The following is a 57433-nucleotide window of genomic DNA, read 5'->3' as shown; positions in this document are numbered from 1 at the left end:
CGCGAGCGGGATCGTCAGATCGGGACCGGCGCGCCGATCCAGACGCAATATGAGCGGATCTGTTTCGAGAAGGACAAGATCAACCAGCAGCCGGTCGCCGCCTTCGTCTGCCCCGGCCATCCGTTGCTCGAAGCGGTGATCAGCCTGATCCGCGAACAATATGAGCAGATCATGCGCCAGGGGGCGATTCTGGTGGACGACACCGACGCCGGTGACGCGCTGTCGGCGATCTTCTTGCTGGAGCACAGCGTCCAGGACGGACGTGTGACCAGCGCCGGCAAACCGCATGTGATTTCGCAGCGATTGCAGTTCGCCGCCATCGACAAGGCCGGCGCTACGGTCAACGCGGGCATCGCACCGCATTTGAATCTGCGGCCTGCCACGCCGGAGGAGGTCGCCAGTGTCCGCGATCTCCTGGACGAGAGCTGGTTGACTACGGATCTGGAAAAGGCCGCGATCCGGTTCGCGACGGTCGAGCTCGCCCAGGGTCATGTCGGCGAGGTCAAGGCGCGGCGTTTGCCCGAGATCGAAAAGGTCGAGCAGGAAGTTCGCGCGCGGCTCAAGAAGGAGATCAACTACTGGGACGCGCGCGCCTTCGAGCTGAAGGAGGAAGAGCGCGCCGGCAAGAAGACGCGGGTGAACTGGCAGAACGCCCAACGCCGGGCGGAAGATCTGGCGGAACGGCAGAAGCGCCGCATGGACCATCTTGAGCGCGAGCGGTTCATCTCATCGCAGCCGCCGCGCGTGCGGGGCGGCATGGTCGTCATTCCGCGCGGCCTGCTCGAAGCGCGTCAGGCGCCAGGCGTCCCGAACCACTTCGCCGAAGATCCCGCCGCGCGGCGACGGATCGAGCTTGCGGCGATGGAAGCCGTGATGGCGGCGGAGCGCGCGCTGGGCAATGTGCCGGCTGATGTCTCGGCCCAGAAGATCGGCTACGACATCGCCTCGCACGATCCGAAGTCGGGGCATCTGCGCTTCATCGAGGTCAAGGGCCGTATCGACGGCGCGGACAGCGTGATGGTCACGCGGCAGGAGGTCATCACCTCCCTGCATGAGCCGGAGAAGTTCATCCTGGCGATCGTCTCCGTCAACGCCGACGTTGCTCAGGCGCCTCGCTATGTGTGCGGCCCGCTCGTGGAGCGGGAACCGTCCTTCCTCGAAACCGCGATCCAGTTCGACCTGCGGCGCTTGCTGGAGCGCGCAGAGGCGCCGCTATGACGGCGACCTCCCAGATGGCGACGGCGCCCGCCGCGTGGCCCGACTATTTCCAGCCGATCCAGGACCGCGCCACCAAGCGATGGGATCAGCTTGAGGCTGATCCTGAACTTGCAGGGCCTTGGCACCAGCTTTTCAAGCAGGTCCAGAGCCCTCGCCATATCCTCTCTGAGTTGCTCCAGAACGCCGACGATGCCGGCGCCAGCGAAGCCTGTGTGTCGATCGAGAATGAACGCTTCGTGTTCGAGCACAATGGCGAGGACTTTATCGAGGCCCACTTCGCCTCGATCTGCCGCTTCGGCTATTCCAACAAGCGAGCCCTTCACACGATCGGGTTTCGAGGGATCGGGTTCAAGAGCACCTTCAGCCTGGGCGATCGTGTCGAGCTTGTCACGCCGACCCTGGCGGTCGCCTTCGAGCGCGCACGGTTCACCCAGCCGCATTGGATCGACGGCCGCAATCTGACGTCGGGCGTCACGCGCGTCGAAGTAGCGATTGCCGATGCGCGGTTGCGGCGGGAGGTCGAAAAGAACCTCGATGAATGGTTGAAGAGCCCGGTTTCGCTGCTCTTCTTCAAGACAATCCGCCGCTTGCGGATCGGTGACAGCGAGGTGCATTGGCAGAGCCTTGGACCCGGCCCCATCGCCGAGAGCGAATGGATGGCCCTGGATGAGAAGGCGGACGATCCCTTCCTGTTGGTGCGATCGGGCGAGGAAGCCTTTCCGGACGAGGCGCTCGACGAGATCCGTAATGAGCGGATGCTGGGCGCTGAAGACAGTGGTGATTTCCCGCCCTGCCGGGTCGAGATCGTGCTGGGCGCGAAGGGCAGACTCTATGTCGTTCTGCCGACCGGGGTTGAAACGGCGCTCCCCTTCGCCTGCAATGCGCCCTTCATTCAGGACCCGGCGCGCCTCAAGATCAAGGATCCGGAGACTTCGCCAACCAATCGTTGGCTGCTGAAACGGGCTGGCGAGCTCGCGGCCAGCGCCATGGTGGAGTGGCTGGAGCAGACGAGGACGAGCGCACAGGATCGGTCGGACGCCTATGGCCTGCTGCCCGACGTGGACCGTGAGGCGGCCACGCTTGAGGGGGCATGCGGCGCGATCGTCGAACTGGCGTTTGACGCCGCGATCGATGGCCGGCCGATGCTTCTGACCGAAGAGGGGCAGCTGGTCGGCGCCAAGGCCGCGATCACCGTTCCGCGGCCGATTTTCGACATCTGGCCGGCCGACCAGGCTATGGCGTTGCTCGACGCCAAGTCCCGGCCGGCGCTGTGCAGGCACGTATCGGCCAGGAACCGGACCACACTCGTTCATTGGGGTCTGGTCGAGGAGTTCTCGAAGTCGGATTTGCTTGAGCGTCTGCGCAGCAATCACCTGCCACGACCTGCTACCTGGTGGCACCTGCTGAACCTGTGGGCCTATATCGCGCCCGAGGTGACGGGCTGGCAGTGTCACGACGCCGACGCCCTGCGGATCGTGCCGGTGCAGGGCAAGGAGGTGCTGTATGCGGCGTCGGAAATCGTGCGGCTCGGTGAGAAGAAGCTGCTCCAGTCAGAGGAAGATTGGGAGTTTCTCGCTAGCCATCTGATCGTCCTCAACCAGAACTGGACCCGGTTTCTTGCCGAACAGCGCCGCGACAAGGCGGAGGGAGAAAGCCGCAACGACACTGTCGAGGCGGCCTTCGCGGTGCTGGAGGAGATCGGCCTAGACGGAACGAGCGACGTCAACGCTGTGATCGAGCGCGTCGCCGCCGACTATTTCGGCTCCGGGCAACCGAAGCTCGCCGAGTGTGTTCAACTCGCCCAAATCGCGGCCAAGCTCGGCGTCTCCATTGGCGACTCCTTCCGGTTTGCCTGCGCCGATCTGAAACTCCGGGCGATCGACAAGGGCGTGTTGTTCGACGAAAATGGCGCTTTGGAAGGTTTGCTGCCGGATTCGGTCCGGAAAGCGCAGCTTCTGCACGCAGACTATGTGGCCGGTTTCAAATCCTGCTCGCGGGAGGATTGGCTTCGCTGGATCGGATCCGGTCGCTCCGGCCTCCTGAGGTTCATACCGTTCGTCCAGAAGCGTCAAAGCATCTACGGGCGACAACAGCTCACGGCGGAAGCCCAGGCGCGTGGGGCACGCGGGACGCTTTACTATCCCTACGTCACCAACCAGTTCGTCATTGAGAGTTGGGATTTCTCTGCCGACTACTGGAGGCATTGGGAGGCGCTGTCGAAGGATGACGCGGGCATCTGGACCAAGATCGTCGGCAAGATTCTGGATCAGCGCGACACCTATTGGTCGCGGGCCGCGGGTGCTCGCCTGTCGCAGGTCGCGACCACGGGATCGACACGATCGGTGACGTCGGAGCCTTTGCTGGCGGATTGGCTGCTGAAGCTGAGGGCCAAACCCTGTCTTCCCGATACGCGGAACATGATGCAGCTCCCGGCGGACCTGGTGCGCAGGACGCCGGAGACGGAGGCGCTGATCGATGTCGAGCCCTTCGTGCATGGGCTGCTCGACCGGGAAACGACACGCCCGCTCCTCGACCTTCTCGGCGTCCGCAGTACGCCGAGCGGCCCCGGACGCCTGCTCGACCGACTGCGCGCGTTGGCAAAATCCGACAGGGCGCCGGTGCATGAGGTCGAGAAATGGTATCGTCGTCTGGACCAGATGCTTGACGGTTGTTCGACCACAGATGCGCAGAACATCAGGAGCGCCTTCAAGACCGAGAAGCTGATCCTCGCCCATGACGGCACATGGGCCACGTCCGGCGGCGTCTTCCTGACCGGCGACGAGGAAGATGTTCCCGGCGCCGCCGTTGTGCGCGTGTCCGTGCTCGACCTCAGTCTGTGGCATCGCATCGGCGTCGCCGACCGTCCGTCTGCGGATCTGGCGCTGAAATGGCTCGGAACGCTGGCCTCGGGAAAGGCGCTGTCCTCCGACGACGCCCGGCGAGTTCGGACCCTGCTGGTCCGATACCCGACCCGCATCTGGGAAGAGCGCGGACATTGGCTGAACCTCGTGGGCGAGTGGGCGCCGGTCGAGACGCTCGGCTATGGCCTGAGCATGCAGACCCTGTTCCGGTGGAGCCATCTGCACGAATGGGTCAAACGCAAGACCGCCGATTTTCAGCGACTGTCGGGAGAGACGGTGCACGCGCCGCCGTTCTCGGCCCTGCCGGCCTTGTCGGATCTCGTCGAAGAACGCTTCAACCAGCCGTCGCTGCTCGCCGGCATGGAGGATCGCCGCGCCTGGCTGACGGCGTTCGGCACCCAGCTTGGACGGATCGAGCTTGCCGATGCCGCCGAGACCGAGCGTGTGCGTGTGCTGGCGGAAGCGATTGCTGCGACGAGCTGGGTTCAGACCCCCAAGCTGGAAGTCATCCCCTACCTGGACGGTGTGCCCGCAGGCACAGCGCGGCTCACCGACATCCTGTGGCTCGACCGCAAGCTGTTCGTTAGCCCGCTGACGAAGGCCAAGCTCGCCAAGCGCGTGCCGGAAGAGATCGGCAGGCCTCTGAGCGCGGATATTCGCGCGGCGCTGGCCTATGCGTTCGAGCGCTCGCCCGAGGATATCAGGGAGTATCTCGAGGAGAATTTCACGCTCGGTCCCCAGCACATCGCCGCCGCTCCGATCGTCGAAGTCCAACTCCCTGCCGAACCTGGCGATGATGATGGCGTCGACCAGGTCGCGGAAGACGAACGCGGTGATGCCGAGCCCGCGGATGCGGATGATCTCCTCCTGGCGGACGAAGATGAGCCGGCGTCGCAGCCTGAGCCCGTCTCGCCAACCGTGGAACCGGATCGAGAGCTGATCGAGACGGAGATGGCGAGCAGGCCCCGCGTCGCGCCGAAGCCGCCACGCCCCAGTGTCATGGCGCGGTTTGCGTTGGCTGAAGGCTACAAGGCTGACGGCGAGGACCGTTTTTTCCATGCGGACGGGAGCTGGATCGGTCGCGCCAACGGGACACGTTTTCCGTGGGAGCGCCGCTCGGCATGCGGCGAGGTTCTGCGGCATTATTATCCCAAGGACCATTGTCTGGAGCACGAACCGCTCCAGCTCGAGGCCGATCTCTGGGGGCTGCTCGACCAGAAGCCGGACCTCTATTCCTTCATTCTTATCAACCCGGAGGGTGGTCCCGTCGAGATGACGGGCGCCCGCCTGCGCGCCCTGCGCGACGGCGGCGAACTGACCATCCATCCCGCAACCTACAGGCTGGTTTATGACCTCGACGACTAACACCAAGAAGAAATTGATTGAGGTTGCGATCCCGCTTGAAGCGATCAACGCCGCCTCCGCACGCGAAAAGTCCATCCGGCATGGGCATCCGTCCACGCTGCATATGTGGTGGGCGCGGCGGCCGCTGGCGGCGTGCCGCGCGGTGCTGTTCGCCCAGCTTGTCGATGATCCGTCGAGCGACCCCGGGAAATTCCCCACGCCCGAAGCGCAGGAGGCCGAACGCAAGCGCCTGTTCGGCATCATTGAGGAACTTGTGGTGTGGGAGAACTCGACCAAGGAGGAAGTGCTGGAACGCGCCCGCGCCGAGATCCGCAAGAGCTGCGGCGGCGAGCTGCCGCCGGTCTATGATCCGTTCTCGGGCGGCGGTTCGATCCCGCTGGAGGCGCAACGCCTCGGTCTGCCCGCTTATGGGTCCGACCTGAACCCGGTCGCGGTGATGATCGGCAAGGCGATGATCGAGATCCCGCCGAGGTTCAAGGACAAGCAGCCCATCCATCCGGGCGCGAAGGACCGGCAATTCTACCGCAACGCCGAGGGGCTCGCCGAGGACGTCAAATATTATGGCGAGTGGATGCGCGAGAAGGCGTGGGAGCGCATCGGGAATCTATATCCGCAGGTGGAGCTGTCCAAGGAATATGGTGGCGGCCAAGCGACAGTAGTTGCCTGGATCTGGGCGCGAACGGTGCCTAGTCCCGATCCTGCGTTTGCCAACGTCCAGGTGCCGATCGCTTCAAGCTTCCTGCTCAGCACCAAGACCGGCAAGGAGGCTTGGGTCGAGCCTATGGTCGATAAGCAGGCCAAGACCATTTCCTATCGGATTAGGCATGGCGGAACCAAAGCCGAGATCGCCGCGGCTAAGGAAGGGACCAAGGCGGGTCGTGGCGCGAATTTCCGATGCCTTATGTCGGATACCGCCATCACCCCTGACTATGTGAAGAGCAACGGACGCGCTGGTAAAATGGGCCAGACGCTGATCGCGATCGTCGCCGAAGGCCATCGCACCCGTGCTTATGTTGCACCTACGGATATGCACAGAACGCTGGCCTTGTCGGCAAAGCCTGCGTGGAAGCCCGAGGCCAGCCTGCCGAACGATCCTCGCAATTTCTGGACGGTAGACTACGGACTCACGACCTTCGGTGATCTATTCACTGATCGTCAGTTGGTGGCCCTGAATACCTTTAGCAGCCTAGTGCATGAGGTGCGTGCGCAGGTCGAGGTTGATGCGTCGGCTGCAAGCAAATCCTCCAACACGGCCCCGCTGCGTGATGGTGGTGATGGTGCAAAGGCATATGCGGAGGCGGTGAGTGTATATTTGGCTTTCGCGATCTCGAAATTAACAAACCTCGGCTCAACCGTGACAAGCTGGATGAGCGATCGAGGAGCCCTGCGCGAAACTTTTGCTCGCCAAGCGATTCCGATGGTCTGGGATTATGCTGAAGTCAACTTCTTCTCGAACTCAGGGGGGAATTGGTCGACGCCGGTCGATAAGATCAGCAGGGCAATTGCAGATTTCCCCGCGTCAGGAATTGGATCTGTTAAACAAGTTAATGCTGGGGAAGTGATTTATGAGGCTGGAACGGTAATTTCATCCGATCCGCCCTATTATGACAACATCGGATACGCAGACCTTTCAGATTTTTTCTTTTGCTGGCTCAAGCCTAGTCTAAAAGAAATCTACCCATCGATTTTCGGTGTTTTGGCGACGCCGAAAACTGAAGAATTGGTTGCGACCCCTTATCGGCACGGCGGTGCGGATGCTGCGGAGAAGTTTTTCCTTGAAGGAATGACGGCGGCAATTGGAAGAATGGCTGACGGAACGGCCGCAGATTTTCCCGCCACGATCTACTATGCTTTCAAGCAAAGTGAAGTTGAGCAGGAAGGAATCAGCTCAACGGGCTGGTCCACCTTTCTGCAAGCGGTTATTTCCGCTGGTTTTTCTGTGCTCGGCACATGGCCCATTCGTACCGAAAGCCCCGGGCGGCTGATCGCCAAGGGCACCAACGCCCTCGCCAATTCGGTCGTTCTCGTGTGCCGAAAGAAGGAAGCCACGGCCGAAATCATCTCACGTGCCGAATTCATCCGTGCTTTGAAACGCGAGCTGCCGCCGGCGATCGCCGAGCTTCAGGCTGCCAATATTGCGCCGGCAGACATGCCGCAGTCGGCCATCGGCCCCGGCATGGGTGTGTTCTCACGCTACAAGGCCGTGCTGGAATCCGACGACAGCCCGATGAGCGTGAAAACTGCACTTCAGCTCATCAACCGGGAACTGGATGAATATCTCGGCGGCATCCAGGGTGAGTTCGACGCGGACACGCGGTTCGCCATCACCTGGTTTGAGCAGAATGGCATGGGCAAGGGCGAATACGGTACGGCCAACAGCATCGCCACCGCGCGCGGTATCTCTGTCGATAGCGTCAAGCACGCCGGTATCGTCGAAAGCGCCGCCGGCAAGGTCCGTATTCTCTCTCGCGACGAACTCGCCGGGGATTGGGAGCCGGAAAGTGATGGCCACCTGACGGTGTGGGAATGCCTCCAGCACCTGGTCCGCCTGCACGAGAAGGACGGCATCTCCCACGACACCGCCGTCCTGATGAAGAAGATCAACACCCAGGCCGAGGCCGTGAAGGATCTCGCCTACTGCCTTTACGACATCAGCGCTAACAAGCGGAAGGATGCCAAGGAGGCCACGGCTTACAACGCCCTGATCGCCGACTGGACCGAGCTGACAAAGGCCGCGGCGGCCATTCACGACACAAGCGGCGATCGTCAGATCCGGTTGGATATTTAAGGGGGAACGGGACGTGGCAAAAAGTACGCGCCAATATGTGTTTGAGGGGATGGAGCTGCTGCCGTCGGCGCTGATCCCCTTCGTCGAAAAGAGGCTGGAGACCTCCCTCAAGGGGCACTGGCAGGTCCAGGTTCTGGAGAAGCTGCCGAACCTGCGCCCGAACAGCAACGGCGAGGTCGGCTGGGATCAGGCCGCGCTGTTCAACGCGATGGATCGGTTCTGGGCTGAGGCGTTCAAGACCGTTCTTGGCCGTGCGGAGCGCTCGCTGGTCAACGAACTGGGCGACGTGCGCAACAAGCTGTCGCACAATGAGACTTTCACCTATGACGACGCCGAGCGCGCGCTCGATTCCATGCGTCGGCTGATGGAGGCGATCAGCGCGGGGGAAACGGCCGAGCAGCTCGGCAAGATGCGCGACACCATCCTGCGCACCAAGTTCACCGAGCTGGCGCGCAATGAGGAACGCCGGAAGACCCAGCGCCTCGAAATTTCGGTCGAGACCGTGGCCGGCCTCTTGCCGTGGCGCGAGGTGGTCGAGCCGCACCAGGATGTCGCCACCGGTGAGTTCCAGCAGGCAGAGTTCGCGGCCGACCTCGCCAAGGTGCATTCGGGAAGCGCGCCGCCGGAATATCGCGATCCGCGCCAGTTCTTCAGCCGCACCTATCTGACGGAAGGGTTGAGCACGCTGCTGATCGGCGCGGCCAAGCGGCTGTCCGGCAGCGGGGGCGATCCGGTCGTCGAGCTGCAGACCAACTTCGGCGGCGGCAAGACCCACTCAATGCTGGCCCTCTATCACATGGCCGGGCCGACGCCGGTGCAGGACCTGTCGGGCCTCGATCAGTTGCTGGACAAGCTCGGCCTGACCGTGCCGAAGGCCGTCAATCGGGCGGTCCTGGTCGGCACGTCGCGAGGACCGCAGGACGTGCTCCACGCGGAAGGCGACCTGAAGATCCGCACGACCTGGGGCGAACTCGCCTGGCAGCTCGGCGGCGCAGACGCCTTCGCCATGGTGGCGGAAAATGACGCCAGCGGCATTGCGCCAGGCTCCAACCTTCTGGAGGCGCTCTTCAAGAAATATGCGCCGTGCCTGATCCTGATCGATGAATGGGTCGCCTATCTGCGCCAGATCTACAAGGTCGAGGGCCTGCCGTCCGGCTCGTTCGATGCGAACCTGTCGTTCGTTCAGTCGCTGACCGAGGCGGTTAAGGCCAGCCCCGGCACGCTGCTGGTCGCCTCCTTGCCGGCGTCTCAGATCGAGGTGGGCGGCGAAGGCGGCCAGGAGGCGCTCGCGCGCCTCAAGCAGACCTTCAGCCGCGTGGAATCCTCGTGGCGGCCGGCGAGCCAGGAAGAGAGCTATGAGATCGTCCGGCGGCGGCTGTTCAAGGAAATCCCCGGCGACAAGTTCCATCATCGCGACAACACGCTGAAGCAGTTCGCCAAGCTGTACCGGGAAAACGCCAACGATTTCCCGCAAGGCTGCGCGGATGAGGATTATCGGCGCAAGCTGGAGAAGGCCTATCCGATCCATCCCGAGCTGTTCGACCAGCTCTATACGAGCTGGGGTTCGCTTGAGAAGTTCCAGCGCACGCGCGGCGTCCTGCGCCTGATGGCGCAGGCGATCCACGAACTTTGGATGAACGCAGACCCGTCGGTGATGATCATGCCGGGCAGCGTTGCGGTGAGTTCGCCGCGCGTGGAGCCGGAACTGCTCCATTATCTCGACGTGACCTGGCAGTCGATTATCGCCGGCGACGTCGATGGCACGGCCTCCACCCCGTACAAGGTCGATCAATCGGCGCCCAACCTTAACCGCTATTCGGCGACGCGCCGCGTCGCCCGCGCGATCTTCATGGGTACGGCGCCGACGCATCAGCAGCAGAACACCGGACTCGACGACAAACAGATCAATCTCGGTGTCGTGCAGCCGGGCGAGCGTCCGGCGATCTTCGGCGATGCGCTGCGCCGGCTGACCAATCAGGCCAAGTTCATGCATGCCGATCTGGGCCGCTATTGGTACTCGATGTCGGCGAGCCTTAACCGTATCGCAGCGGACAAGGCGGCGCAGATCGAGGCGGCACTGGTCGATGTGATGATCGACAGCGAACTCGGAAAATACGTGAACGGGCTTGCCGATCGCGGGCATTTCGACGCGGTTCAGGTCGCGCCGGCCTCGTCAGCCGAAGTCCCCGATGAGGCGGGCGGCGTGCGTGTCGTTGTGCTGGGGGTCCAGCATCCGCATAACGGGCGCGACGGTTCGGACGCGCTGGTCGAGGCGAAGGACATCCTCACTCAGCGCGGCAGCACGCCGCGCGTCTATCGCAACATGCTGGTGTTCATCGCTGCGGAGGCCCGCCAGCTCGATCATCTGAAAGACGCCGTGCGCGCGTCCCTGGCGTGGGGCGAGATCGTGCGCGACACCGAGCGGCTGAACCTCACCCAGAGCGACAGTGCGCTGGCCAAGGCGAAGCTGACCGAGGCGAACGAGACGATGAAGACGCGCCTGAAAGAGGCGTGGTGCTATCTGCACTATCCCGCCCAGGAAAGCGCGCAGGCGGATTGGGAATGGGTGTCGGGCAAGATTCCGGCGCAGGACGGGCTGCTGGCCCGGGCGAGCAAGAAGCTGGTGGCCGAGGAGGGCCTGCTGACGGAATTGGGGCCGTCGCGCCTCGACCGTGACCTGCAGAAATACATCTGGAACGACAAGCCGCATTTGTCGCTCAAGGACCTGCGGGAATATCTCAACCGCTACATCTATCTGCCGCGTCTCAAGGGCCAGGACGTACTGGTCAAGACGGTGCATGCGGCGGTGAGTGGCATGCTGCCCGGTCCGTTCGCCTATGCCGAGCGATGGGAGGAGGGGGCCGGCACCTATCTGGGGCTGGCGATCGAGCGGGCGGCCAGCGCCGCGGTCGTGATCGACAGCGACAGCGTCATCGTGACACCGGAGGTGGCCGAAGCCCACCGCCCGGCGCCGGTGCAGCCTGGATCGGGCGACACAGCCTCGGGGCCGGGTGGTGGCACGCCGGCGCCCGATGGGCCGCCAATGGACGACGCGCCGACCACGCCTGCGCCGGAAAAGAAGCCGACGCGGTTTTCCGGCACCGTGATGATCTCGCCGGATCGTCCGGCCCGGGACATCCACCAGATTGTAGAGGCGATCGTCGAACAGCTCACCACGCTTCCGGGCAGTCAGGTGAAACTCAGGCTCGAGATCGAGGCGGAAGTGCCTGAAGGACTCGAGCGCTCCAAGGTGCGAACCTTGGTCGAGAACGCCAATACGCTCGGCTTCATCGAAAAGTCGCTGGAATAGCCGATGGCGCAACTTGGGGTAGCCTTACACGTCGGCACAATCGCATGTGCCGACAAATCCTACTTTCTCCCGGCCGGTCCCGCCATCGACCGGGCCAAGCTTAATAACCGCCGACATGCTGGATTGTCGTTTTGCGCGGACCAGACCATGCTGAACGGCAGCACCTCACCGGCAAGCTTCCGATAGGCGACCCCCGGAAACTGCGCGACGGTCGTCGCTTCACTCGTCAGAGTGAGGCCCCGACCGAGAGCGACCAGAGATAGGATATTGTCGCGGCCGACCTGCTGAGACTGAATATCGAGGTGGCGGCCGAGACCAGCAAGGTGAGCGACCAAATAGTCGTGGATCTCTTGTCCCGGCGCGACATCGCTCACGATGAACCGCTCGGAAGCCAAATCGGCCCATCCAAGTTCGGGCTTGCCCGCCAACGGATGTTCATCAGGCAGCACCACGTAAACCTTTTCGCACCACATATGCTCCGTCTCGCATCCGTCCCATGCTGTCGTTCCCGTGATGAATGCGACGTCCAGATAAAGCTTGCGGACAGCGGCGACATGCTCGGGCGAATTTCCATCAATAATGTCGACCTGCACCTTCGGATGGCGTGACCCATAATCTCGAAGCAAATCGAACAGAAAACCGGATGCGAGGGACGAGAATATCCCGACCTTGATCAGCCCTTGCTCCGCCCGGCCAACCGCTGCCACCTTTGTCACCCCGATATCGATCTGGCGAAGAGCATGGCGAGCGTTGCGCAGGAATTCCCGCCCGGCAACGGTCAACCGCACCCCGCCAGCATGTCGCATAAAAAGCGACGCCCCGAGTTCATCTTCGAGATCACGGATTCGTCGGCTGATGGAGGATTCCTGCACCGAAAGCGCGGCAGCAGCCTTGCGAAAACTCCCATGATCGACGGCGGCAACAAAATATCGCAACTGGTTCAGCCGGACCGCAGATGCACCGGGTTTCCCCTCAACGGCCTTCGTGAGGCTATCATCAGGCGAGGTCTGATTGTTCCCGGTCACAGCCATGGTGCATCATCCGAAACAGCGTTCGGTTTCTGACGGGCACCCCGCCATCATCAACGCGAAAATCGATCTGTGTGCGTTCATCGGCTCTCCGCACATCTTCAAACTAAACGACGTTCAGTTATCGAATGCTGCTTCTTGACTTCCGGCCCGTCAACGAAAAAAGTAAATGTCGTTTAGTTTTCACGACAAGTTGCAACAGGCATCCGAATGGCCCGTCCCCGGAAAGAGCAAGAACTTGATATTGCTCGTCGCGCGATCGACGAAACGATCCGGCTGCTGTCAGAACGTGGCGACCTCGACGTACCGCTGACTGCGGTCGCGCACGCCATCGGTTGCACAGCGCCAGCGCTTTACGGCCATTTCCGCAACAAGAGCGCCTTGCTGCGCGCCGTTCGGGACGAAGGTTTCAACCAGCTCTACAGGGAAAAGCTGGCCGTCTTCCAGCAGATGCGTGGCAATCCATTCGGCTATTTGCGTGACGGCAGCTATGCCTATGTCCGCTTTGCGTTGGAAAACCCCACGCTGTACCGGCTGATGTTCACACCGCCGCCACGGCTCGGAGTCAGCGATGATCCATGGTCGGGCGAAGCTGGAAGACAGATACTAAATCTATTGCTGACGGGACTTCGCTGCTCTCAGAACCAAGGCTTTTTGCCCGGCATGGATCTGAGCCGTTACAGCTTCATGTTCTGGTCAACGGTACACGGCGCGGTGAGCCTCACCCTTCAGAACCGGGAAATGGATCAGACCACCAAATGGGATGCGACACGAAAGGCCGTCGATACGTTGATGGAAATCATCGCCGCGACGCGCCATGACTCGCTCGGCACCTCATGAGCGAGACCTTCGGGCGCTGGCAAAGCCCCGATCTGTCGCAATGAACCGCTCCAGCATCGGCACAATCAGCCTGACAGGATCGGCAGCGGGCTGGCCGGTTTCGCGAGCCAGCACTTCGGCATAGGCGACAAGATCGCGGTGCAGCGGCCCCGGCAGTTCCACCGTCACCTTCACGGGCTTGTCTTCGATGAGGGGGCCGAGTTTCAGCTTCGTCATGGTCAGCTCCTGTAAGGTTCGAGTACGAGATCGCGGGTAACGATGACCCTGACCGGGTAGCCCGGCCGGATCGTCAGGGTCGGCGCGACCTGCAACTGGCGCTGGACGATCTGTTGCCCGGCCTGATTGATGGTATCCTGCGCTCCGTCGCGGATGGCGCGGATCAGACGATCCTCGTCGTCGGTCGCCAGTTCCGTGCCGATGCCAAGCAACGTGGACAGCCCCGCCGCCTTCATCAGATCCCACCAGTGGTAGTCAACGCCATCTTCCAGCCCGGCATAACCGGAAGCGTCCGCACCGGGCTGGCGCTCCAGCACGATGGAGCGGCCGTTGGGCAGAATCAGGCGGTTCCAGACCAGCAGCACGCGGCGCTGACCGAACTGCACACCGGCGTCATACTGACCGATGATGCGCGTTCCCTGCGGGATCAGGAGCAGGCTGCCGGTCGGACTGTCATAGACATTTTCCGTCACCTGCGCGGTGATCTGGCCGGGAAGGTCCGAGCGGATGCCGGTAATCATCGCCGCCGGGATTACGGCCCCTGCCTGAAGGATGTAGGGCGAGGCTGGCGCCATGATCCGATCCATGGCAACGGTCTGCCGTTCCACCGGCCCATTCAGAAATGCCGTGTGACGGTCCTGTGTTGCGGGCTGGCTACCAAGGTCAAGGCCAGCAAGGCCCGGCATATTGGAGCCAGGCGTCGTCGCCACTCTTGGCCCGGACTGGAAGAACACTGTACTGAGACGCGCAGCTTCTTCTTCGGCAAGCCGGCGCTCTTCGGCAGGATCGCGGGCAGGCGTCGCCATGGCGGGCGGCGTGACCGGCTGACCCCGGTTCTGGGCATCCAGGATCGGGCCACCGAGATCGCCCGGCAATGCCGGCCCCAGGACCGGCCCGGTATAATCCTTCGGCAGACCCGCCAGTCCATCTGCCGTGGCGCGATTCTCGGTCGAATAGAGTTCTTCACCGTTTCCGCTCATGTCGCGCGTCTGGAGCGCATAGATCAGCGCCCCGCCGATGCCGAGGAGCGCAACAGCCCCGGCACCGGCCAGCATCTTGCGCGACAAGCGCGTGACGCGCGGCGGCTCGGCACGCAGACGCATCGGCGTTGGGTTGGTGGTAGCCTCTTCACTCATGACGATTGCTCCCCGGTTTTGGCGGGCTGGGCAGCTTGCCTTTGCTCGATGCGAACGATCCTGACCGTCTGCTGCTGCTTGCCGCTACCAAGACGCAGCTCAGCCGCTCCGAACAGCCGATCGACGATCAAGATGTTCTGGTGAACACGGGAATTGACGATCTGGGTCTCGCCCTCGGAACCGATGACGAAGATCGGCGGCATCTCTCCCTGCACGATGCCGCGCGGAAAAACGACATAGACACGGCGACCATCGTCGAAGACGGAAATCGGTCGCCATGGCGGCGTATCTCCGGTCAGGCCGTAACGATAGTTGCGTGCCGCCTCGACCGGGATGATGGGTGCTGCGGGAACGGTCTGGCGCTGACCGGCAGGCAGCGCAGGATATGACCAGGACACGGACGGCATATAGAGCGCCTCGCGGGCGCGCAACTCGATCATGTAGGTGCGCCGATCGGTCGTCACCACGAGATTGGTTGAGATGTCGGATCGGGATGGTTTGACGAGAATATGGACCCGGCGCGACGTACCGCTCCCGCTCTCGGTATCGCCAATGATCCAGCGAGCGGTGTCTCCCGCCGCAATCGGTCCCGCGCCGGTCAGGCTTTCGCCCGGCTCCAGCGCGATATTGGTGATCTGCCCAGGTGCAGCATAGACCTGATAGAGCGCGCCTTCCGACCAGGGATAGATCTGGATGGCGTTATAGTAACCCTCGCGGCGCGGCTCGACGCGGGCGGCGGCATTGGCGTTCTCGACGCGGCCTGCCGGTGTTCCGGCAGCAGTTCCGCCGCGTGCGACCGTCCAGGCCGGCGGCGTGTGAAGCGGCCGAGGCCGGTCATCGGTGACAGCGGTCGGCACGACGGGCAACGCTGGCACATCGGCATCATAGCTGAACTGCGGCGCTTTGTTGGTGGCGCAGCCTGCCAGCATGGTGGCCGAAAGCAACAAAGCCGCGAAGGCGGGTTTACGGAAAACCGACAAGGCGGAATTGCGGGAAAACGCGATGGTCATTGGCTCATCTCCCGCGACCATGAAATTGCATTGACGTAGATGCCGAGCGGATTGGCGCGCAGACGCTCGGCATCGCGCGGAGTCTGGATCACGATGGTCAGGATCGCGGTCCAGCGCTCGGTCGTGGAAAGCTGCCCGTTCTCGTAGTGGCGCTCGGTCCAGGCGACTCGGAAGCTGTCGTTCGAGGCGCGGATGACGCTGGAAACCTCGACTGCGATCTGCTGGCGGCCGACACGGGTGAACGGATCATTGGCGCGGGCATAGTCGTTGAGCGCGGCCGCTCCCCTATCCGTGGTGAACTCATAGGCGCGCAGCCAGTTCTGGCGCACGATGATGGCATCCGCCGGGATCGAGCGCGTCTGCTCGATGAAACGGCCAAGATGGAAGGCGATCTGCGGATCGGTCGGACGGTAATCGGCGGTGGCTGCGGCGACGGTCTGGGCTTGGCCGAGATTATCAACCTGCACCACCCAGGGCACGACGGTCCCTCGCGCCGATTGCAGAACGAGCGCGGCAGCGAAGCCCGCCGAGAGGATCAGCGAGCCGAAGGCCATATAGCGCCAGTTCTTGGCCTGCACGCGAGCCGAGCCGATGCGCTCGTCCCAGACTTGTGCGGCTTTCTGGTAAGGCGTCTCGGGTTCGGGCGATTTGCCGTAATGGGTCGCTGGACGTCTGAAGATGTTCATGAGCGGTCACTTTCGGAGATGTTGACGGAAGAGCCGCCGCCGTGGCTGTCACCGGAGCGGACGGCATGGGCGGCCATGGTCGTGCCGTGATTGAGCGCCTGGCGGCGGTGCATCTGCTGCGCCCATGCAGGCGGGCCGCCCGCGGAGGCGGGTCCGGCAGCGTCGGCCACGCTCGCACCGCCAATGGTTCCCTGCGAGGACGATCCACCGGTGACGCCGAGCCCGGCGCGCGCGCCATCGGAGAAGCTGGATTTGACGCTTTCCGCTGCTTTCGAGGCCGTCCGTTTCAGAGGCGATGCGGCGGCGGAGCCTGCCGCGCGGGCAACACCGGCAGCGCCTGACTGGCCGAGCGATCCGACACTATAGGCGGCGCTCGCCGCACCTGCGGCAGCAGCACCGCCACGGACAGCCGCAGCTCCACCCGACAGCGCCGCTGCCCCTCCCTTCGCGGCCATGCCTGCGGCAGCGCCGCCGGCAAGCATCATGCCGCCAGCTGCAAGGCCGGTTCCAACTGCTGCACCTGCGCCAAGCTGCGGGCCGCCAGAAACCAGACCGGAAGCGATGCCAGGACCGAAGATGCCGAGGCCGAGAAGGGAAAGTGCGGCGAGCACGATTGCCATGGCGTCGTCGATGGTCGGCGTCACGCCGCCGAAACCGGCCGTAAACTGCGAGAACAATGTCGAGCCGATGCCGATGATGACGGCGAGCACCAGCACCTTGATGCCGGAGGAGACGACATTGCCAAGAACGCGCTCGGCCATGAAGGCGGTCTTGCCGAAGAGGCCGAAGGGAATGAGGACAAAGCCCGCCAGCGTAGTCAGCTTGAACTCGATCAGCGTGACGAAGAGCTGCACGGCGAGAATGAAGAAGGCCAGCAGTACCAGCGCCCAGGCGAACATCAGGCAGGCGATCTGGATGAAGTTCTCGAAGAACGACCAATAGCCCATCATGTCCGAGATGGATTCGAGCAGCGGGCGACCGGCATCGAGGCCAGTCTGCGCCACCTTGCCGGGCCGCAGCAGATCGGCGGCGGAAAAGCTGGTGCCCGAACCTTTCAGGCCAAGACCTGCGAAGCTGTCGAAGATGATCTGGGCGAGATTGTTCCAGTTGCCGATCAGGTATGCGAAGACACCGACGAAGAGCGTCTTCTTGACGAGGCGTGCGATGATGTCGTCATCGGCGCCCCAAGACCAGAAGAGTGCGGCCAGCGTCACGTCGATGACGATCAGGGTGGTGGCGATGAAGGCGACCTCGCCGCCAAGCAGGCCGAAGCCGCTGTCGATATAACTGGTAAAAACGCCCAGGAAATTGTCGATGACGCCGGTGCCGCCCATGGTTCACTGACCCCCGTTCTGATGCGGGGCGGCGGGCACCGGCGTCCGACCGAGAAACCGGTCGCGGTTCTCGGCCCAGGTGGCGAGGCAGCCGGGATCGTTCACGGCGGCCTCGCCTAACTGCTGGCAGTGGCGCAGGCTCTGGCGCAGTGGATCGGCAGGCGCCTGAAGCGCCGGGGCCGTACGGGGCTGCGCTGGTTCGTCCTCGCGTGTCATTTCGATCACCGTCGCGGTGATGGCGATGGCCACAAATATGATCGCGCCAAGCCGGGCCAGCGTCTTGCCGTCCATGTCGCGCCCCTCCTGTCCGGTCAGTTGCTGCCGTTGCCGAACATCCGGGCATTGCCGGGCTGATAGCCCGATCCCGGTGTCAGGAAACGCTCGCGTTGGATGCGGCCCTGTTCGGCGGCGGTGGCGCGCTCGGCTTCGATCAGAGCTTCGGAGCGACCATTGGCGGACATCAGCGCGATCAGGTCGGAAAGCTGCTGCGACTGGAGCGCGAGAAGCTGATTGCCCGCTTGTGTCGCCTGCAACGCGCCGGTCGCGTTCTGGCTCTGCCCGACAAGAGCGGACATTTCAGCGCGATTGGTGTCGATATTGCCGACGACACCGGCCTGCACGCGCATGGCGTCCTGCAAGCCGCCGACCGTATTCTGCCAACGGGACCGTGCATCGGCGACGAGCTGGGCGTCGGTCGCGGATAGCGAAACCTTGCCGTATTTCTGTTGGAACATCTGATCGACGTTCTGCACGTCGAAGGCAATGTTCTGCGCCTGGGCCAGAAGCTGCTGCGTGCGCTGGACATTCTGCTGCAAAGTCTGGAGCGAGGAATATGGCAGACTGGCAAGATTCTTCGCCTGATTGATGAGCATCTGCGCTTCATTCTGAAGCGAGGTGATCTGGTGGTTGATCTGCTCCAGCGTGCGGGCGGCGGTCAGAAGGTTCTGCGCATAGTTGGTCGGATCATAGACGATGCGGCCGAAGCCAAAAGCGTGAGCGGGGCTCGTCAGCATGGGCGACAGTGCAACAGGCATGGCGAGCGTCAGCGCCAGCACGGATGCACTGACATATCGGGAAACGGGGATACGGATCATGGCAGGGTCTCCTTTTCTTGGCTGTCATCTGGATGGATTTGATCTGGCGAGACCGGCCGAGCAGGCTCTGCCCGTTCGACAAGATTGGTGAGGTTCGGGATCAGATCGACGGCCCATTCGACGCCGCGATCGCGCAGCCAGGCGGCGAGAAAACCGTCCTGCCCATGCTCGGCGACGAGTTCGGCGATACGGGTCTGATCGGATTTGGATGATGCGGCGCAGAGCGCGAGGCCGACCTCGCTGAGGCCAAGCTCGAACAGGCGATTGCCGCGCCGCGATTGGCAGTAGTAGTCCCGCTTGGGCGTGGCCCGCGCCAGGATTTCGATTTGCCGGTCATTGAGGCCGAAGCGGCGGTAGATTGCCGTGATCTGCGGCTCGATGGCGCGTTCGTTCGGCAGCAGCAGCCGCGTCGGGCAACTTTCTATGATTGCAGGCGCGATATTGCTGCCATCGATGTCGGAAAGTGACTGCGTGGCGAAAATGACGGAAGCGTTCTTCTTCCTGAGCGTTTTCAGCCATTCGCGGAGCTGATTGGCGAAACCTTCGTCATCCAGCGCCAGCCAGCCTTCGTCGATGATCAGCAGCGTTGGCCGCCCGTCGAGGCGGTCACCAATGCGGTGAAACAGATAGGACAGGACGGCAGGCGCCGCCCCTGTGCCGACCAGCCCCTCGATCTCGAAGGCCTGTACATCGGCTGATCCGAGATGTTCGGCCTCAGCGTCGAGCAACCGGCCATAGGCGCCGCCAATGCAGTAAGGGCGCAATGCCTGTTTCAGATCGTTGGATTGCAGCAGAACGGCAAGGCCGGTGATGGTCCGTTCCCCCACCGGGGCGGAGGCCAGCGATGTCAGCGCCGTCCAGATGTGTTCCTTCACCTCCGGCGTAATGGTCACGCCCTCGCGCATCAGGATCGCGGCGATCCAGTCGGCGGCCCAGGACCGCTCATAGGCATCATCGATCCGCGCCAGCGGCTGCAGGGAAACGGACGCCTCGTCCCCTTCGGTCAGCCCACCGCCCAGATCGTGCCAGTCGCCGCCCATGGCGAGCGCAGATACCCTGATCGAGCCGCCGAAATCGAAAGCGAAGATCTGGCTGCGATCATAGCGGCGAAATTGCAGCGCCATCAGCGCCAGCAGCACGGACTTGCCCGCGCCGGTCGGGCCGACGACAAGCGTATGGCCGACATCGCCGACATGAAGGGAAAGCCGGAACGGTGTCGAACCCTCGGTCTTGCCGTAAAGCAAGGGGGGCGCTCCGAGATGTTCGTTCCGTTCCGGCCCCGCCCACACGGCCGATAGCGGGATCATGTGGGCAAGGTTGAGCGTCGAGACCGGCGGCTGCCGGACATTGGCATAGGCATGTCCGGGGATCGAGCCGAGCCAGGCATCGACGGCATTGACCGTTTCGGGCATGGCCGTGAAATCGCGGCCCTGAATGATCTTTTCGACCAGCCGCAGCTTCTCGTCGGCGATGCGCGGATCGGCATCCCATACGGTGACGGTCGCCGTGACATAGGCCATGCCTGCCATGTCGGCCCCAAGTTCCTGCAAGGCCATGTCGGCATCGAGCGCCTTGTTCGACGCATCGGTGTCCACGAGCGCAGATTGCTCGTTGGTCATCACCTCTTTCAGGATCGCGGCGATGCTCTTGCGCTTGGCGAACCATTGCCGCCTGATCCTGGTCAGCAATTTCGTTGCGTCGGTCTTGTCCATCAGGATCGCGCGGGTGGACCAGCGGTAGGGAAAAGCCAGCCGGTTCATCTCGTCGAGCAGGCCGGGCGTCGTCGCAGTCGGAAAGCCTGTGATCGTCAGGATGCGCAGATGCGACAAGCCCAGGCGTGGCTCCAGCCCGCCGGTCAGCGGCTGATCGGCCAGCAGCGCGTCAAGGTGCATCGGCACCTCCGGCACGCGCACGCGGTGGCGGTTCGTGGATATCGTGGAATGGAGATAGGTCAGCGTGCCGGCATCATCGATCCAGTGGCATTCGGGCATGAAGCCGTCGAGCAGCGCCAGCACGCGGTCGGTGCGGTCGATGAAGCCGCGCATCAGCTCCCATGGATTGACGCCGGATTGCTCACGGCCCTCATAGAGCCAGGTCTCGGCGCGAGCCGCATCTTCGGCGGGTGGCAGCCAGAGGAAGGTCAGGAAATAGCCTGACACGAAATGCGTGCCCGCTTCCTCGAAGGCAGCTTTGCGCTCGGCATCGACCAGAGCGGAAGCCGGATCAGGAAATTGGCTGCCGGGATAGGTCGCGGCTTCGCTTCGTTGTGCCTCAACAAAGATCGACCAGCCGGAGCCGAGGCGGCGCACGGCGTTGTTGATGCGCCCGGCGACCGCGACCAGCTCGGCGGCGACAGCGGAATCCAGATCCGGCCCGCGAAACTTCGCAGTCCTCTGGAAGCTGCCGTCCTTGTTCAGCACGACGCCCGAGCCGACCAACGCGGCCCAGGGCAGGAAATCCGCGAGGCGGGTGGCGGTACGGCGATATTCGGTGAGGTTCATCATGGCCGCGCCCTCACACCGACAGATGACCGGGGATGCGCAGATGCCTACGGCCCACCTCGACAAAAAGCGGATCGCGTTTGGCAGCCCATACCGCGAGGAAATGTCCGACCGCCCAGATGGCGATGCCAACCAGCCAGAGGCGAAGGCCGAGGCCGACGGCGCCGGCCAGCGTGCCGTTGACGATGGCAATCGAACGCGGTGCGCTGCCGAGCAGGATATGCTCGGTCAGCGCCCGATGAACCGGGATGGAGAAGCCCGGCACCGCATCGAGCTGTTCAAACCCGACCGCCATCAGATGAGCGCCCCGCCGCCGAACGAGAAGAACGACAGGAAGAAGCTCGATGCGGCGAAGGCGATGGACAGGCCGAAGACGATCTGGATCAGGCGGCGGAAGCCGCCGGAGGTATCGCCGAAGGCCAGCGCCAGGCCGGTGGCGATAATGACGATCACGGCGATGATTTTGGCGACAGGACCCTCGATCGACTGGAGGATCGACTGAAGCGGTGCCTCCCAGGGCATGGAGGAGCCGGAGGCGTGTGCGGCAGGCGCCAGCATCAGACTGATGGAAACAGTGGCAGCGGCGGTTGCCATGATGCGGCAGCCGCGTGAAATCGTACGGATCATGAAGGGTTTCCTTTCGGGGTGGTTGCCAAAGTAATGGGATGCGTGATGGCGTAGTCACCGTCCGGACCCAGCCCATCGACGCGGGCGAGTTCGACCAGGCGGCGGGACGATCCACGTCCGGCAAGAACGGCGACAAGGTCGATGGTTTCGGCGATCAGGGCGCGCGGGACGGTGATGACGGCTTCCTGGATGAGCTGTTCGAGGCGTCGCAGCGCGCCAATGCCGGAACCGGCATGGATGGTGCCGATTCCGCCCGGATGGCCGGTGCCCCATGCCTTGAGCAGATCGAGGGCTTCGGAGCCGCGCACCTCGCCGACCGGTATGCGGTCAGGACGCAGGCGCAGCGACGAACGCACCAGGTCGGAGAGCGTGGCCACGCCATCCTTGGTGCGCATCGCGACCAGATTCGGCGCGGCACATTGCAGTTCGCGCGTGTCTTCAATGATCACGACGCGATCCGAAGTCTTGGCGACTTCTGCCAGCAGCGCGTTGGTCAGCGTGGTTTTTCCGGTCGAGGTGCCGCCCGCGACAAGGATATTGGCGCGCGTGGCGACGTTCAGGCGCAACACCTCGGCCTGAGCGCTGGTCATAATCCCGGCGCTTACATAGTCGTCGAGCGTAAACACCGCGGCGGCGGGCTTGCGGATGGCAAAGGTCGGCGCCGTGACAACAGGTGGCAGCAATCCTTCGAAGCGCTCTCCGGTCTCAGGCAGTTCCGCTGATACACGCGGACTTCGGGTATGAACTTCGACGCCAACATGATGGGCGACCAACCGGACGATCCGCTCGCCATCAGCCGCAGACAGCCTCTCTCCCGTATCGGCCAGACCTTCGGAGAGCCGATCCACCCAGATGCGGCCATCGGGATTCAGCATCACCTCGACCACAGCCGGATCTTCCAGAAACCGGGCAATCGATGCCCCGAGTGCGGTGCGCAGCATCCGCGCACCCCGCGCAATCGTCTCGGGTTTCTGATGTGATGTGGTCATGGCGGCCCCGTTCATGGCGGGACGCGCAAAAGACGGACCCCGGATTGGGGTCGATTAAAAGAACCTGATTTAGGGCCGTTTCAACAGATGTTTATGCGCGTGCGGGCATCGGCGGCTGACGGCGGCAAATCGGATGGATGGAACTTTCAGGGCTGGTTTCCATCGGCTTCAGCCTGGCGTTGCGCCGAATGATCGTGGGGCGTATCCACGTCCCGTGATAGTTCTTTCAGGAACCTGTCGCCAGTTGCAAGACGCTTGCCCAGCGTCTGCATGAAGCCTTCGAAGCGCTCGTTGCCCTTGATGCGTGCCGACTGTTTCGCGCTGTCTGACAGCGGCGGCGTCATGGTGAGCCAGAATTGTACGAACAGCGAAAGCGTCTCGCCGAGGATGGCGACATCTTCGTCCAGCATGTCGAACTGGCGGCCAAGCTTGTCCAGGCGTCGCGACATTGCGGCTTCCAGCCGTTCGGTCGTGTCACCGGACAGGAAGGATGCGACCGCCGCCTCGATCACTGCGGATTTGGAAACATTACGGCGCAGCGCAAGGGCTTCGACCTTCTTCAGCAGATCCGAGGAGAAGTAGACATTCATGCGGGTGCGGCTCGTCATGCCTGTCTTCCTTCTCAAAGCTCGATGCCGTCATTTGGGTCAAGTGATGCTTGCCGCGCGACCATGCGCATCCGCTCACGCATGGCGCGGGCCTTGGCGGCATCGACGTCGGGCTCATCATCGAGAAAGTCGAACTCCTGCGATGGTGGCGGTGGTGGCGGGATGATTTCCTCATGCTCGGGAAGCTCCGGCTCACGACGGATACCGGCATTGGCAGGATCGTCGTCGGACCTGTTCGACGCGGGTCCGTGGCCAGCCGTGGGCGTAACAACACGGCTCGTCCAGTTGTCTGGTGCAGATGTTTCCATCTTCACCGACTGCTTGCGTAGATCGGGCGGCGGCAGCACCCGTTCCTGAAGCCGCGCATCGGCATAGTAGCGCGCCTTGGCGGCGCGGATGGGCGGCACACCCGCTACCATGACGATCTCGTCGGTTGGCGGAAGCTGCATGATTTCGCCGGGCGTCAGGAGCGGCCGCGCTGTTTCCTGCCGCGAAACCATGAGATGCCCGAGCCAGGGCGCGAGGCGATGACCGGCATAGTTGGTGGAATCGCGCATTTCTGTCGCCGTGCCGAGCGCGTCGCTGATCCGCTTGGCGGTGCGTTCATCGTTGGCAGCAAAGGCGACACGCACATGGCAGTTGTCGAGAATGGCGTTGTTCTGCCCATAGGCGCGCTCGATCTGGTTGAGCGATTGCGCGATCAGGAAGGCTTTGAGGCCGTAGCCGGCCATGAAGGCCAATGCCGATTCAAAGAAGTCCAACCGCCCGAGCGCGGGAAACTCGTCCAGCATCAACAGCAGGCGATGGCGCTTGCCGGAGGTTTCCAGCTCCTCGGTCAGCCGCCGCCCGATCTGATTGAGGATGAGGCGGATCAGCGGTTTTGTGCGATTGATGTCCGAGGGCGGTACGACGAGGTAGAGGCTGACGGGTTCTTTTGCTCCGACCAGATCAGCAATGCGCCAGTCGCAGCGGGCCGTCACGCGGGCCACGACCGGATCGCGGTAGAGGCCGAGAAAGGACATCGCCGTGGACAGCACGCCGGAGCGTTCGTTCTCGGACTTGTTCAGCAGTTCGCGTGCCGATGAGGCAATGACGGCATGCACACCGGCTTCGCCCAGATGCGACGTGTCCATCATGGCGCGCAAGGTTGCCTCGACTGGACGGCGGGGATCGGACAGAAAACTCGCGACGCCGGCCAGCGTCTTGTCCTTCTCGGCATAGAGAACATGCAGGATGGCGCCGACCAGTAGCGAATGGCTGGTCTTTTCCCAATGGTTACGCTTGTCGAGGCTGCCTTCGGGATCGACCAGAATGTCCGCGATGTTCTGGACATCGCGGACTTCCCATTCCCCCTGACGGACTTCCAGCAGCGGGTTGTAAGCTGCGGAATGCACATTGGTCGGATCGAACCGTAGGACGCGGCCGTGATGGGACCGGAAGCCTGCCGTCAGATTCCAGTTCTCACCCTTGATGTCATGCACGATGCAACTTCCCGGCCAGGTCAGCAGCGTCGGCACAACGAGGCCGACGCCTTTGCCTGATCGGGTGGGCGCGAAACAAAGGACATGCTCGGGGCCGTCGTGTCGGAGATAGTCCTTGCTGTGCCTTCCCAGGACCACGCCATCGGGACCGAGCAATCCGGCAGCATGGATTTCCTTGTCCTCGGCCCATCGCGCCGAACCATAGGTGGCGACGTTACGCGCCTCGCGCGCCCGGATGATGGACATGAAGAAGGCGGCGGCGATAGCGAACAACGCCCCGGACGTGGCGATGAACGCGCCTTCGGTGAAAATACCAGGCGCATAGGCGTCGAAGGAAAACCACCACCAGAAGAAGGCCGGAGGATAATAGATCGGCCATCCCGCGACATCGAACCATGGAGTCCCGAGCTGGGGCTGAAAGCCAAGGCGAAAGGCCACCCATTGTGTCGAAGTCCAGACCATCACCAGGACAATGGTGAACACGACAATGATCTGGCCCCAGAGTATTCGGCCTCCACGCATATAGGCTCCAATCGGCAAGAGAGACGGAGCCGATCAGAGAATAGACGTTTTCGAAAGCGGCAACAGGAAAAGCAGGGGTGCCGCGTTGCCGGATACTATCGGCGGCACATCGGACAGGCCCTTTCAGATGCCGATGTCGACAGAACAATTTGCGAGGTGCCAGATCGGCAAAGGCTCAAATCCCGAGCCCTCGTGTTCGCCCCATTTGCCACGATACCGATCCACCCTGCACGATGCCCGCAACCTCGCGGCCGAGCTGGCGGTCGATCACTGGCCGCCATGGGACAAGAGTGAACTCGTGGCTCTTTTCGATAATGGCGAACTTGCCGCTCGAGAGCTGCACGGTTCCGCTAAACTTGCCGCTGACAGTCTCGCCATCGGCAGCCGCCCGGAACGGCAAGCCTTTGCTGCTGGCCATTTCTGCACCGATGCGCGCCACCTCCCGTTCCCGAAGGTTGGTGAGCAGGCTGCGCCGATAGAGGATGCGCCCATTCTGCTGCCGCGTCGCGTCGCCCTGTGCGATATGATGCTCACGGCGCTGGTCCATCGCCTCTCGCACCTGTTGCCCGAACCCTGCCGGCGTAATATCCGAGGCGTCCGACGTAACCAGTCGCCGGTCGAGCCAGGTCGCACCATCGGCGCCGATCTGCTTTTCCAGGTCGAAGGTCGAGACGACACGAATGCTGGCCTGCCGGTTGCGACCGGCATCATAGGCGGTGGCGCGGCTCTCGAAGTCTTCGGGGATGCGCCACTGGTCGGCGTCGATCCGCTCGGCAATCCCGGCCCGGCGTAGCGACTCCAATCGCCGGACATGGGCATCGACATAACCCTCGTAATCCCCGCCCGGCACACGCCCCTCGAACTTCGCCTGTTCGAGGTGGCGGCTCGGGCGATAAATGCCATTCTCCGAGATCGCAGCGATGGTGCGATCGGATGGGCGCGGTGCCGTATCGGCGGGACCGACCTCGATGATGCTGCCAATCCGGGCGTCTTCGACGCGGGCCGGATCGATGCCGGGAAGATGGTGCGTGCGCCCGTCGATCCCGTCGACCACGAGGGTCAGGTTCTCACCCATCTCATCGGTGAGATATTTGTCGACGACGCGACCGGTGATGGGTGCCGCGGGAGCCGCATCGTGAAGCTGGAAGGTCATCGGATCGCGTTCCTGCCCATCGGCCTTCAGCGCCTTGTGCATGTTGCGGATGATGTCGCCGCGCTCACCCAGTTCACGCAACGCCGGTTCCATCTTCGCACCAAGCTCCCAGACGCCGGGTGCATGTTCCGTGGCCAGCCCCATCTTTTCCAGTTTGGCGAGACGGCGCAGGCGAAGCGTGCGGTTGAACTGGCGGCGTGCATCTGACGGTTCATGGCGCAGATCGAGGAACCGTTCGTCGGCCTCCTCGGTCATGGCGCGGTCGATGCGCGTGAAGCGGTCCTGATCGACTTCGGCAGACAGCTTGCGGCTCTGTTCGATCTCGGTCACGGGGCCGAGTTCCAGCGTGGTCAGTTCGCTCGCCCGCTCACGAATACCATTAGCGAGATAGTCGCCATTGATGACCAGGTTTTCGCCCAGATCGTCCTTGCCCCGAACGATGACATGGACATGGGGATGGCCGGTATTGTGGTGATTGACCGCCACCCAGTCGAGTTTCGTGCCAAGGTCGACCTCGATGCGGCTCATCAGATCGCGGGTGTGTTCGGTGAGGTCGGAAAGATCAGCGGCATCTTCGGGCGAAACGATAAAGCGGAACTGGTGGCGATCATCCTTGCCGCGATCAAGAAAGGCATCTCCATCAGCGCGATCGTCGGTCGCCGAATAGAGCTGGCCACGTTCGCCATCGCGCGAGGTGCCGTCGCGCTGGATGTAGCGCAGATGGGCAGCCCCTTTGCCATTCTTCCCCGCGCTCTGGACGTACCGGGTTTTGACGACGACGCGGCGCGCACCGGCCGCACTGTGCCGCCACCCGCCCGACAGGGTTCGGGCGCGGACAAAGGCCGCGCCACGGCCACGCTTGACGCCCGGACCTTTGCCAGCCCGCGATACCTTCCCACTCTTTCCGGCCGAACCAGATGAAGGCGACGAGGACGTCCGTGATGCGAATGATGATGATCTGCCGGGGCTGTTGCTATGCTGACGCGCCAGCTTCTTTGCCTGCGTCAGAAAGCTCTTCGCCTTGCCCGCCTTCGGCTCGTTCGACCTGATGCGGCCAGGCTTCGGGCGAAAGCGGTTCTCGTCGTCGCCACTCATCGACGCATCCGAAGCCGTGACGGCGGAAAATCGGCCGGTATTCGGTTAGAGTGCCGGTCAAAACCCAGCAAAGCCAAGGCTTTGCGCCATATCGCGGCACGCGAGGCCCAAAAGCAGGGTGCCGTGCGCCGTGCCCCAAAACAGTGTGCAGACAAGGGCTTGCCCAGAAACAGGCCCGACAGGGTGCCGGTTTCCTTTATCTTGCCCTCCGCCTTTCCTTCCCTTTTTGCCCTTCCTGCCGGGAATGCTGCCAGGCGCCCCCACGCCTGACTGCACACCGGAAGCGGACCGAAAGCGCGTGAAAACGCCATGCTCATGGCTTGTCGCCATCGCTCGCAAGGGCCACGAATATGCCGCCGTCCTGCGGCTCCTGAACGGCGGGATCGCGCAGAGAAACGGTTGCGTGGATGTCGCCCGACGGCTGATTTGCCGCCGCTGAAATGCTGCCGGATTGCGCAACGAAGAGCGGGGCTTCGCGCCAATCCGGTGGTGGTGGCGGCACGATTGTCGGCACATCGGGCGCAGTCGCATGCCCAAGAAGCGGCGCGAGCGTGGCGACATAGGCGCGCGTTTCTGCGGGCAAAACGCGGCCCGTCGCCAGATGCTCGTCATAGCGACCGGGACCGGCATTGTAGGCGGCAAGCATGGCCGCAACATTGCCGTAGCGGTTCCACATCTCGCGCAGATACGCCGTGCCTGCGAGGATGTTATCGCGCGGATCGTAAGGGGCGCGCCCGAGACCATGGCGGCGGCGCAGGCCCGCCCAGGTATCGGGCATGACCTGCATCAGTCCCATCGCGCCCGCCGATGAAATGGCGCGCACATCGCCCGCACTCTCCACACGCAGCACGGCCCGAATCCAGTGCTCTGGAATGCCGAAGCGCTGTGACGCCTCGGCAATGAAAGCAGCATGGGGATGCGCGGTAACAGGCGCGGGTTGCGGCGTGACCTGCGCAATCGCTGGCGTCAATCCGCTGCCAGCCGACAGAAGGGCTGTGAAGAGAAGAAGAGCGCGGGATCGCATGATCTCAGTCCCGATCTTCGCGGGGCCGCGGGCGGCTCCATTGCAGCGACCATGACGAGCCTGCATCGTCGTCGCGGAACAGATTGGCGCGGATCGGCTGCGGCAAGGCGGGATCATCGAGCAGCACCGAGAGATACTCACCAGCCTTTTCGCCGGTGCGTTTCCATGCAGCGCCGACCTCGGGGCCGTCATCAGCTCCGTGATGGACACGGTAGTCCGGCGCGTTTTCGGCGTCCGAATGCTCGGCTGGCATGATGGTAAGCTCACGGTAAAGGGTGAGCGTGTGAACGCGCCCGGAAAAGCCCGTTTCATCGCGCGTGAACAATCCGATCTGTGGCATGAATAATCTCCTGTCGTTGAGGTTTGGTGTGGGTTCAATGCGTGGCCGCCCGCCATTCGTAGCGGCCATCACCTTCCCCATCGGTCCACAGCGGAAGCGCCCGGCCGATGACGGAACTGGCGGGAACAGGTCCGAAGTAACGGCCGTCGAGGCTGTCCCGGATGTCCCAATTCATGAGGAAGAGTTCACCGTCGCCGATGATGCGGCAGCCCTGCCAGACCGGCAGATCGCGGCCCATGCGGTCGCGCTCCAACGCGTCCCCCATCTCGACGTTATCGACGGTAATGGTCATGCCGCTGCGGCAGACGCGCTGTCCCGGCAGGCCGAGGACACGCTTCAGCAACGGCACGCCGCGTCCAATATAGCCGCGATCGACCATGAACCGCTCCAGCGGCTCAGACGGCATGATGGCGACCAGTTCGGGAACTTCGAGCGCATCGGCGGGAGCAACCGTGTAGAAGCCGATGGGCGCGCTGGCAGTCGCATTCCAGATCAGGCGGGTTGGCAGATCGGCAACCGCCGTGGCGACAAGCGTGCCGACGGCCAGCATGGACACGGCGAGGATATGACGGCGGCTCATGGCGCAATCCTCCGGCGGCTGACCCATGCAGCATGGCGCTCCGGGGTGTAGGGGTTAGGTTCCTGACCGGCACTCAAACGGTTGTGGACGTGTCTCCAATGGTCCGGCGCAACATCGGCCGGATCGACGCCAAGCGCGTCCACTGCGTCGATCAGGGCCAACACCCGCTGGACCTTTGGCCAGCCGTCGATACGCAGCAAGATCTCGCCGCCAGGACGAACGAAGGGTACAGTCTGGAACGGTTCACCACGCCCGACAGCGCGCAGGATGTCGAGCCGCGACACGATGGTACCGTAGTCGTTGGAGGCCCAGCGGACGAAGGCGAAGATGCTTTCGGGTGCAAAACCGATCAGACTGCGGCGGCGGTCTATGATCTGCTCAAAGCTCTTGCGGCCGAAGCGTATCCATCGCTCGACCTTCTTTTTCTGGAAGGTCAGTTCGACCAATGTGGTAAAAGGTGCGGGCCCGTCCGCCTGCGGATGTTCATGCGCAGCGCGCACGGTTTTGCCGGTCATGGCTGATCTCCTTCGATGGGTGGAAACTCACGGACCAGCAGCTCGCGCAGCATCACGGCGACGGTGACGCCACGCCGGAAAGCGGCAACCTTAATGCGCCCGCGCAGTTCGGGCGTGATGTCGATGGTCAAGCGCGCGGTGAACGCCTCCGTAGCCGTCTTGCGGGTTGCCGGCGCATCGGCGGCTCGGACCCAGCCGTCGGGATTGCCCGGACGCGATGCGAAGCCGGATTTGACAGGCGGACGTGTCATGGCACGCCCCTCCCGATACCGAGGCCATCGATCTCGGCCACCAGCGCTGTGACTTCCTGTGCCGCCCGTTCAACGCCATCGGTCTCCGAGACCAGCCGTCCGGTCTGTGCGGCTTCGGCGAACGCGACACGCTGGCCGATCGTCGTGGCCAGCAAGGGCGGATCATGGTCCGCCAGTGTCTCGGCCGTTTCGCGGGCGATGACGGTGCGCGCAGCGCATCGGTTCAGCAGAAAACGGGCGGACAGCTCCGGGCGATAGATGCGTGCTTCATTCAGAAGCGCCAGCATTTCGGCTGATGCCCAGCCGTCAAAGGGGGATGGCTGCACCGGGATCAGCACCAGATCGGCTGCAAGCAGCGCAGAGCGCATCAGGCCGGCGACACGGGGCGGACCATCGATGACGACATGATCGGCGTCACGCGCCAGCTCCGGCGCTTCCCGGTGCAGCGTATCGCGGGCCAGGCCGATGACACTGAACAGCCTTGGCAGCCCTTCATGGCTACGCCGCTGCGACCAGTCGAGTGCGGAGCCTTGCGGGTCGGCATCGATCAGGATGACGCGCTTGCCTTCCGCGGCCCAGGCTCCGGCGAGATGCAGCGCCAGCGTCGTCTTGCCCACGCCGCCTTTCTGATTGAGGAGCGCAACAATCATCGCCGTCCTCCCGGTTTGCCGAGAGGAAGTTCAGGCGTGCTTGTTGACGCGGGCGATCCTTGCTTTGGGGGTGTCAGCTTGCCTTTATGGGCACCCGATCTGAGGGCCGCACCAGCCTTCGCGATGAGCTTTTCCACATCGCGCCGCCGCTCTTCAAAGTTAGATTCTGTGTTAGACTCTAAGTTAAGGGCGCGATTTTCGCTTTTGTTACCGAAGGATAGGAGGTGTTTGGGTTCCCGATAGCACGAGCCTCCGGTTCCTGATGGCACGATAGTCCGGGTTCCCGATAGCACGAGACTATCCACAGGTTTTCCACAGGCCGGGACAGGCTCGAAAGCGAGCAGCATCCGGCCGCCGGTTTCGACCTCGGCGAACAGGGTGTAGCCGGGCAGTGGCTGGCGGCGGATAATGTCGCGCAGCTCGAAGGCGAAGCGCTTGAACGGCGACAGACTGCCCGATTTCTGGTGCAGGTGACGGAAGTCGAACCGCCAACCGTTTTTCTGCCGCCCACCATGCTTGCGCACCAGGCGATAGAGCCAGCGATCCAGCCCGCCGGTCAGATTGAAATAAGCCCGGTCGATGGTGAGGATCAGGGCGTCATCCAGAACCGCACTGTAGAACCAGTCGGGCACGATCATCTCGATGCCGTCCGGGCGGCCATTGGCATCGGTCCGCTCATGCCATTCGTTGATCCACGAAAAGCGATGGCGTCGTCCGTTGGCGCGCTGGCGGATCGAGGTCGCAACCGTAGTCGATTGCAGCCGGTCCAGCGCCGCCTTCAGGCGCTGATAATCCCTCAGGGAGGTTCCGCGCCCTGTGAATGTCAGGATTTCATAAGGCGTTGCCGCCATCAGGCGCGACGTGCGCAGACCGGCGTCCCGCGCTTCCACGATCTGGCTGGCCGCCCAGATCAGTATATCGGCGTCCCAGATCGTCGCCATACCGTGATCGGGAACAGCTTCGACACGGATCGAGACGTTGCCCAAGGCAAAGTCAATCGGGCGGATACGGTGCGATTTGGAAAGGGAAAAGAAAGGATAGGCCATGAGATCCTGCGCGTCTCGTGGCGCGAGTTCACCGGGAAGCGCCCGAAACAGATCGAGTTGCCCGCGTTCCGAGGCGGACGGGTGCTGCGCTACCATCAAGGGCTGACCGCCGTGTTCAGCGCGCAATGCGCTTGGGCGAGGTGAACGCGGTCGGCGGCAGAGGTTTCGCTGGGAGAACCTGTCCGCGTGGGTCCGACGTGGAGGTAACCGATCCGCGCGCAACCCAGGCTGCGAGATCCTCGACCGAATAGACAACGCGGCCGCCGAGCTTGTGATAGGCAGGTCCCGTTCCGTAGGTTCTGTGCTTTTCCAGCGTTCGCGCGGACAGACTGAGGAAATCGGCGGCTTCCTTGGTGCGCAGGTAGCGTGGCGGCAAGGCGGCGAGATCAGGTCGCATGGGGTGGCCTCCGTGGTTGTGCAGGATGCCGCTGACGATCAACGGCATGACATGCGCACGGTGGCGAAGGCGCGGCGGCATGGGGGATGAGGAAGATCGAAGGGGTAAAATCCTCACCCTCGATCAGGCGTCAGTGTCAGGGTTTGCGACGATGGCGCAAAAGGTCCTGATAACCGCCGTCGATCAGCGCGGCGGCAGATCGGACAAGGGCGATGACAGAGGCGCGCAAAGCCGATGTCTTCCACGGCTCAGCGCGAACGCGCGCCTCTCCGTAGATGGCGATGGCAATCTCACGATAGGTCGCGTGGTTGGCGTTTCCGTCGGCGGCTTGCATCATCAGGCGGAACCGCCGGCGCTGATACGGCGTCATCCTGGGGTCGCGGCGCGCGGGTTTCCCGGCCAGCATGTGCCAGAGCCTGAGAATGGCTTCGAGCCGATCCGGCAGATTTTCGTCAAGTGGCAGAATGATCGCCGGCTGCGAATTGGCATCGGTGTCGGCGAGGATCAGATATTGAACGCCGTTTCTGGCACCGCAGACACCATATGTCCCCTCTGGTCCGCAGATGGCATCAGCAAGATCTACCGATAAGGCGGACGGAGAAGGCGGAAGAAAATCGGGCGCTGCCCCGAGCATCAGCATGTCCGGATTGGCAACAGGCGACCAGATGACCGGTTGGTCGAGCGCGGAAAAGCCGGGGTCTGCCGGGAAATCGCAACCCCCAGCGATGTTGGACGTGATCCGCAAGGGGAAGATGCCCGGCGCCTTGCGCTACAAGGTCGTCGAAACTGGCCTGATAGGAGGCGTTACGGCGCAGGCATTCCCAGGCGACGCCCTCAACGGGCAGCGCATCGTAGAATTCATACTGGTCCTGGTCTCGCCAGCGGGATGTATCCGGCTTCATTGCTCCGCTCCTGGTTGAAACTGCACAGGTGGAGCGTGAAAGAATTGCGGCGCCTCTACCGAGATGGAAGCCAGAACAAAGACATGGGGTGATGCTCTGAAGGCATCACTGGTGCGACGGCGGCGAGGTCAGGTCCGATCTGTCGGATGACGCAGCAGCTGACGATAGCCGCTCTGTGTCATCCAGCGCGCCCGTCCCAGATGGCTGTCATGGACCTGCCGGGCGCGTTCAGGTTCCCGAACAGGATCAATTCCGAACAGCACATTGACGGCTTCGGCCCATTCCGCCCCATCATCGGCGGCATCGAGCAGCCGCATATAGAGCTTGATATGCGCGCGGTCATATTCGGTCAGCTCGTCGCTAACAGGTGCAATATCGTCGAAGGGGGGAAGCGGAGATGTCATGTCGCGGGTCGCGACAGAGCACAGGCCGCCGCAGCGGATCGATGATGCCGCCCGCGCCCGTCAGGCGTCATGGATCTGTCGGTGTCTCTTCTCGTCTTGGCCATGTACCAGCAACACTCCTTGCCCGCGATCCGTGGACAGGAGAACAATCCCTGCTGCTTCAAGCGCCCGGCGCACCTGATCCCGCGTTGTCTCATACACCTCGAGCCGGTTCTCGGACTCGAGGCGCTTCAGGGCAGTCAGCGATATTCGGGCCTTGTCAGCGAGCGTCTCCTGCGTCCAACCCAGCAACGCGCGTGCGGCCCGCGACTGTCGAGCGGTGATCATGCATGATCACCTCCCATCGCGACCGGCGCGCATTCCAGAACTACGGCTATTTTAGTCGCCTTCGCCCGATACGCCATACGAAATCGTCGAATCTGGCCAGGGCGTTATCTGCACGGCTGAGCATGCAGCCCGACTGATTCGCCTGTATGCCGCAAATGCAGCACTTGTGCTGGCCGTAGTGCCGACCAGCGCAAGATGATCCCCAAACGCTCCATGGGAAATAATCGTGATATGTTTGGAGATCATTTTCTTTGCATTCTACACTGGATATGATACCTATCCAGATCAATTCAGCAGGAATGATCCGTAAAGGCGTCACATGAAGGCGGAAAAAGAAACACTGGGGCTGATCGGCGACCATTTTCGCCGCGCGCGTCTTGCAGCGGGGCTGACCCAGGAGCAAGTGGCCGATCTTGCCGGCATTTCGCGCCCGCGCTACCGCGACATCGAGACGGGAGCAGCGGCTGCGCGCACCACGACATTGATCAACATTGCCAGGGCGCTTGGGCTGGAAATGATGCTGGTTCCGCAGGCGATGGTGCCCGCCATCGAAGCGCTTTTGCGCCCCGATGCCGAGGACGATCATCCGGCCTTCAGCCCGCAACCGGAGAGCGACGATGACAGCCGCCCGTACCGCTGAGACCATTACCTCGCTGGACGTGTTCCTGAACAGTGCGAAGGTTGGCACGATCGTCAGGACGCCGGGTGATTTCAACGCCTTCAGCCTTGATCCGGCCTATCGCGCGACCGGCGGCATCCCGGTTCTGAGCCTGTCCCTGCGCGCGGCATCAGGGGGCCTGCGCAAGGATCCGCGACCTGTCGCAGGCAGCCTGCCGCCCTTCTTTGCCAACCTGCTACCCGAAGACCGGCTGCGCGAGGCGATGGAAAAGCACCATGCGGGCAATGTGCGGCCGGGGAATGATTTCGATCTCCTGGCAGCTCTAGGCGCGGATCTGCCGGGTGCCGTTCGGGTGCTGCCCAGTGACGGTCAACCGGGCATCGGGGCGGCCCCATCCCAAGGGCGGCCAAAAGCCCGCTTCTCGCTGGCGGGCGTGCAGATGAAGCTCTCGGTGATGAAGAACACCGGCAAGGGCGGGGGGCTGACCTTGCCGCTCGGGGATGACGAGGGCCAGTATATTGCAAAATTCCCCTCGACCGCCTTTCCGGGCGTGTCGGAAAACGAGTTCGCGAACCTCGCGCTTGCCGAAGCAATCGGCATGGACGTGCCCGAGCGGGAACTGGTCAGCCGGGACCAGTTCGAGGGCATCCCAGAAGAGTTTGAAACACTTGCCGAGGGGCTGGTCCTGCTCGTGCGGCGTTTTGATCGCGGGGCAGACGGGCAGCGCATCCATATCGAGGATTTCGCGCAGGTTTTCGGCCTGTACCCGGCGCGCAAATATGATGGCGCCGCCTCCCACGACATCGCCTCTGTGCTGAATGTTGCGATCTCGCCGTTCGCCGCGCTGGAGTTTGTCCGGCGGCTGACCTTCTCGGTGGTCATGGGCAATGGCGACATGCACCTCAAGAACTGGTCGCTGATCTATCCGGGCGACGGCGACACGCCCGCTCTTGCACCGATCTACGACATGCTTTCGACCGTGCCCTATATTCCGGCAGATGGGCTGGCGCTGTCTCTGGGCGGCGAGCGAGCCTTCAAGGGCCTGGTTCCGGCCCGCTGGAAGACGTTTGCCAATCGGGCAAGGCTTCCCGAGCCAGCCGTGCTCAAGGCCGTTGTCGAGACGGTGCGGCGGATCGATGCGAAATGGTGGACACTGCCGGAACGCGAGGCGGTCCCCCCGCTCGTGCTGGAACGGATCGACGCCCATGTGAAAACCATGATCCCGATCCTGACCGGCTGAGCAGTTCCAGCCCGGACAGGTCACCGGGCCTGGCGGCTTTCCCGCGGGCACGGGAAAGGCCCCGACCTTGCGGTCGGAGCCTTTGTTCCGCGCCTCAGTCGCCGCGGCGACCGTTGGGGCGGGACCAGATGAGGGAGAAGGTTTCGCCGTCTTCTTCGTCGAAGAGGTTGGCGTAGATCGGAGCGTTGAAGCTTGGATCGTCCAGCTTGAGGCCCAGATAGTCGCGGCCCTCGTTGGAGCGCTTGGACCAGGCGGCACCGATTTCGGCGCGGCCGACCAGAACGCGGTGGCTGGGGGCGTTCTCGCCGGTGGCGCGCAGGTCGGGGATGATGCGCACGCCCTTGGCCTGGACGCTGAGGGTGACGATTTCGCCGGTGAATTCGTTCGAGCCGGTCTTCTTGAAGGTGCCGATGGTTGCCATTTTAAGTCTCCGATTTCCGTTTCCGAGCCCGCACCATTGCGGCCTCTATGGCGATCGACCGGCCGGAGACGAACGCTGGCGCACCCCAAAAGGGGCTGGACAGCACAGGAGAAACTTTCTTGTTCCGCGCGGAATGTCGGCTTTGCCGGCAGGGGAAGAAAGTTGTGACGACGCTGTTGCGCTAGAGCGGTCGAAGCGCATCGCGCTGGTTTTCGGCCAGATCAGGCCATTGAAGAGGCCGTTTGGAGCGGTTGAGACACGGGGGTTGAACGGGGACGGTGGCAACCTCGAGGCTCCATCAAGATGACCAGACCGGGGCACCGGCTTGTCTGGTCCCCCGCGTCTCAGGCCATGCGCATCTCTCTTCCGGCCTGTTCCACCGGCGTCGCCCCAACCGGGTTCTGGTCAGCCCTCGAATGCTGGCACTGACCGTCCTGCGCTCCTATGGGCCGTGCCTGTGCCTCACGCTGATCAGAGGTTTACACGCCATCTACCGGCCCGCCTCCTGACGAAGACGGCAGATGATCCGTATCCGCTTCTGGTCCTGCCTCTACGGGTCACTCCAGTTCAGGTGCGTGCAAGGTTCCCGTCCGCAGGGCCGGTTGCCGCCATCCCTGCAACGCGCAGGAAAGCTGTCACGCCCACCGCGACCGCACCGACCACCGAGAAGATGATCTGCCAAGTCTCGGACGGCATCATGTGTTTGACGATCCCGAACGTAGCGTAAAACCCGGCCATGCCCGCCGGGGCGACGAAGGCCAAAGCGATCAGCAGCCGTGCCCAGATCGGACGAACCAGCATGAGCAGGCCCTGACCGACCGCCAGTGTCAGACCCGCAGCGATAAGACCGATGAGGATGCCGCCGAGCCAGCCAGCCCCGATGCCATAGGCCCAGGTGCCTGCGTTGAGGCCGATGAAGAACGGCAGGGCGAATACGGCGAGATTGAACAGCAGCCAGCACATGGTGCCGATAGCTGCGATGGAAACGAGGATTCCGAGAATGATCATGGTGGTGTCTCCGTGCAAAAGGTTGGACGGTTGCGCCTTCCACCACCACCACGGCGCAGCTTCTGCATACCAGCGTTCCTCTCACCGGGCGAGATGAGATCGCTTGTAAGGGCAGGCATTTGTGAAAACTCGCCGCCTGAACAAGAAAGCTGATACGTCTGGTAGCCCAGTATCGGCTCTACCTCTACGGTGCCTATATTGTTGGGGGTGAAGGCTGCGGGGTGAAGTCTATGGCGGAGATTGATTGGTCAGATCGAGCATTTTACGACGATGGCGAATGGATAACTTGGTCAGACATTGATGAGCAGCTTCGTCACAAGGAGTGGGGAGCGAAGTATCCAAACGCTATCCGATCAATGATCCCGTATTTTGAGGACCTGATCTCACTCGCTGAGAGCTACCATCTCGAGACTGGCCTGCATTTGTCCGTGTATGGCGACATCGGTGAATTGTTCGGGGCCATCACCTACGGCATTAAGTTGAACAAGACCTACGCGCAGGGTTCGGACGGCAGGCTCGAAAACGATCATGTCGAAATCAAAACCATCACACCTTTCAAGACCAAGGACGTAGTGATGGTGGATACATCGAGGCATTTCAACAAGTTGCTCGTGGTCAAAATAAATGCGGAGTTCCAGGTCTCCGGGCGAATGGTCAGCCGCAAGCAATTGCCAAAGCGCTCAGGCCGTTATCTCCGGATTCGCTGGGAGGACCTGGCGCTCTTGCAGTAGTGCGCAATGGCGTTATGCCGAACCGGCAGCGCTCACGCGCTGCCGGTCCCGAAGCGATAGACCGGGATGCCCATCTTCCGAGCCTTATCGGCTAGGTTGTCCTGAATGCCAGTGCCGGGGAAAATGATGACCCCGATCGGCATCGTGGAGAGCATCTGGTCGTTGCGCTTGAACGGTGCTGCCTTGGCATGTTTCGCCCAGTCGGGTTTGAAGGCGACCTGTGCGACCTTGCGGTTATTGGCCCAGGTTGCCGCGATGCGTTCCGCGCCCTTGGGCGATCCGCCGTGCATCAGCACCATGTCCGGGTGCTTGACATGGACCTGATCGAGCTTGGCCCAGATCGTCCGGTGATCAGTCGTGTCTCCGCCCGAGAAGGCGATCTTTGGCCCGGCGGGCAACAGCACCTCGTTGTCGGCCCGGCGTTTTGTGGCGATGAAGTCGCGGCTGTCGATCATGGCCGAGGTCATCTGGCGATGGTTGACTCGTGAGCCGGAGCGTTGCGACCAGGGCGTGCCGGTGGTGCGCAGATAGATGTCGGCGGCGGTATCGCGGAAGGTTTCCATGCTGTCGCGGCGCTCGATCAGGCTTTGGCCCGCGCCGATCAGGGTTTCGAGCTGGACGGATTTGACCTCGCTGCCGTCCTGTTCGCGCTGAAGGCGCTTCTGTGCCTGCTCGTTATCGTCGAGTTTGGTCTCGATCCGCTCGACAGCGCGGTGGAAGGTGTTGACGGTGGACCAGAGGATCTCGTCGAGGTCGAAATCGAGGCTGGTGTCGGCCATGGTGGAAATCAGGGCGTCGAAGATGTCGGAGACTGCGCCCTGGATGACGTGATCTTCGGGTGTGATCCGGGGATCGGCCTCGTCTTCCGAGGGGCGGTAGCCGTAGAGTTCGAGTTCTTCGATGGCGTGGCCGGTCGGGGACGTGCTGTGATCGGGTTCGAAATCGTCGTGCGCGTACATGGGATGCTTCCGTCAGTTGGACCGCGACCGTCGCGGCCTTCATGGCGACGAAAGCCCACGGGCGCTCAGGTCTGGCAGTGCGAGCCTCTGGCGAGGGCCTTGATGGCAAAGCCCGGCTGATTTGTTTCGCGCTGTAAAGGCGGGCTTGCCCGCCGACGGAAATCAGTCGGGCGCCGCCATTGCCTGACCGGAGCGTTTGTGGGCCGATCGCCCTCTCAGAAGGCCAAGGCGCGGTCCTCTACTGATGACAGGATGCAGCCTATGCGCATGACAGGATCGGAACGGCCCGATCATGGCCCCGTACCGGCTATGCACTTGAAGCCATGAAGCGCCTGACGTCCTCGGGAGCGATTTGCACCCTGATCTCTGCCCGAACGGCATCCAGCCCGTGAGTTGTGAGATCTTCGTTGAAGTCCCCCATCATGGGTGAGAGCGTGATGGTCTCGATCCCGGCCTCGTGCGCCCGGTCCACCAGGCTATCGCGGGCGCTGTCACCTGCCGGATCGTTGTCGCGGACGATATAGAGCCTGCGCAGGTGCGGCGGGAACAGGATGGCCGCGAGGTGTCCGGCCGAGAGTGCGGAAACCATCGGCATGGTAGGCAGAGCCAGACGCAGTGAGAGGATGGTTTCGATACCTTCCCCCGCTGCCATGACATCCTGCGCATCCCCAAAACGAACGGCATGTCCGAGCAGGTCGCCCATTGCCTTCCTCGGCGGATCGACGGGCGCCTTGCCGGAACCGTCCGGGGCCAGCCATGTGCGGTGTGCGCCGGTGATCCGGCCATCGAGGTCGGTGACGGCGGCGATCATGGCGGGCCATGTTTCGGTCGTGCCATCATCCTCGGGCCGCCAGTAGCAGTTGGGATGGAAGCGCAGATTTGCGGTTTGGCGTAAATCCGTAATGCGGCGTCCGCGTAAATACGCTTCTGCGGTACTGCCGATCAGCGGCTGTGTCATGCGCCAGAGGCGGCGTGCTGCCTCGGATGATCCCGATGGTGCTGGCGTTCGGGACTGGCGGGATGGCGGCTGCGGTTCAGGATGCGGCAGGCTGAGGAAGCGCCGGGCTTCTTCGGCAACGTCTGCGAAGTCGATCAGACCGAGCGAGTCCCGGATCACGTCGAGCAGATCGCCATATTCCCCCGTGGCTGAGTCCTGCCATTTACCGGCAATGCCTTTCACGCTGTCATGCAGCCTGACGAACATGGAACGGCCAGCCGTGTTTCGGACATCGCCCACCTGCCAGTAATTGCCCTGTTTGCGACCATTCGACAGATAGTGGCGGCACACCGCCTCGGCCTGTCGGCCGAGACGCTGCGCCAGTACGGAAGCGTTGAGACGCGCCATTATGCGGCCTCCCGCTCACCGATGCGCTCAACCGGGAAGCGGTCAAGCAGTTTGCCGGTGATCTCCGGTCCCGTTACATCGACGGGCACGAAGAAGCGCAGCTTCCACGAGATGATCTCGCTGAAGAGGCCATAGGCCCGCAGCCGGTCGCGCATCGCGTCAGTAAAGCCGGTCAGTTCGATCCGGTTGGCGCCCATGACCCGGACGCGGCGCAGTTGCAGCCCCTCGGCGAGATCAAGGATCGTGCGACCTTCGATCAGCGCGGCATAGGCGGCATCCGGCGTCAGGCTGCTGGTGACGCCACTGGTCGAGGCATTGGCAGCCCATGCCGGCGATACCCGGCGACCGATGATGCGTTCGCCCTCGTCGGTCTGGAGCCGATAGACGCGGGAGGATTCCTGCGGAAGGCGTTTCCAGATCGGCAGCAGGAGCCCCGTCACCATATGCAGGATGCTGTCGGTGAACTCGGGCACCTCGGCCAGTTCCGCCTTCCAGGCCACGGTGAAGGCGGCACGGTCGGCCTCGATCCAGTGGGTTTCGCCCATCGCCCGCACCGGAATGCTCATCGCCTCCATCGGCCGGATCAGCCGCACGCGCCGTTCGATCTCGCCATCATCCAGCATGACGCTGGTGGTCGGGATCTGCACGGCGGCACGACCGGATCGCTCGTTGATGAGCAACCTCGCACGTGGGTCGTCCAATTCCGCCAGGGCGGCATCGAGCGTCACCGGCTGATTGCGTTTGCGCTCGGTGAGCGTGAGGAGCCGGGTTTCCGCGCCAGTCCCCGGATGGGTGTGGATCACCTGCCGGTCTGTGACGATGAAGCTTTCGGCCTTCAGCGTTTCCAGCCCCATGTCATAGGTCCCGGATGCAATCGCCCCATCGATCCGCGCCTGCAGAAGCTGTTCGAAGGCCGAGAACAGGATACCCTGCAATTCGATGGTCAGCGCCAGCAAGCGGTTGAGGAAGGTGGTGATCGGCGGCAATTCGTCCTTCACACCATTGCTGTCCATCAGCTTCAGGCCGGTGGCGGATTCAAACCGTCCGAGCGAGCAGCCCTCGACCTTGCCGCGCACGATCAGCAGATAGAGCTGGCGCAACGCATCGCGGGCATAGGCGGATTCCAGATTATCCTCGGGACGGAACAGCCCCTGGCCGCCGGTCTGGCGCTGGCCGCGTGTGATCGCACCCAGCGTGTCGAGGCGACGGGCGATAGTCGAAAGGAAGCGCTTCTCGGCTTTGACATCCGTGGCGATGGGTCGGAACAGCGGCGGCTGCGCCTGATTGGTCCGGTTGGTGCGGCCCAGGCCCTGAATGGCGGCATCGGCCTTCCAGCCCGGCTCCAGCAGGTAATGCACGCGCAGCCGCTGGTTTTTCGCCGAGAGTTCGGCGTGATAGCTGCGTCCCGTGCCACCGGCATCAGAGAAGACCAGAACGCGCTTCTGGTCATCCATGAAGGCCGAAGTCTCGGCAAGGTTGGCAGAAGGAGCTCGGTTCTCGACCGCAAGGCGTGCCGATGCCCCGTCGCCCTTGCGCACGATGCGGCGCGAACGGCCGGTGACTTCCGCCACTATATCCGTGCCGAAACGCTGGACGATCTGGTCGAGCGCTCCGGGGACAGGCGGAAGCGAACCAAGCTGCTCCAGCATCTCGTCGCGCCGGGCTACGGCTTCGCGGCACTCCACCGGTTGACCATCGCGGAAGACGGGGCGTGACGAGAGATTGCCCTCGCCATCGGTGAAGGGTTCATAGAGCTGCACCGGGAAGGAATGCTGCAAATACGAGCCGACATACTCCCTGGGAGTGACATCGACGGAAATATCGTTCCATTCCTCGGTCGGGATCTCGGAAAGCCGCCGTTCCATCAGGGCTTCGCCGGTCGAGACGATCTGGATGACGGCCGCATGGCCCGCTTCCAGATCGGCCTCGATGGAGCGGATCAGGGTCGGGGTTTTCATGGAGGTCAGCAGATGGCCGAAGAAGCGCTGCTTGGTGCTCTCGAAGGCCGAACGGGCGGCGGATTTCGCTTGGCGATTCAGCGTGCCGTCGGAACCAGTGATATTGGCGGCCTCCATAGCGGCATCGAGATTGTTGTGGATGACCGCGAAGGCCCCGGCATAGGCATCATAGATCCGGCGCTGTTCTTCGGTCAGCTGGTGCTCGATCAGCTCGTATTCGACGCCATCATAGGAGAGCGACCGGGCGGTATAGAGACCGAGAGATCGCAAATCGCGGGCCAGCACTTCCATGGCCGCAACGCCACCGGCTTCGATCGCCTCGACGAACTCGGCGCGGGTCTGGAACGGAAAATCCTCGCCGCCCCAGAGGCCGAGGCGCTGTGCATAGGCAAGATTGTGAACTGTGGTAGCGCCGGTTGCAGAGACATAGACCACGCGAGCGTCGGGCAGCGCGTGCTGGAGCCGCAGGCCCGCACGTCCCTGCTGCGAAGCGGCGACATCGCCGCGTTCGCCTTTTCCGCCACCGGCATTCTGCATGGAATGGCTCTCGTCGAAGATAATGGCTCCATCGAAATCGGACCCCAACCATTCGACGATCTGCTTGACGCGGGAAACCTTCTCGCCCCGGTCGTCGGAGCGTAGCGTGGCATAGGTGGTGAAAAGGATGCCTTCCGACAGCGTGATCGGCTTGCCCTGCGGGAAGCGTGACAGAGGCGTGACAAGCAGCCGTTCCATGCCGAGCGCCGACCAGTCGCGCTGCGCGTCCTCGATCAGCTTGTCGGATTTGGAGATCCAGATCGCCTTGCGCCGACCGCGAAGCCAGTTGTCGAGAATGATGGCAGCGGACTGGCGGCCCTTGCCAGCGCCGGTTCCGTCACCGAGCATGAAGCCCCGGCGAAAGCGGATCGATCCGGCAGCATCTTCGGGTGCGGCGCTCACATTGTCGAAATGCTCGTCCACGGTCCATGCGCCGGCGAGGTGATCGGCATGGGCTTCACCGGCATAGATCACCGTCTCAAGCTGGGCGTCCGACAGACGCGTGCAGATGTCGGCGGGCAGCATGGGCCGGTAGGAAGGCTTGGGCGGTGCGACCGAGGCCATGGCGGCGGATTGCACCAGTTTGGTCGGATGCGGCTGTCCGCCAGCAATGCGCAGCGATTGCAGTGCATATTCCTCATAGATCGCGTCGGACAGGCGAGCGCCTTCCGGTGGCGTCCAGTCCACGGTCTCATAGGCGAGTTCGACGCCCTCGGGATCGTTGGCCGGAGCAGCGGCAGGCCGCGCAGCTGCCGAGCGGGCCAGATAGCCTCGCACGGTTTTCGGCGCGGTGGCCGAAGCGGAAACCACGATCTTCGGCAATGACACTGGCAGGCGCGGCGGAACCTGCGCCTCGATCCAGCCGATCAGCGTGGCGACATCGGGCGCGATCCCTGGCGATACCGGAAAAATGCCCGGATCGTCGGCGGGCAGTTTGTCGATAACGGTCAGCCGCGTGTCGATCGTGGTGCCGTGCTTTGCGTAGACCGCGCCATCGACGGCAGCGCTGAACACCAAGCGACCACGGGCCTGCAAGCGAATGAAAGCGTCCCGCCATGCCGGAGCTTCGGGGCCAAAGCCAGCGCCGGTAATCGTTACCAGCCGACCGCCCGGTGCAAGACGGGCCAGCGCCGAGGCAACATGGCGGTAGGCCGCATCGGCGACACGCCCGCTGACATTGGACATAACCGAGAATGGCGGGTTCATCAGCACCACCGACGGGACGGCATCCGGGGCCAGATGATCGTCGATCTGGGCGGCGTCGAACCGGGTGACGGCAAAGGCCGGAAAGAGCTGAGTAAGAATATCGGCGCGGGTATCTGCGAGTTCATTGAGGATCAGCGAGCCGCCGATGGTCTGCGCCAGGATCGCCAGAAGGCCGGTGCCAGCGGACGGTTCCAGCACCCTGTCATCAGGTGTGATCGCGGCGGCTGTCAGAGCGGCAAGGCCGAGGGGGATCGGCGTCGAAAATTGCTGGAAGTTCTGGCTTTCCTCGGAACGCCGGGTCTGCGTGGGCAATAGTCCCGCAATCTTTGCCAGCACGGAAATCCGTGCAGCCGGAGACGCAGCCTTACGAAAAAGCGCCTTTCCGTATTTGCGTAAGAAAAGGACCGTGGCGACTTCACACGCCTCATAGGCCAGCTTCCAGTCCCAGGCGCCAGTGGCGTCGGATGCGCCGAAGGCCGTTTCCATCGCGCCGCGCAAGGTGGCGGCATCGACGCGCTGACCGCGTTCGAGATGAGGGAGCAGAAGACTGGCCGCAGCCAGTATCGCGGGCGCAGCCGCCAGCGGCGCGACCGGATCAGTCACGGGGAAAACCATGTTCATGTCGGGAACCTCAGGAGAGCAGGAAGGACAAGCCCGGACAGCGCTCTCTCTCGACCACCCGGACCTGACCCTTTCCGGCCCACCTCTCACTCTCAAAGCGCAGCATGAAAAAAGCGCCCCGACCGGACGGCGGGGCGCTTGTCAGTGTCTTCCCGGGATCATCCGAAGCGGCGACCAGCTTCGGTGAAGGTGTATTCATTGGCGGCGATGGTCTCATCGACCACTTCGTCCGATGACAGATAATCATATTCGCGTTCAAGCTGGCGGTAGAGCCAGCGGGCCAAATCGCACAGCGCCTCGATGATCGTCTCCTCTGCATCCTCCGTCATGTCCTGCCAGGTCGGGCTGTCGCGCTCGACCGAGATCGACATGCAGTATTCGTGATAATAATGGCCGCGATGGCTGACATCGGCGCGAAGTTGATAGAAGTTGCGGCGCTGGACCGCCTGAAGGGCGTCAGCGATGCGGTGCAGTTCGGTGGCCTGCGGGGCGTATTCCCGGATCAGGCGTGGCGCATGTTTCCGGTAGGAATAGAAGGTCTCGAAGCACGCACCGTCGCCCTGCGAGCAGAAGCCCCGGAACCAGATGCAGGGGTCTTGCCGTGTGCCGCCGCCCATCAACCGGACGGTGCGGGTCTTGAGGTTCAGCCCGAGGATTTCCGCGATGCGCTGGAAATCCTCATAGACGGCGTCGTACCAGTCATAGTCGAAGCCTCCCTCACGATACCAGGCACGGGCCTTGTCCTTCGCAGCATCGGACAATTCGCCCAAGCGATAAACGGTGGTTTCGATGACCTCAGGCATGGGGGTCTCTCCCTTCCAGAACCGAGGAAAGCCAGCCATCGGTATAGATCCAGTCCACTGTCTCGCCGGTGGCGAGATCAAGGACTTGCGCCCCACCACCAAATCCGTCGATGCGCGGTTTCGAGCAGCTATTTGCGTACTGGAAACCCCACAATCCACTCAGGCCAAATTCGGCAGCGCAGCGTTTAACGAATTGGATGACATGCACAGGGTCACCCGTGACATCATCGCGCATCCAGAGTTGCGTGCCGCCATGCTCGGGCTGGATTGACAAGATGAACCCGTCCGAGGGTGGGTCTTCGTCGGCGTTCTCGCCTGACAGCGCTGTGTAAAGTTCCAGCGCGCGGGCGGCGTTTTCAGGCGTCCCCACATCGAGCAGGCAGGAAAAATGCGTGTAATAATCAGCCATGATGGCCTCCGGACATGACATGGCCCGGCGTATGGCCGAGCCGAATGGGATGGAAAGGGTGAAGCTCAGGCGGCCTGCGGCAGGCGGAGCAGATCGGCCGAGGTTTCGCGCCAGAAGGGATCGACCAATCGGGCCTCCAGCGCAGCGGCGCGGTAACGCAGCCGTCTCGCATCACCGGGGTCCGAGGCCCGGAACGCCATACCGCGCAGGCGGCTGGCCTCGGTCACGATCCTGCGTGCCTCGGCATCGGATGCGACTGGCTGTTGCCAGAGGATAATGCCGGCGCGGATTTCACCGGCGAGGACCAGGCGCTGATCTCGGTCCTGAATGAGCATGATGCGCGGCTGAAAATACGGGAAGCTGTCCGGCCCCGTGCAAATATCACCGCGCGCCACGCGCAAGGCTGCGGCCTGGATGGCCTCTTCCGGTGACGGGCATTCGCCAAGCGGGATCACGCGGTCAAAGCTGTTTGCCACGTCACTGGCGTCATAGCTGGCTACGCCGAGGCACGAGATGCGCAGCGGCAACTTCTGCGCCTGATAAAGCGCGGGCAGAACATCGGCAGCCAGAATATGACCGATGGAACGGAAGGTTTCGGAACGGACAAAGGTCATCGGGATCACTCCATGACGGGCGCCGGTGAGCCTCTCTCTCCGACCCTCAACCCGTCACGGCCGAACGGCCCGCACTCTTCCTCTCTGACCGGGGCAGCCCGGTTCCGCTGTCGGCGATGGGCAACCATCGCGACGCGCTGAAGGCCCGGTCGCGGGCTTGCCGCGGCCAGGCCGTCGGGGATGAGGCGCTTTCGCGCCTTATTCCCACGGGTCCAGCTCCAGCTTCACCATGTCGTCGTCGCCGTCGAACTCGGCGGCGGGGCAAGCGGCGTGGGTGCCGTCTCCGGCCTGGAACACAACGATCGAAACCATCAGCGTGGCGGCAAGGCTGGCGGCGAAGGCGGTGGCATCTGCGTAGGACATGGGTTCCGGCTCCTGTCTTTGGAGGCGGGGGACCATCCCCCGCGCGACAGGCGCCCGAAGTGTCTGACCGGATCTGCAATCACCCGAGGGCGTTCGGACTTTTTCCGAATCCCCGAGGGCGGCACGCGCGCGTAAGCCGACCCCTTTGGGGTTGAATGTCAAAGAGACGGATCGGACCAAGGTTTGCGAATGGAAGCGGGGGTGGTTTTTCGCATCTGACAGGATGCCGGGTACCCGTCGCAGATGCTCTGCCGCGCCGGCCTTGCCATCATGCTGGCATCAGGATCGTGTTCCCTTCAGGCCAGAGATGGCTGCCGCTTGTCCTGATGGGAATGGCGGATTGCATGGTGAAGCCGGATTGGACCCGTCCGGTGCAGTCCTCCCACCCTCACGGCCCGACACACTGCGATTGGGTCTTCAGCTCCAAAGCCCATCGGCAATTTCGCGGGCTATCATCGCGCGCGCCTTCATTATCAGATCATCGCCCGAGGTATCGATATGACCGAAGAAACGGGCACGAGCACCATGAGCGGTCCACTCGGCGTAGCGGCAATACTCACGGGCATCGAGCCGGAACACCCGCATGTCTTCGGCCCAATGGGGTTTGGGTTCCACGACGACGGTAATGCCGTCGCGGGTTTCTTCCCAGGGCAGTGTACGCTCCATCGGACGGTTTTCCCGATCCTGGGCAAAGATTTCATCGATGTCGATACTGATCTGCATGGCGGCTCTCCAAAGAAAAAGCCCGATCACGAGGACCGGGCGAGTTACGGAAACGGAGCGGTTGGAACGGGGGACCGAAGCCGCACCGCATGAGTGCTATTCAGCAGCGACCATATGCTGTTCTTCCTCGTCGTCAGCCGGATCGTCCTCGCCATCGCCGGAGAGGAAATCGGGCAGATCGTCGGCTTCCGCCGCAGCGGCCGATGCCGGATCGACTTCGATACCATCGTCCACCATGCGCAGCGGCTCAGGCAGCCAGCCGGTCTCGGCCAGAAGGCGTTCGGCTTCCTTGGCCATGTCGCCCTTCTTGAGGTGCCCGATCAGATCGGCAGCCCGGTCTCCGGCCCCTTCGCGTACGGCTTCAAGGATACGCGGCTTGGTCACGCGACCGAGATAATTGCCAACCGTCGGCCGCCAGCCCACGGCTACCATGTCAAGGCCGGTTGAACGCGCGAGCCGGTCAGCCTGCGATAGGCGGATATCCAATCCGTGCTGACTGACGCCCGTGCCGCTGTAAGGATTCGGCTTTTCATAGAGCGCGTTGACACCGTAGCTGACGCAATGGGCGAGCAGATCCATGCGCGAACCATCGTCCAGATCGGTCAGCCAATCCCAGAGGGCGGCATCGTCTGCCGGGACATGATCACCCCAGCGTTCATGCCGGTCTGCGATCGACTTGGCGGAGGCGCTATCGCGCAGATCCTCGGCCTGCGTGGGCAGATGCACCTCGCGGACCTGTGCTTCCAGGCACCCGCGGCTGGAATGCGGCATGAAGCAATCCATGACCAGCCTGTGCAGCAGTGCCGTCATGGCGACATGCGGGTTCACGGCCACCGCATCCCGCAGCGCCAGTGTGCGATGCGCGGTCAGTTCGCTGACCAGGCGATCGGGCAGCGGCTTGATGGTGTCGGCCTCGTCTTCCTCCTCAGTTTCGACCGTCTGGCCGCCCAGCGTGATAACCGCATGCATGCGGCTTGCCTCCGGTTCTGCCCGCTGGATCACCTCGCCGGTTTCCGGGTCAACAATCTCAGCTTCCGGTTCTGCAGGCGTTTCATCCTCCGCGCGAACATAGCCGCGTTCGATCAGCAATGCGCCATCGGCGTCGATACTGATGAAGACACCCGCCATGCCGATCTGGTCCGGCTCGAAGGTCATCGGGCGGCGCTCGAAGGTTTGCAGCGCCTGTTCGATCTCGCCGAGGCGGGCGTCGATCTCGTCAGGCAGTTCATCCGCCTCGCCATATTCGGCTTCAAGCCGGTCATATTCGTCGCGCAATGCCTCGCGGGTGGCGCGTTCCTCTTCGCTCAGATCGACCGTGGTGCCGACAATCTGGCGCAAGCCATGATCGTGACCATAGGGAAAGCTGATGGCGACCTCGATCCACTTCCAGCCCTCGGCGGCGATGGCTTCGGCTTCCGCCTTCAGTTTTTCGCCAACCAGCCGGTCGAGCAGCACCGGATCTTGCAACCAGCCACCATCGTCCTGCTGGAATAGATCGCGCAGGACGCAACCGCCAGCTCCCTCATAGGCGGCAATGCCGACGAAAACCGCCCGCTTGTCGGCGGCGCGGACTGTGGTTTCGGTCAGCAAGCGGCGGATGTGGTAGGGTTCTTTCTGCCAGCCATCCTTGATCGCTTCCCAGACCTGCTCCTGGCGGGCATGGTCAGAACTGACGCTGAAAGCCATCAGCTGCTCCAGCGTCATGCCGTCCTCGGCATAGACGTCGAGCAATGCCGGTGAGACGGAAACCAGGCGCAGGCGCTGCTTGACCACCTTGGCATCCACGAAGAAGGCGGCGGCGATGGTTTCCTCGGTCATGCCCTTTTCGCGCATGGCCTGGAAGGCGCGAAACTGGTCGAGCGGATGCAGCGGTGCGCGCTCGATGTTCTCGGCGAGCGATACCTCGTCGATCAGCACATCGGCGCTGGCCTCCGACACGACGCAGGGGACGGGCGCGATTTTGGCGAGACGCTTCTGCTTGACCAGCAATTCCAGTGCCCGGAAACGGCGACCGCCAGCGGGCACCTCGAATATGCCGGTTTCCTTGCCCTCGGCATCCACGACCGGGCGGACATGCAGGGACTGGATCAGGCCGCGGCGGGCGATGGACTCGGCCAGTTCCTCGACCGATATCCCGGCCTTGACGCGCCGGACGTTGGACTGGCTGAGCACCAGCTTGTTGAAAGGAATGTCGCGCGAGGACGACAGGGTGATCTTCTGAACGGCAGTGGCCATCTCAGTTACTCCATGACGGACGCCGGTGAGCCTCTCTCTCCGGCTATCAGCCCGTCACGAAGCGAAGCGCCGCCCTCTTCCTCTGAAGAGAGCGACGCCAGCCACAGAACCTGAAACCCGGAAATCAGGCACTCCGGTTTTCCGCATCGACGGATGTACGGGCAAAGCTCGCGCCGACGCGGTAGAGCAGACGCTCGGCGGCGCGGATGCTGCCAGTCTCGCGGGCGGCCTCGGCCCAGACCGAGATCGGGAAATCGCCGGTGAACAGCAGATCGCGCTCGATGCCCATGCCGAAGGGCAGCCGGACTGACTGCATCTCGCCAAGGCTCCACGAACCCAGTTCGGGATGGCCGAGATCCGCCAGGCCGAACATGATGTCGTCATCCTCATCCAGTTCGGTAGCGAGCCAGACGCCTTCACCGATGGGATTGAAGAACTTCACGACCGGGATGTGATCCTGATCGCGCTGGCGACCATTCGCCAGCAGACGGTCTCGCTGTGCGCCGGTCAGGAGGATCATGCCGCAGCCCTCCGGTCGGTTTCGCTCGCATCCGGCTCCCCGGTGTCCTCGGCAGGCAGATACGACAGCAGCCAGTCCGCCGCCTTGCTGGCCTGCGAGGCCGCGCGGACAATGGCGCGGGAATCCTCGCGCATGACCTCCAACCACGACCCGATATAATCGGCATGGCGGACGGTCGGCACGATCCCGAGCGCGGCGCAACTGAAAGCTGCAGCCTGTTCGGCGACATATCCTGACAGTCCAGCCCTAATGTGACTTCTACCGCAAATTTTCGGGGCGCTTATCATGCGGCGATCTCCTCAGGCTGGGGCTGCTGGGCGTGCATCCAATCGGCGGCCGCCTGCGCCTTGCTGGCGGCGGTGAAGATGGCGCGAGGGTCGTCTTTGAGTGCGCGCAACCACGATGCTACGTAGGCGGCATGATCGGCCCGCGGATGGTGAGCGATCCTGAGGTCGGCGAGTACGAACGATGCGGTCAGTTCAGCGCAAATTTCCTCGATCGCCAAGCTGTCGCGCTTGAAACGTTCGGCAAAGTTGCGGTCGAGCCGGTGCTTTGCCCCTGTGGCGTGGGCCGCCTCATGCAAAAGCGTGCCCATCTGTGCTGATGCATCCCGAAACGAGGCAAAGGTCGGCATGAAGATGTGATCGAGGTCGATCCGGTAGTGCGCATCGTAGGCGCCCTCGGTGATCGGGATCTTGAGGGCCGCGACGAAAGCTTCGGCGTGCCCGAACCGCTCGCCCTCGGGTAGAACTGCGACAGGTGGGGGTTCATAGCCCTCGACCTGGGCGAGGTTGAACACGGTGAAGGCCCGCGCGAACATGCGGCCGGGTCCGGCTTCGCCATCGTCATGATCATCATCGGCGCGCGATGCGGCCTGTTTCCAGAACACAACCGTCGTTCCGCGTTCACCTTTGCGGACCTGTGCGCCAAGCGATGCCCACTGGCGATAGGTCCCCCAAAGACCGCTGGAATAGGCAGCCGCTTCGGCTGCGATCCAGAGCGCGAGCACGTTGACGCCGCGATAGCGGCGGCGAGAGGTGACGTTCTGCGGCCTGGTGGTGGCAGCGCCATCATGGTGCCAGGGCATGCGCCAATCGCCGGCCCCGGCTTCGATGGCAGATACAATCTCGGTGGTGATGCGCGAATAAACGTCGGCTCGCGGCGTCGCAGGGTAGGATCGGGACATGGCAGGTCTCCACGACGGGCGGAGGGAAACTGTCTTCCGCTCCTTCAATCCGTCACCCGCAAACCCGCCTCCTCTTCCTCTCCCGCCATACCGTTATGCGGTGTGGCGGTACCCGGTGCGATCTGTTCAAGAACACGCTGGATTCTGGCCACCTCGGCCTGAAGCGTCACCCGCTGCGGCTCTGGAAGCCGCTTCTCGCGCAACAACAACCGTGCCTCATCAGCACCGCGCTGCCATGCCGGGCGATGCCGTTCGGCGATGCAGGCATTGGGGCAGCGGACCGGTTCGCACATGGAGATCATTGGCCCGCTTGCGCCTGGCTCCGAACTCCGGTTCAGGCACAGGGCGGTTGCCGGATCAAAGAAGCAATCGGCCAGCGGGCCGACATGCAATGTCCGCGCGAGACTGCCCAGCATGGTGCGCAGACGTGGACGGTCGGCAATCATGGCAGGTAGCGGCGCCAACTCGTGGGCGGCAGTATCAAGCACAACTCCGACCCTGTTCGCGGCAGGTCCGCCAAGGCGTGCGCCACTTTGCCGCTCGTCGAAGTAGACAAGGATATCGTCAATCTGGCCAAGCGCACGCTGGGCTTCGATCTCTCCCCGAAATCCGGACCGGCTGCTGCCAGCATAGCCTTCGAAAGCCGCAACGCTCGCATGCTTGTACTGGATCATGCCGGCAATTGTTCCGAAGGGCCGGTTGGCGATGTGCCAGGCGATTGTGCGGCGAAACTGACGCGTTGTCAGACGCCATGGTCGGCCGTCGGGTCCGGCAGGAATGACGGGTGCCTGCGCGGATCCGAAGTGGTCATTGAGGTGATCGCGGAACCGGTTGAGTTGCCGGACTATCTCTGCAGAGACGTGCGTCTTGGTATTGGCCCGAAGCGTGAGGACTGGCCACAGGGTCGTTGTTCCGCGCGCTTGTCCCGCCCGCGCGGAAAGGCGTTCGAGGACATCGATGGCTTCAGCGACCGGCGCGATGGTAACCCACTCGGTCTCCTCGCCGCCGCCGCGCTTGCCCTTGTAAGCAGTGGACTTGATACGATGCCGCAAGATCGTACCGTCTTCGGCTTTGGTAATAGACAGGCATCCCCGCCTCATGGCTTGGATCTCGCTGTCCCGCATGCCTGAGAGAAAGGCACATACGATATAGGCTGCGGACTGCAGCATGACTTCCTCGAGGGGCAAAACCTTGGCATCGAAGCGGGTGCGCCAAGGCATGCCCGTATCGGGATCGGCAGAATTGGGCGTATCCATGCCGCCAATCTCGGTGCCGAGTTCTGCGATGGCAGCGGCGATGAGGTCTGGTGCACCCGTGGCCAGGCCAAGGTGCATGGCAGGTTCGGCCTGCGCGTTGATACCGGCATGGAGGTGGATCAGGTGGTAGTTGATCGGCGGCGTGACGGCGCCGGTTTGCGGATCTGTTCGCGTTGCGCCGTTATGTGCCGTGGTCCAGATCGGAATGCCGCGCCCATGCTGCCGCAAGGATGCAACATAGTCGAGGAGGCGTTGGCGTTGCCGTAACCGACGAACAGCGGGATCCAGACCTTCCTCAGCGGCAATCAGACGGTTGCGCGTTGCTTCAAGGCAATCGAGTTCTGCCCGTGCGGCAAGGATATCGCCTGCGTAGCAGGTCACGTAGCGCAACGACCAGGAGAGCAGCGGCGTCATGATCGCTTCAGGAATGCGCGGCGTCCGGTTCTCCCCTGCAATATGCTTTGCGCCCGCCACGGAAAACGGACTTCGTCCCGGCCACGGTTCGAAGGACAGGCGCGCAGTCGGCAGATGATGCTGCAACTCGTGCAGGTCAAAGACGATCCGCAGCAGCGCTGCCGCTGCAACTGGGCGCAGCCCGGCTAGGCGCAAGGCTCCGGCGTAGCGATCGACCAGAGCCTGATCGACCCGGGCGAGATCGAAACGCCCCAGCTGAGCCTTGACGAAGTCGAAAAAGCGCAAGGTCCGGTTGGCCTCGCCGCGCACCCCGGCCGGCTCAAGCCGCGAACGGTGACCGGGGAGATCGACATTGAGCCGCGCATGGAGAATCTGGCGCAGGGCATCAGCAATGGATGGGTCTTTGATACCGCCGAAATGTACCGTGACATGGCAGCGCCGCGCGTTGTCGCGAAATACGCCGGGAGCCAGATCCCACACTGGATCGCCGTATCGTGAAATATGCGCGCGATCGCAGCCGGGGCGCAAAGGCGCGGACATAAGCACAGGGAGGGCATCGCGCTCATCGTCGCTCTCCGCCAGAAGCTGGACAACGGTCATGCCCGTGCCTCTGGCGGCAGATAGACCGTGGGAGGGTCGTTCGCGACTTGCGCACGGGCCCTTGTCACGACGTCTTCGGCGAAGGCAGGCAGAATCTGCTGAACGATGCGATCATGGGCATGACCAAACTTGGCGGTCCAATCAGCAGCACTCAGGCCGATCCGCTGAGCGTCGACGAAGGAGAGAAAGGTGAGAATGGCAGGCAGCTTGCGCGCGGTAATGACCGCGTTGCGGCAATCGAGGCAGGCCCAGAACGGTGTAGGGCATGGCGTGCCGGCGGATGCGAAGGGACTGGAATAGAAGTTGCCACAGCTTGCAAGCCAGACGTCTTGTTCGCCATTGAGCAGTGCGGTTGAAATGCCCCCATCATCGGGATCAGGGCTTGCCAACTCGCCGCGCAGCCGGTCCTCGTCTTGAGGAGGCAGGATCATTGGACCAGCGAGCACCTCTTCGAGGGCATCTGCCACGGTTTGCTCGTGCAGCGGTCTGAGGGAGGGAATATCGGCGTAGTGCCGTGCCGCGATATCGACGGTATGACCTACGGCGAAGCGGGCCATGTGGCCTTCGGTCTTGAGATACCACAAGGCCTTGTGCGTCTTGCGCAGATACGAAAGACACAGGTGGAGCGGTTTACCCTGATCATCGGTAATACAATGGCGCTGCGTCCAGGCACTGACCTTCAAGCGCAGTTGACGAATACCTGCGGTGATCTCGCCCGGCTGAAAATAGACCCAAAGGTTATCGCTGGAGTTATGGACCCTGGCCTTGGACGATAGGGCGATGATGCGTCGGATCAGACCGCCAGCGGTGGATGAGCCGCGATCACGCACCCGGATTGTCTTGTGCTCGGCACCGTGTGCCCGCAGCTTGGTGTAGGCGATATCGACGGTACCCCCTGCGGCATTGCGCAGACAATCGAGGGTGAGCGACTTGCAGCACTCCAGCTCAAGCCCTGTCTCGATTAAGAGCAGAACAAGAAGCGGGACGATATCGTCGGCAGTAAGATAGTGGGCTGCGTGGAGGCTCAGGTTAAGCCTGTCACTGGTGAGATCGCGCTTTTTGCGCAGCTTGTACAGGCTCTGAAACGTGGGATCACGGTAGCCCAGAACACCGTATGTCTCGATGGCAGCATGGGCTTTGCAATATGCGCCATCGATCTGCGGCACCTCATCGAACTGCGGCCCCGACCGCAAGCGCGCCTCGATCGCAGCGATATCCGCGCGTGCCGCATCGCGCAGCTGGCGGGCTACATACGGACTGTAGGCATCGCGTGGACGGGAACGAACGTGTGCGTGTGAGCTGACGTAGCGCAGTCGTTCCCGCAAGCCGCAATCGACAAGCTCGGGGCTGTCGTCCGCGATGCGACGAAGGACGGAAACGACCTTGGCGACATAGGTTGGTCCATGCACGCAAGACTTGCCCTGCGCGCTGAGCCATGTCTCAAATCCATCAATGTGATGGGCACGAAGGTCAGCAGGGCCGTTGATCCCGTCGCCTGTCCCGGCCAGGTAGGAAAAGAAGCTTGGCAGCTGGTTGGCGTATGTCTTGAGCGACGAACGTACCATGATGGGGCCGCGCGGAGCAGCCAGCATGAACAGGCTCCGGGCAAATGCGAGCGCCAGGCCGCGTGGCCGCAAGCCCGTGAAATCGACGAGCAGCTCGCCGCCATATAAGGGATGAATCATGAAGCGCAGCGTGCTGATCTGCGACCATGGATCGGCTTGGGGCGCAGCCGTATCTGCCGCGAAGCTGACCTTGCGTCCTTTGCGTGGAGCAGCGGTCATGATCGAAGATAGCCTGGTACGAGTGCCAGCAGTTCTTCGACTGCCGCATCAACGGTATCGGCACGCGTGGCGAGGTGATCGAGATAAATAGAGGTCGTCGCGAGGCTCGAATGGCCAAGCAATCGCTGGACCTGTTGAAGCGGATCGCCGACCAGCTGGCGATAACCTTCCATGGCGCCCACTGGTGCCGCTGCGTCGGCGAGGCGGCGCTGGATCAGCATGGCAAGCATGTGGACTGCAAAGGAATGCCGGAGTTGATGGGGGCTAAGCCGGACCGGGATGCCGGCGTCCGTGCAGCGGCGGCTCGCCCGTGCGAAGATCGCTTCCCACGAGTTGGGCAACACAGGATGGCCCACCTCGGTCAGCCAGAGGACCGCGGCTTCGCGCGGCGTTCCATCGTCAGCGCAAATAACAAGCCTTGCGCGTTCATCCGGTGTGACGACCTCTATGTCCATCGTGCCACCGCCAACGAGATGCAATGCACGCTGCCCGAATGAGGGGCTGTGGATGAAGATCGGGCGGTCGATGGCTTCCCAGCCACGGCGCTGTGCGAACTTGGCGACGGCTGCGGCTCGCTCAACGGCGATGTAGGCGTCAAACACCGGCAACAAGCGGCGCGGCAGCAGCATGCTTCGCCCCCTGTCACCCTTGGTGAGTGCCGCCGGAAGCTCGACCCGCCGCTGACGTTCCGAGCGGGCGTCGCAAACCGGAATCTCAGCTGCGAGCAAGTGGGATGCCTCTTCCAGGCGCAGGCCGGTGGTGACCAGCAGATCGGCGAACAGCGCGTTGCGCGCGCCATTGCGGTCACGCGCTCCAGGACGCTCGGTCCCTTCAACGGTCAGGCCGCGCAAACCAACTTCCCGGAAGGCGCGGTAATCGGTGAGATCGATGAAACGGACGTCGGAACGACGGGCTGCGCGCTCATAGGCGTTATTGCGGCCCGTGACCGCCGCACGGCGCCCATCGTGCGATCGTCGCCAGACCTGACGATGCGTAAAAGGTGTACGCTCGATCAGCCCCTCCCGTTCGGCCCATCGATAAAGCTTGTCGAGCGAGGCAATCGCCCGGTTCCACGTCGATGCAGAAATCCGGAACTCAGCATCGCTGCGCCGCCGGGCACGATGATAGGCACCGACATCATCGGCATCGGCTTGCCAGACAGACTTGCCGCGGGCCGAAGCGAGAAAGCGAACCCAGACCAGAACATCATAACCATGGGCGCGCAACGAGTGTCGCGAACGCGAACCGTTCAGCGGCAAATCGAGGAAGTAGCGCTCAAGGTGGAGATCATAGATCGCACCATCACGCAGAATTACCGGGATGTAGGAGTCCAGGCCATCCGCCGTCCGGCGCTCCTGAATGACGATCGACGCACCTGAATTATCCACAGCTTGTCAGTCCCTCCCCCGGACCCCCTCCCGACTCCAGATCGCACACGTTGCGCGCCTGCGGGACGGTGGTCATCAGGCCGGATTACGCCAGCTTATGGATAGCGCTTCATCCGGCCTGATGCCCCCCTGCGTCGCGCCAAAGCATACCGTTCAATGGTGCGTCAGGCACGGTGCAGACTGTCCAGATAAGGC

The 57433-nt window shown here is 62.9% G+C and carries 51 protein-coding genes and 1 pseudogene (1 of these 52 cut by a window edge); 8 read left to right on the top strand and 44 right to left on the bottom strand.

Features of this window, described 5'->3' with window-relative positions; all coding sequences use genetic code 11:
- The 4 genes in view from L286_RS41390 to L286_RS41375 are tightly spaced (at most 13 nt apart) and all read left to right on the top strand, a layout consistent with a single transcriptional unit that may run on beyond the window.
- A protein-coding gene (locus tag L286_RS41390; RefSeq protein WP_020818581.1) for a protein NO VEIN domain-containing protein crosses the window boundary here: on the top strand, positions 1-1218 show its end. 2286 nt of this gene lie to the left of the window's left edge; 1218 of the gene's 3504 nt are visible here — the last part of the coding sequence; its start codon lies off the left edge, out of view; its stop codon occupies positions 1216-1218.
- The gene (locus tag L286_RS41385) at positions 1215-5444 is read left to right on the top strand and encodes a sacsin N-terminal ATP-binding-like domain-containing protein (protein WP_020818580.1); all 4230 of its coding nucleotides are present in this window, start codon (positions 1215-1217) and stop codon (positions 5442-5444) included. The genes L286_RS41390 and L286_RS41385 overlap by 4 nt, the downstream gene beginning before the upstream one ends.
- Positions 5428-8232 carry a DUF1156 domain-containing protein gene (locus tag L286_RS41380; protein WP_021223869.1) on the top strand — a complete coding sequence of 935 codons (2805 nt, stop codon included), beginning with the start codon at positions 5428-5430 and terminating at the stop codon, positions 8230-8232. The genes L286_RS41385 and L286_RS41380 overlap by 17 nt, the downstream gene beginning before the upstream one ends.
- Positions 8233-8245: 13 nt before the next feature.
- Positions 8246-11542, top strand: coding sequence for a DUF499 domain-containing protein (locus tag L286_RS41375; protein ID WP_025161153.1), 3297 nt, complete (start codon positions 8246-8248; stop codon positions 11540-11542).
- 59 nt (positions 11543-11601) lie between these two features.
- Here L286_RS41375 and L286_RS41370 read toward each other — a convergent pair whose 3' ends face one another.
- Positions 11602-12573 carry a LysR family transcriptional regulator gene (locus L286_RS41370; RefSeq protein WP_020818577.1) on the bottom strand — a complete coding sequence of 324 codons (972 nt, stop codon included), beginning with the start codon at positions 12571-12573 and terminating at the stop codon, positions 11602-11604.
- Positions 12574-12780: 207 nt separating this feature from the next.
- Here L286_RS41370 and L286_RS41365 point away from each other — a divergent pair, with 207 nt between their 5' ends.
- Positions 12781-13410 carry a TetR/AcrR family transcriptional regulator gene (locus L286_RS41365; protein WP_020818576.1) on the top strand — a complete coding sequence of 210 codons (630 nt, stop codon included), beginning with the start codon at positions 12781-12783 and terminating at the stop codon, positions 13408-13410.
- Here L286_RS41365 and L286_RS41360 read toward each other — a convergent pair.
- The 26 genes from L286_RS41360 to L286_RS41255 all read right to left on the bottom strand — a co-directional run bounded on the left by L286_RS41360 (position 13405) and on the right by L286_RS41255 (position 34298).
- A complete protein-coding gene (locus L286_RS41360) occupies positions 13405-13626 on the bottom strand; it encodes a DUF2274 domain-containing protein (RefSeq protein ID WP_020818575.1) in 222 nt (73 codons plus the stop codon). The genes L286_RS41365 and L286_RS41360 overlap by 6 nt on opposite strands.
- A 2-nt stretch (positions 13627-13628) precedes the next feature.
- Positions 13629-14729, bottom strand: coding sequence for a TrbI/VirB10 family protein (locus L286_RS41355; RefSeq protein ID WP_020818574.1), 1101 nt, complete (start codon positions 14727-14729; stop codon positions 13629-13631).
- 29 nt (positions 14730-14758) lie between these two features.
- Entirely contained in the window at positions 14759-15772 is a 1014-nt protein-coding gene (gene trbG, locus L286_RS41350) for a P-type conjugative transfer protein TrbG (protein WP_020818573.1), read from the bottom strand.
- On the bottom strand, positions 15769-16452 hold the full coding sequence (gene trbF, locus L286_RS41345) for a conjugal transfer protein TrbF (protein ID WP_443215030.1): 684 nt from the start codon (positions 16450-16452) through the stop codon (positions 15769-15771). The genes trbG and trbF overlap by 4 nt, the downstream gene beginning before the upstream one ends.
- Before the next feature lie 2 nt (positions 16453-16454).
- Positions 16455-17792: a P-type conjugative transfer protein TrbL gene (gene trbL, locus L286_RS41340; protein ID WP_020818571.1), complete on the bottom strand. Its 1338-nt coding sequence runs from the start codon at positions 17790-17792 to the stop codon at positions 16455-16457.
- 3 nt (positions 17793-17795) lie between these two features.
- Positions 17796-18083: a putative entry exclusion protein TrbK-alt gene (gene trbK-alt, locus L286_RS41335; RefSeq protein ID WP_020818570.1), complete on the bottom strand. Its 288-nt coding sequence runs from the start codon at positions 18081-18083 to the stop codon at positions 17796-17798.
- 20 nt (positions 18084-18103) lie between these two features.
- Complete coding sequence (trbJ, locus tag L286_RS41330) at positions 18104-18886, bottom strand: P-type conjugative transfer protein TrbJ (RefSeq protein ID WP_020818569.1); 783 nt, start codon at positions 18884-18886, stop codon at positions 18104-18106.
- Positions 18883-21390 (bottom strand): conjugal transfer protein TrbE, encoded by a 2508-nt coding sequence (gene trbE / locus L286_RS41325; RefSeq protein WP_020818568.1) that lies wholly within the window; start codon positions 21388-21390, stop codon positions 18883-18885. The genes trbJ and trbE overlap by 4 nt, the downstream gene beginning before the upstream one ends.
- Before the next feature lie 10 nt (positions 21391-21400).
- The gene (locus L286_RS41320; protein WP_020818567.1) at positions 21401-21682 is read right to left on the bottom strand and encodes a VirB3 family type IV secretion system protein; all 282 of its coding nucleotides are present in this window, start codon (positions 21680-21682) and stop codon (positions 21401-21403) included.
- A complete protein-coding gene (locus tag L286_RS41315) occupies positions 21682-21981 on the bottom strand; it encodes a TrbC/VirB2 family protein (RefSeq protein ID WP_229825726.1) in 300 nt (99 codons plus the stop codon). Before L286_RS41315 ends, L286_RS41320 begins: the two co-directional genes overlap by 1 nt.
- Positions 21982-22010: 29 nt before the next feature.
- Complete coding sequence (gene trbB / locus L286_RS41310; protein WP_020818566.1) at positions 22011-23003, bottom strand: P-type conjugative transfer ATPase TrbB; 993 nt, start codon at positions 23001-23003, stop codon at positions 22011-22013.
- A gap of 146 nt (positions 23004-23149) precedes the next feature.
- Complete coding sequence (locus tag L286_RS41305) at positions 23150-23611, bottom strand: CopG family transcriptional regulator (protein ID WP_020818565.1); 462 nt, start codon at positions 23609-23611, stop codon at positions 23150-23152.
- Positions 23612-23625: 14 nt separating this feature from the next.
- Positions 23626-25614: a conjugal transfer protein TraG gene (locus tag L286_RS41300; protein ID WP_020818564.1), complete on the bottom strand. Its 1989-nt coding sequence runs from the start codon at positions 25612-25614 to the stop codon at positions 23626-23628.
- A gap of 175 nt (positions 25615-25789) precedes the next feature.
- Positions 25790-27022: a DUF3363 domain-containing protein gene (locus L286_RS49395; RefSeq protein WP_443215028.1), complete on the bottom strand. Its 1233-nt coding sequence runs from the start codon at positions 27020-27022 to the stop codon at positions 25790-25792.
- Between the two features lie 1153 nt (positions 27023-28175).
- The gene (locus tag L286_RS0124940) at positions 28176-28886 is read right to left on the bottom strand and encodes a lytic transglycosylase domain-containing protein (protein ID WP_020818562.1); all 711 of its coding nucleotides are present in this window, start codon (positions 28884-28886) and stop codon (positions 28176-28178) included.
- Between the two features lie 4 nt (positions 28887-28890).
- Positions 28891-29226 (bottom strand): DUF736 domain-containing protein, encoded by a 336-nt coding sequence (locus L286_RS41295; RefSeq protein ID WP_020818561.1) that lies wholly within the window; start codon positions 29224-29226, stop codon positions 28891-28893.
- Positions 29227-29260: 34 nt separating this feature from the next.
- A complete protein-coding gene (locus L286_RS41290) occupies positions 29261-29833 on the bottom strand; it encodes a S26 family signal peptidase (protein ID WP_020818560.1) in 573 nt (190 codons plus the stop codon).
- Positions 29803-30321: a DUF2840 domain-containing protein gene (locus tag L286_RS41285; protein ID WP_020818559.1), complete on the bottom strand. Its 519-nt coding sequence runs from the start codon at positions 30319-30321 to the stop codon at positions 29803-29805. Before L286_RS41285 ends, L286_RS41290 begins: the two co-directional genes overlap by 31 nt.
- Positions 30318-30572, bottom strand: coding sequence for a hypothetical protein (locus tag L286_RS41280; protein ID WP_020818558.1), 255 nt, complete (start codon positions 30570-30572; stop codon positions 30318-30320). The genes L286_RS41285 and L286_RS41280 overlap by 4 nt, the downstream gene beginning before the upstream one ends.
- The gene (gene parA, locus L286_RS41275; protein WP_020818557.1) at positions 30569-31222 is read right to left on the bottom strand and encodes a ParA family partition ATPase; all 654 of its coding nucleotides are present in this window, start codon (positions 31220-31222) and stop codon (positions 30569-30571) included. Before parA ends, L286_RS41280 begins: the two co-directional genes overlap by 4 nt.
- Positions 31219-32268 carry a replication initiator protein A gene (locus L286_RS41270; protein WP_020818556.1) on the bottom strand — a complete coding sequence of 350 codons (1050 nt, stop codon included), beginning with the start codon at positions 32266-32268 and terminating at the stop codon, positions 31219-31221. The genes parA and L286_RS41270 overlap by 4 nt, the downstream gene beginning before the upstream one ends.
- A gap of 115 nt (positions 32269-32383) precedes the next feature.
- Positions 32384-32665, bottom strand: coding sequence for a helix-turn-helix transcriptional regulator (locus tag L286_RS0124935; protein WP_025161150.1), 282 nt, complete (start codon positions 32663-32665; stop codon positions 32384-32386).
- 136 nt (positions 32666-32801) lie between these two features.
- Positions 32802-33299 carry a DUF2285 domain-containing protein gene (locus L286_RS41265; RefSeq protein WP_412177503.1) on the bottom strand — a complete coding sequence of 166 codons (498 nt, stop codon included), beginning with the start codon at positions 33297-33299 and terminating at the stop codon, positions 32802-32804.
- Positions 33235-33567: a transcriptional regulator domain-containing protein gene (locus tag L286_RS49855; protein WP_412177502.1), complete on the bottom strand. Its 333-nt coding sequence runs from the start codon at positions 33565-33567 to the stop codon at positions 33235-33237. Before L286_RS49855 ends, L286_RS41265 begins: the two co-directional genes overlap by 65 nt.
- Positions 33568-33695: 128 nt before the next feature.
- Positions 33696-33971 carry a DNA -binding domain-containing protein gene (locus L286_RS41260; protein WP_020818552.1) on the bottom strand — a complete coding sequence of 92 codons (276 nt, stop codon included), beginning with the start codon at positions 33969-33971 and terminating at the stop codon, positions 33696-33698.
- A gap of 60 nt (positions 33972-34031) precedes the next feature.
- Positions 34032-34298 carry a helix-turn-helix domain-containing protein gene (locus L286_RS41255; RefSeq protein ID WP_020818551.1) on the bottom strand — a complete coding sequence of 89 codons (267 nt, stop codon included), beginning with the start codon at positions 34296-34298 and terminating at the stop codon, positions 34032-34034.
- Between the two features lie 319 nt (positions 34299-34617).
- Between L286_RS41255 and L286_RS41250 the strand changes: the two genes are divergently transcribed.
- Both L286_RS41250 and L286_RS41245 read left to right on the top strand, forming a co-directional pair.
- On the top strand, positions 34618-34938 hold the full coding sequence (locus tag L286_RS41250) for a helix-turn-helix domain-containing protein (protein WP_020818550.1): 321 nt from the start codon (positions 34618-34620) through the stop codon (positions 34936-34938).
- On the top strand, positions 34916-36157 hold the full coding sequence (locus tag L286_RS41245; protein ID WP_020818549.1) for a type II toxin-antitoxin system HipA family toxin: 1242 nt from the start codon (positions 34916-34918) through the stop codon (positions 36155-36157). Before L286_RS41250 ends, L286_RS41245 begins: the two co-directional genes overlap by 23 nt.
- Before the next feature lie 94 nt (positions 36158-36251).
- Here L286_RS41245 and L286_RS41240 read toward each other — a convergent pair whose 3' ends face one another.
- Both L286_RS41240 and L286_RS41235 read right to left on the bottom strand, forming a co-directional pair.
- A complete protein-coding gene (locus L286_RS41240; RefSeq protein WP_009450558.1) occupies positions 36252-36578 on the bottom strand; it encodes a DUF736 domain-containing protein in 327 nt (108 codons plus the stop codon).
- Positions 36579-37145: 567 nt separating this feature from the next.
- A complete protein-coding gene (locus tag L286_RS41235) occupies positions 37146-37586 on the bottom strand; it encodes a hypothetical protein (protein ID WP_020818548.1) in 441 nt (146 codons plus the stop codon).
- Positions 37587-37816: 230 nt separating this feature from the next.
- Here L286_RS41235 and L286_RS41230 point away from each other — a divergent pair, with 230 nt between their 5' ends.
- Positions 37817-38317: a hypothetical protein gene (locus tag L286_RS41230; RefSeq protein ID WP_021223859.1), complete on the top strand. Its 501-nt coding sequence runs from the start codon at positions 37817-37819 to the stop codon at positions 38315-38317.
- A 32-nt stretch (positions 38318-38349) separates the two neighbouring features.
- On the opposite strand, the gene L286_RS41225 is transcribed toward L286_RS41230, so the two are convergent.
- From L286_RS41225 to L286_RS41155, 15 genes and pseudogenes are all read right to left on the bottom strand, one after another.
- A complete protein-coding gene (locus tag L286_RS41225; protein WP_020818546.1) occupies positions 38350-39276 on the bottom strand; it encodes a DUF2493 domain-containing protein in 927 nt (308 codons plus the stop codon).
- A 307-nt stretch (positions 39277-39583) separates the two neighbouring features.
- Positions 39584-40621 (bottom strand): DUF7146 domain-containing protein, encoded by a 1038-nt coding sequence (locus tag L286_RS41220; RefSeq protein WP_020818545.1) that lies wholly within the window; start codon positions 40619-40621, stop codon positions 39584-39586.
- A complete protein-coding gene (locus tag L286_RS41215) occupies positions 40621-44943 on the bottom strand; it encodes a strawberry notch-like NTP hydrolase domain-containing protein (RefSeq protein WP_021223858.1) in 4323 nt (1440 codons plus the stop codon). The genes L286_RS41220 and L286_RS41215 overlap by 1 nt, the downstream gene beginning before the upstream one ends.
- Positions 44944-45101: 158 nt before the next feature.
- Positions 45102-45746 carry a hypothetical protein gene (locus L286_RS41210; protein ID WP_020818543.1) on the bottom strand — a complete coding sequence of 215 codons (645 nt, stop codon included), beginning with the start codon at positions 45744-45746 and terminating at the stop codon, positions 45102-45104.
- Positions 45739-46155 carry a hypothetical protein gene (locus L286_RS41205; RefSeq protein WP_025160751.1) on the bottom strand — a complete coding sequence of 139 codons (417 nt, stop codon included), beginning with the start codon at positions 46153-46155 and terminating at the stop codon, positions 45739-45741. The genes L286_RS41210 and L286_RS41205 overlap by 8 nt, the downstream gene beginning before the upstream one ends.
- 65 nt (positions 46156-46220) lie before the next feature.
- Complete coding sequence (locus L286_RS41200) at positions 46221-46769, bottom strand: hypothetical protein (RefSeq protein ID WP_020818541.1); 549 nt, start codon at positions 46767-46769, stop codon at positions 46221-46223.
- Positions 46770-46967: 198 nt separating this feature from the next.
- Complete coding sequence (locus tag L286_RS41195) at positions 46968-47132, bottom strand: hypothetical protein (protein ID WP_009450567.1); 165 nt, start codon at positions 47130-47132, stop codon at positions 46968-46970.
- Positions 47133-47549: 417 nt separating this feature from the next.
- Complete coding sequence (locus L286_RS41190; protein ID WP_020818540.1) at positions 47550-47855, bottom strand: hypothetical protein; 306 nt, start codon at positions 47853-47855, stop codon at positions 47550-47552.
- Positions 47856-47951: 96 nt separating this feature from the next.
- Positions 47952-50090, bottom strand: a complete 2139-nt coding sequence (locus L286_RS41185) for a Spo0J and enkurin domain-containing protein (protein ID WP_020818539.1) — start codon at positions 50088-50090, stop codon at positions 47952-47954.
- Between the two features lie 124 nt (positions 50091-50214).
- Positions 50215-50610, bottom strand: coding sequence for a DUF2958 domain-containing protein (locus L286_RS41180; RefSeq protein ID WP_020818538.1), 396 nt, complete (start codon positions 50608-50610; stop codon positions 50215-50217).
- Positions 50607-50837, bottom strand: a pseudogene (locus L286_RS48070) (zincin-like metallopeptidase domain-containing protein); the annotation flags it as partial. The gene L286_RS41180 and the pseudogene L286_RS48070, both read right to left, overlap by 4 nt.
- A gap of 56 nt (positions 50838-50893) precedes the next feature.
- Positions 50894-51796, bottom strand: coding sequence for an ArdC family protein (locus tag L286_RS41170; protein WP_013039035.1), 903 nt, complete (start codon positions 51794-51796; stop codon positions 50894-50896).
- Positions 51797-51840: 44 nt separating this feature from the next.
- On the bottom strand, positions 51841-54066 hold the full coding sequence (locus tag L286_RS41165) for an integrase (RefSeq protein WP_013039034.1): 2226 nt from the start codon (positions 54064-54066) through the stop codon (positions 51841-51843).
- Entirely contained in the window at positions 54063-55850 is a 1788-nt protein-coding gene (locus tag L286_RS41160) for a hypothetical protein (protein ID WP_013039033.1), read from the bottom strand. The genes L286_RS41165 and L286_RS41160 overlap by 4 nt, the downstream gene beginning before the upstream one ends.
- Complete coding sequence (locus L286_RS41155) at positions 55847-57238, bottom strand: tyrosine-type recombinase/integrase (protein WP_013039032.1); 1392 nt, start codon at positions 57236-57238, stop codon at positions 55847-55849. The genes L286_RS41160 and L286_RS41155 overlap by 4 nt, the downstream gene beginning before the upstream one ends.
- Positions 57239-57433: the final 195 nt, after the last annotated feature.

Source organism: Sphingobium sp. HDIP04, assembly GCF_000445085.1.
GTDB lineage: Bacteria > Pseudomonadota > Alphaproteobacteria > Sphingomonadales > Sphingomonadaceae > Sphingobium > Sphingobium indicum.
This window is presented reverse-complemented; position numbering and strand designations above follow the sequence as displayed.

What these genes read in the sequence shown, in the direction of transcription:
- L286_RS41385 (WP_020818580.1), top strand. Translation starts at nt 1,215, where the DNA reads ATGACGGCGACCTCCCAGATGGCGACGGCGCCCGCCGCGTGGCCCGAC.
- L286_RS41380 (WP_021223869.1), top strand. Translation starts at nt 5,428, where the DNA reads ATGACCTCGACGACTAACACCAAGAAGAAATTGATTGAGGTTGCGATC.
- L286_RS41370 (WP_020818577.1), bottom strand. Translation starts at nt 12,573, where the DNA reads ATGGCTGTGACCGGGAACAATCAGACCTCGCCTGATGATAGCCTCACG.
- L286_RS41365 (WP_020818576.1), top strand. Translation starts at nt 12,781, where the DNA reads ATGGCCCGTCCCCGGAAAGAGCAAGAACTTGATATTGCTCGTCGCGCG.
- L286_RS41360 (WP_020818575.1), bottom strand. Translation starts at nt 13,626, where the DNA reads ATGACGAAGCTGAAACTCGGCCCCCTCATCGAAGACAAGCCCGTGAAG.
- L286_RS41355 (WP_020818574.1), bottom strand. Translation starts at nt 14,729, where the DNA reads ATGCGTCTGCGTGCCGAGCCGCCGCGCGTCACGCGCTTGTCGCGCAAG.
- trbG (WP_020818573.1), bottom strand. Translation starts at nt 15,772, where the DNA reads ATGACCATCGCGTTTTCCCGCAATTCCGCCTTGTCGGTTTTCCGTAAA.
- trbL (WP_020818571.1), bottom strand. Translation starts at nt 17,792, where the DNA reads ATGGGCGGCACCGGCGTCATCGACAATTTCCTGGGCGTTTTTACCAGT.
- trbK-alt (WP_020818570.1), bottom strand. Translation starts at nt 18,083, where the DNA reads ATGGACGGCAAGACGCTGGCCCGGCTTGGCGCGATCATATTTGTGGCC.
- trbJ (WP_020818569.1), bottom strand. Translation starts at nt 18,886, where the DNA reads ATGATCCGTATCCCCGTTTCCCGATATGTCAGTGCATCCGTGCTGGCG.
- trbE (WP_020818568.1), bottom strand. Translation starts at nt 21,390, where the DNA reads ATGATGAACCTCACCGAATATCGCCGTACCGCCACCCGCCTCGCGGAT.
- L286_RS41320 (WP_020818567.1), bottom strand. Translation starts at nt 21,682, where the DNA reads ATGGCGGTCGGGTTTGAACAGCTCGATGCGGTGCCGGGCTTCTCCATC.
- L286_RS41315 (WP_229825726.1), bottom strand. Translation starts at nt 21,981, where the DNA reads ATGGCAACCGCCGCTGCCACTGTTTCCATCAGTCTGATGCTGGCGCCT.
- trbB (WP_020818566.1), bottom strand. Translation starts at nt 23,003, where the DNA reads ATGACCACATCACATCAGAAACCCGAGACGATTGCGCGGGGTGCGCGG.
- L286_RS41305 (WP_020818565.1), bottom strand. Translation starts at nt 23,611, where the DNA reads ATGACGAGCCGCACCCGCATGAATGTCTACTTCTCCTCGGATCTGCTG.
- L286_RS41300 (WP_020818564.1), bottom strand. Translation starts at nt 25,614, where the DNA reads ATGCGTGGAGGCCGAATACTCTGGGGCCAGATCATTGTCGTGTTCACC.
- L286_RS49395 (WP_443215028.1), bottom strand. Translation starts at nt 27,022, where the DNA reads ATGACCGAGGAGGCCGACGAACGGTTCCTCGATCTGCGCCATGAACCG.
- L286_RS0124940 (WP_020818562.1), bottom strand. Translation starts at nt 28,886, where the DNA reads ATGCGATCCCGCGCTCTTCTTCTCTTCACAGCCCTTCTGTCGGCTGGC.
- L286_RS41295 (WP_020818561.1), bottom strand. Translation starts at nt 29,226, where the DNA reads ATGCCACAGATCGGATTGTTCACGCGCGATGAAACGGGCTTTTCCGGG.
- L286_RS41290 (WP_020818560.1), bottom strand. Translation starts at nt 29,833, where the DNA reads ATGGGTCAGCCGCCGGAGGATTGCGCCATGAGCCGCCGTCATATCCTC.
- L286_RS41285 (WP_020818559.1), bottom strand. Translation starts at nt 30,321, where the DNA reads ATGACCGGCAAAACCGTGCGCGCTGCGCATGAACATCCGCAGGCGGAC.
- L286_RS41280 (WP_020818558.1), bottom strand. Translation starts at nt 30,572, where the DNA reads ATGACACGTCCGCCTGTCAAATCCGGCTTCGCATCGCGTCCGGGCAAT.
- parA (WP_020818557.1), bottom strand. Translation starts at nt 31,222, where the DNA reads ATGATTGTTGCGCTCCTCAATCAGAAAGGCGGCGTGGGCAAGACGACG.
- L286_RS41270 (WP_020818556.1), bottom strand. Translation starts at nt 32,268, where the DNA reads ATGGCCTATCCTTTCTTTTCCCTTTCCAAATCGCACCGTATCCGCCCG.
- L286_RS0124935 (WP_025161150.1), bottom strand. Translation starts at nt 32,665, where the DNA reads ATGCGACCTGATCTCGCCGCCTTGCCGCCACGCTACCTGCGCACCAAG.
- L286_RS41265 (WP_412177503.1), bottom strand. Translation starts at nt 33,299, where the DNA reads ATGCTCGGGGCAGCGCCCGATTTTCTTCCGCCTTCTCCGTCCGCCTTA.
- L286_RS49855 (WP_412177502.1), bottom strand. Translation starts at nt 33,567, where the DNA reads ATGAAGCCGGATACATCCCGCTGGCGAGACCAGGACCAGTATGAATTC.
- L286_RS41260 (WP_020818552.1), bottom strand. Translation starts at nt 33,971, where the DNA reads ATGACATCTCCGCTTCCCCCCTTCGACGATATTGCACCTGTTAGCGAC.
- L286_RS41255 (WP_020818551.1), bottom strand. Translation starts at nt 34,298, where the DNA reads ATGATCACCGCTCGACAGTCGCGGGCCGCACGCGCGTTGCTGGGTTGG.
- L286_RS41250 (WP_020818550.1), top strand. Translation starts at nt 34,618, where the DNA reads ATGAAGGCGGAAAAAGAAACACTGGGGCTGATCGGCGACCATTTTCGC.
- L286_RS41245 (WP_020818549.1), top strand. Translation starts at nt 34,916, where the DNA reads ATGACAGCCGCCCGTACCGCTGAGACCATTACCTCGCTGGACGTGTTC.
- L286_RS41240 (WP_009450558.1), bottom strand. Translation starts at nt 36,578, where the DNA reads ATGGCAACCATCGGCACCTTCAAGAAGACCGGCTCGAACGAATTCACC.
- L286_RS41235 (WP_020818548.1), bottom strand. Translation starts at nt 37,586, where the DNA reads ATGATCATTCTCGGAATCCTCGTTTCCATCGCAGCTATCGGCACCATG.
- L286_RS41230 (WP_021223859.1), top strand. Translation starts at nt 37,817, where the DNA reads ATGGCGGAGATTGATTGGTCAGATCGAGCATTTTACGACGATGGCGAA.
- L286_RS41225 (WP_020818546.1), bottom strand. Translation starts at nt 39,276, where the DNA reads ATGTACGCGCACGACGATTTCGAACCCGATCACAGCACGTCCCCGACC.
- L286_RS41220 (WP_020818545.1), bottom strand. Translation starts at nt 40,621, where the DNA reads ATGGCGCGTCTCAACGCTTCCGTACTGGCGCAGCGTCTCGGCCGACAG.
- L286_RS41215 (WP_021223858.1), bottom strand. Translation starts at nt 44,943, where the DNA reads ATGAACATGGTTTTCCCCGTGACTGATCCGGTCGCGCCGCTGGCGGCT.
- L286_RS41210 (WP_020818543.1), bottom strand. Translation starts at nt 45,746, where the DNA reads ATGCCTGAGGTCATCGAAACCACCGTTTATCGCTTGGGCGAATTGTCC.
- L286_RS41205 (WP_025160751.1), bottom strand. Translation starts at nt 46,155, where the DNA reads ATGGCTGATTATTACACGCATTTTTCCTGCCTGCTCGATGTGGGGACG.
- L286_RS41200 (WP_020818541.1), bottom strand. Translation starts at nt 46,769, where the DNA reads ATGACCTTTGTCCGTTCCGAAACCTTCCGTTCCATCGGTCATATTCTG.
- L286_RS41195 (WP_009450567.1), bottom strand. Translation starts at nt 47,132, where the DNA reads ATGTCCTACGCAGATGCCACCGCCTTCGCCGCCAGCCTTGCCGCCACG.
- L286_RS41190 (WP_020818540.1), bottom strand. Translation starts at nt 47,855, where the DNA reads ATGCAGATCAGTATCGACATCGATGAAATCTTTGCCCAGGATCGGGAA.
- L286_RS41185 (WP_020818539.1), bottom strand. Translation starts at nt 50,090, where the DNA reads ATGGCCACTGCCGTTCAGAAGATCACCCTGTCGTCCTCGCGCGACATT.
- L286_RS41180 (WP_020818538.1), bottom strand. Translation starts at nt 50,610, where the DNA reads ATGATCCTCCTGACCGGCGCACAGCGAGACCGTCTGCTGGCGAATGGT.
- L286_RS41170 (WP_013039035.1), bottom strand. Translation starts at nt 51,796, where the DNA reads ATGTCCCGATCCTACCCTGCGACGCCGCGAGCCGACGTTTATTCGCGC.
- L286_RS41165 (WP_013039034.1), bottom strand. Translation starts at nt 54,066, where the DNA reads ATGACCGTTGTCCAGCTTCTGGCGGAGAGCGACGATGAGCGCGATGCC.
- L286_RS41160 (WP_013039033.1), bottom strand. Translation starts at nt 55,850, where the DNA reads ATGACCGCTGCTCCACGCAAAGGACGCAAGGTCAGCTTCGCGGCAGAT.